The following is a 57,671-nucleotide window of genomic DNA, read 5'->3' on the forward strand; positions in this document are numbered from 1 at the left end:
GAATCTTATTTCTTTCAATTTTTTATTAAGCTAAATTTAAGACAAAGTTTTTATAATAAAACTTCAAAATTTTAGAAGGAAATAGTTAAAAATGAAACGTAATGTAACTACATTCTTTTGTTATGAAGAGAAGAAATGTAATAATAAATAGAATTGAACTATTTGATGGAAGGTGAGAGCATGCGCTTACTTGTAGTAGAAGATAATGCCTCGTTATTAGAGTCTATCGTACAAATTTTGCGTGATGAATTTGAAGTAGATACGGCAATAAATGGAGAAGATGGATTGTTTTTAGCTCTTCAAAATATATATGATGCAATTTTACTGGATGTGATGATGCCAGGGATGGACGGATTTGAAGTAATTCAAAAAATACGTGATGAAAAGATTGAAACACCAGTCCTGTTTTTGACAGCGAGAGATTCTTTAGAAGATCGGGTGAAGGGATTGGATTTTGGTGGAGATGACTATATCGTTAAGCCATTCCAGGCCCCTGAATTAAAAGCGAGAATTCGCGCTTTACTACGCAGAAGTGGTAGTTTAACAACGCAGCAAACGATTCGTTATAAAGGGATTGAATTGTTCGGAAAAGATAAAGACGTTCAAGTAGATGGACAAAGTATTAAGTTGACATTGAAACAATATGAGCTGCTAGAGTATCTCATTCAAAATAGCGGGAAGATTTTAATGCGTGAACAAATTTTTGATCGTGTTTGGGGATTTGATTCAGATACGACAGTAGCCATTGTGGAAGTGTATGTGCATCATTTGCGTAAAAAATTAGAACCATTCGGTTATCAGAAAGATATTCAAACCGTTCGAGGTATTGGATATATATTAAAAGAACAATGAAAAAGGGAAGTATGTTTCAAAAGACACGCATTCGTTTGACTATAGTGAATTCATTAGTATTTATCCTATTAATAGGTATATTAGGTAGTATTATTTATTCATACACATATAAGCGTATTTATAATGAAGTGGATCAATCTATAAAAATGATGGCTCAGTATAGAGAAAAATTAGATGTTAAAATACCACCAAGAAAACGTATGGAGAATATCCAAATTGGAGATCCGCGAGTAACTAGAATAACTTGGAATGGGAAAATAGTGAAAATAGAGGGCGATAACCGTAAATTCCGTTCTATTTTTGAAGAGAATTTGGAAAAGTTTTCTCCGGAAAAAATAGGGGAGTTACAAGATATCAAAGTACAAGGACGATATTTTAGAGCATTTTCGCTTCAAAAAGATGGAGAAATAGTTCAAATCGTGCGAGATATAACAGCGGAAGAAGGAATGTTAAATACTTTATTTTTAATCCTCGTTATAGGTTGTAGCATAGGAAGCCTCTGTGCGATAGGTATCGGCTTTTTCCTAGCTGGCAGAGCACTCGTACCTATTCAAAATTCATGGGAGAAACAGCAGCAATTCGTTTCTGATGCATCACATGAACTCAGGACACCACTTGCAGTTATTCAATCAAAAACGGATGTTTTATTTCAGTCACCATCCGCTACGATAGAAGAAAAAGCGATGGATATTTCTACAATTTCAAAAGAATGTAGGCGGTTATCGAAACTCGTTAGTAATTTATTATTGCTAGCACGTTCTGATTCTAATCAAATTGAGATGGATAAGAAAATATTTGAACTTGATAAATTGTTAGAAGAAATAGTAGCTCCATATAAGGAGATTGCTTCTTATCAAGAAAAAGAAATGATGCTAAAAGTAGAACGTGGTGTATCTTTTATGGGGGATAGAGAGCGGATTCATCAAATGATGGTCATACTGTTGGATAATGCGATGAAGTATACAAATGAAGGTGGGCATATTCAAATTGATTGCACGCAAACGAGTAGTTCAATTCGTATACAGGTGAAAGATGACGGGATAGGAGTGAAAGAAGAAGATATTCCGAAATTATTTGATCGTTTTTATCAAGGGGATAAAGCAAGAAGTACGTCAGAAGGAGCTGGATTAGGTCTTTCAATCGCAAATTGGATTGTAGAAAAGCATTACGGAAAAATATCAGTAGAGAGCAAATGGGGAGATGGCACTTGTTTTGAAGTGATTTTCCCTAAAAACCAAAAAATATAAGTAAAAAGACGACCTTGTTTTTACACAAGGTCGTCTTTTTTTAAGGTAAAGTTAAGAAACTATTTATATTATGTATGGCATAAAGAAAGTTCGTTACATGAAGAAGAGACTAGGTGTATGTGAGTGGGGTTTATCAATCATAATGTTATCTCAAGCAGCGATGAGATGTATGTATAGTATTAAAAAAACTAGGGGAATGATGGGAAAGAAAGTATAAGAGGGAGGAATTAATTTTGAAAAAGAAAATGATGACGGTATTCACTATTGGAGTAATGAGTTTAAGTATATTAGGGGGTGCCTCTCCTTCTGAAACACAAAAAGGAAAGACTGATTACACGCAGCGCAGTAAAGAACAATTAAATAATGGTAAGATACATGCAGTGCATACAGAAGAAAAAGCAGAGAAACTAGGTATTGAAACGGAAGGAAAAGAACAAATTACACTAGAAAAAGAAATTCATGAAACAGAAGTAGGAAGGGAAGCAGAGCAGTTAGGCATATCGATTGAAGGAAAAGATGTTGGGACGTTGTCAGAAGAAATCTATGAAACAAAAGTGAAGCAAGAAGCGTTAAAACTAGGCATATCTATAGAAAATACATCAATTGTAAATTTAATTAATCAAATTAATATGATTAAAATTAATGATGAAGCAGATAAATTAGGTATTTCGACAAATGGAAAAGAAATAGAGGACATTGCAGAAGAAATCTATGGAAAGAAAGTAAGAGAAGAAGCAGGGAAGTTAGACATTTCTCAAAAGGGAAAAGAAATTGAAGAATTAGCACAAGAGGTGTACGAACAAAAAGTGCAGGAAGAAGCAAAAAAATATCATATTGATTTGTATGGGAAAGATATATATCAAGTATTAAGAGAAATTAATGAACAAAAGGTCCTACAATTGGCAGATGAGCTTAATATGGACAAAGCGAACATGAATATTCAAGAGCTAACAGAAAAAATAAAAAAAGATCAACCTGAGAGAGAAAAAGAACTAAATTTTGTACCAGTGATTCGAACGGATGCTGACGCATTTTATTCTTATTTAACGAACTAAAAAGGGCGTGAGAGTGATACGGAGGTTTAAGTGGTATATATGTATAGCATTACTAGCTATAGCGGTATGGAGTGTATATACAAATGGAGTTACAAAGTATGTGGAGAAGTTGACATTCTTCAATATACAAAACGGAAAAGAACCGGAATTTAGTAATAATGATGAAAAGGTCATTTTATCAAGTGTACCATTAATTCAGCAACTACCAGAGCTAGATCGAGGCTGTGAAGTGACAAGCTTAGCGATGATGTTACAATACGCTGGTGTTTCAGTGGATAAGATGACATTAGCAAATGAAATAAAAAAAGTTGATTTTATAGATGATGGTGTGCGCGGGAATCCAAATGAAGGATTTGTAGGTAATATTTATACATTTTCTGAATCAGGATACGGTGTATATCATGGGCCACTTTTTCAGTTAGCGGAAAAATATTTACCTAATAAAGCTGTAGACTTAACAGGGAAGAATATAGAAGAAATTTATAAGAGTGTAAAAGCAGGACAACCGGTAGTCATGATCACAAATGCAACATTTGCACCATTAGATGCAGATGAATTTACTACATGGGAAACAAATAGTGGAGATGTTTCAATTACGTATAATGAACATTGTGTAGTGCTTATTGGATATGATAAGGAATTTGTATATATTCGAGATCCTCTTAATGAAAGTTTAGATGTAAAAATACCGAGAGAAAGTTTTGAAAAGGCATGGATGCAAATGGGGAGTCAGGCGATTAGTTATGTGAAAAGCTCTAAATGAATGAGTAAGGAAAGAGATGTAAGGAATTGTAAGAGGAGTTTTTGTGGGGGTTTTTTGTTACGAAATAAGAGAACTTGAACTTATTATATAAGCTGAAGTTCTCTTATTTTTTTATGATTACATCTTTAGAAGGAGTGAATATGTAAAAATGCATAATTGACGAAAAATTTACATGTTATCATTATATATTGTTTTATATATGTTAATTGTATAAAATGACACAAGTATCCACATTACATAAAGGAGGCTTATTATGCAAAAAATATTTAACGGGGTTAAATGTATGAGTATCAATAAAAAATTAATCATTTCATTTTTTATTATTTTAACTATACCAGGAATTATTATCGGTGGTGTTTCATATCAAACTGCCAAAACAAATTTTGAACATCAAATGACAGCTAAAGCAAAGGAGAATATTTCGATTTTAAATACTGTTATTTCTCAAAATATAGAAGAGAAATTTGTTGATGCGACGTACTTTGCAGACATCTTAACAGAGGATACATATCCAAATGGACAGGAAGAAATAGTAAGAACGAAGCTAGCGCAATATATAAAACTTCATCCAGAAGTAGAAGGTATTTATATTGGAACGCAGACAGGAAAGTTTATAAGAGAACCATTTATCAAAATGGATGATGGGTATAATCCAACAGATAGATCTTGGTATAAAGAAGCACATGAAAATAAAGGGAAAGTAATTGTTACTGCACCATATCAATCAGCATCTACAAAAAATATGGTAGTAACAATTGCAAAAGAAGTAAAAGATGGTAAAGGTGTTATAGGAATTAACTTAAATTTAGATAACATCTTGAAAATTTCCAAAATGATTAACATTGGTGAAAAAGGTTATGCAGTTATTTTAGATCAAAATAAGCAAATTGTTAGTCATCCATCTAGAAAACCAGGTGCAAAAGTTACTGATCCTTGGATTAAACCGATTTATGAAGAAAAACAAGGAAATGTCTCTTATACAGAACAAGATGATAAAAAGAATTTAATCTTTGCAACAAATGAGAAAACGGGCTGGAAAGTAGTTGGAGTTATGTTTGATGAAGAAATTACCCAAGCTGCGAATCCAGTATTTTATAAGACTTTTATTGTTATTGCTATTGCTATTGCATTTGGTAGTATATTAATTTATTTCATTACAAAGTCTATTACAGGGCCATTACGAAAAATAGCTGAATCGGCATATAAAATTAGTAAGGGAGATTTAACAGAGAAAATTACAATCCATTCCAAGGATGACATAGGGAAATTAGGGAATTCATTTAATGAAATGTCTACGTCTTTACAAGATGTTATTACCCAAATTAGCTTTTCAGCAGAACATGTTGCAGCATCGGCTGAAGAGTTAACAGCGAGCGTACAGCAAGCAAATGATGCGACAGATCAAATTACAATTGCGATGGAACAAGTATCAGGTGGGGCTGAGTCACAAAGTCAAGGTGTTGAAGAAGGTGCTGCTACATTACAACAAGTAAATACAGCAATTCAAGATGTAACCGGAAGCGCAGAGTCAATTTCTATTTCCTCATTACATGCCCGTGAAAGAGCTGAAGAGGGAGAAGATTTAGTTGAACAAACCGCAAAACAAATGCAGTCTATTTCTAGGTCGGTATCCGAGTCAGATGCTATTATTAAACTTCTTGATGAGAAATCAAAGCAAGTAGGAGCTATTTCTGAAGCAATTCAAAACATTGCAACTCAAACAAACTTATTAGCTTTAAATGCGGCTATTGAAGCAGCAAGAGCAGGTGAACAGGGACGAGGATTTGCTATTGTAGCAGATGAGGTTAGAAAATTAGCAGAGCAATCAGGAGAGTCATCTGGAGAGATTGCAAATTTAATTGCAGAAATTAAGGCGGATATTGAACATACTGTTAAGGCGATGGATAATGTGAATGGAGAAGTTCAACAAGGCCTTGATGTTGTAACAAAAACGAAAGTAAGTTTTACGGAAATTTTAAGTTCTACTACACATATTGTTTCTCAAGTTAATCAAATGGTAGAAACAACGAAGAGAATTGCTGGAGATGCAAATGAAGTGACAAATGCTATTGATGAAATTGCAGCTGCTGCAGAAGAAAATACAGCTAGTATGCAAAGTGTTGCAGCTTCAACAGAAGAACAGGTTAATTCCATGGAGGAAATTAGTTCAGCTTCGCAAAACTTAGCTGAGATGGCAGAAGAACTACAAGCGATGACTAGTAAATTTAAAGTATAATAACAGCAGATAAGTAAGGTGAAAATAATATCACCTTACTTATTTTTCTATTCAGCAATTAGGGGAGTCATTAACAGGATGAAAAAAAGAAAAAGACTATGGAATTTATGGAAAACGATTACATTGTTAGTTTGTACAGTTGTAATTTTTTCTTTACTTGTGACAGATATATTAATTAGTCATAATGTAGAACGGACGACGGAGGATAGCCAAGCAGAGAAAGCAAAAACAATTGCACACATTGTGGCGAATGATTCGATTGTAATCGATGGTTTGGTTGGGAAAGCAGATACCTCTGCAATCCAAACGTATACAAATAGAATATTACAAAACACAGGTGTTCAATTTATTGTAGTTATGGACATGAATGGAATAAGAAAGTCACATCCAAATCCTCAAAAAATAGGGCATCATTTTATTGGGGGAGATGAAGGGCCTGCATTGAAAGGAAAAGAACATGTATCGTTAGCAGAAGGAACTTTAGGTATTTCCATGCGAGTGTTTGTACCAATATTTTCTGAAACAGGTGAACAACTTGGAGCAGTGGCTGTTGGTATTTCAGCAGATAATGTAAAAGAGAGAGTTAAGGAAAGTAGACATATCATTTATATTGGTGTCGGAGTGGGTGTATTAGTCGGAATTATAGGAGCAATATTGCTAGCTAGACATATAAAGAAAAGTTTATTCGGTCTTGAGCCGCACAGGATAGCAAAAATTCTTGAAGAAAGAAATACGATGCTACAATCTGTAAAGGAAGGTATTATTGCTGTAGATAAAGAGGCTAGAGTAACGTTAATTAATAATGAAGCGAAACGTCTATTTAAAAAAAGCGGACTTGAAGAAGATTTTATCGGTAAAGATGTTGAGTTGTATATGCCAAATTCACGTATAAAAGAAGTATTGCAAACGGGAGAAGTACAATTAAACGAAGAACAAAATATTTATGGAATTACGATTGTGACGAATCGAGTTCCTTTATATGTAAAAGGAGAAATAGTTGGTGCAATTGCAACATTTCGTGATAAAACAGAGATTAGAAAACTAGCAGAGGAACTAACTGGTATTAGACTATATGCAGAAGCATTACGGGCACAATCTCATGAGTTTATGAATAAGATGCATGTCGTATTAGGGCTTACACATATGAAACAGTATGAAGAATTACAGAAGTATATAAGCGGCATGGTATCAGAGCATCAATATGAAATTGGTGGAGTTATGAAAAGAATAAAAAGTCCAGTATTTGCTGGTTTTTTACTAGGTAAGCTCAGCTATGCTAGAGAGAAAAATATAAAATTAATTATAAGTGAAGATTCTTATATGCCGGAAATAGATGATGAAAGTATTACTCATGAACTTATTACGATTGTCGGAAATTTAATTGATAATGCATTAGAAGCAGTGACGAATTGTGAAAAGAAGCAAGTTGAAGTTGAGATACAACATGGGGATATACTAACTATTACAGTACAAGATACGGGAAAAGGTATACAAGAAAAAGAAATAGAGGAATTATTTACGAAAGGTTATTCCACAAAGGGAGATAACCGCGGTTATGGTTTGTATCTTGTAAAAGAAAGTATACAGCGAATAAATGGGGAAATTCATATGCATTCATTAGTAGGAAAGGGAACAACGATAACAATTGAAATACCTAAAGGTAGGGATGAGAGGCAAATATGATTAAAGTTTTAATTGTAGAAGATGACCCGATGGTAGCAATGTTAAATACGCATTATTTAGAACAAGTAGGAGGGTTTGAACTTGTTCAAGCAGTTAACTCAGTAAAGTCAGCGATAGAAGTATTAGAGAAATCACGAGTAGATTTAGTATTACTTGATATTTTTATGCCTGAAGAGACTGGGTTTGAGCTTTTAATGTATATCCGGAACCAAGAAAAAGAAATCGATATAATGATGATTTCAGCTGTACATGATATGGGGAGTATTAAAAAAGCATTACAATATGGAGTTGTAGATTATTTAATTAAACCATTTACATTTGAACGATTTAAAGAGGCATTAACTATATATCGAGAAAAATTTACTTTCATGAAAGAACAACAAAAAATTAGTCAATCGGAATTAGATTCGTTAATTTTACAAAAAGAAAAAAGAGAGCCTACTGTCACTAAAGAGCTTCCGAAAGGTTTAACGAAGCAAACGTTGCAATTAATTTGGCAGAAGATCGAGTCTCTGAATGGAAGAGTATTTACAACAGATGAAATGGCACAATTAGTTGGAATTTCAAGAGTTTCTATTCGAAAATATGTAATGTTTCTGACTGACATTGGGGTGTTAGAAAACGAAATGATGTACCAACATGTGGGAAGACCTGTAAGTAAATTAAGATGTGTTGATCAAAAGAAAATAGAGTTTTACGTATAAGCGACTTAATATAAGTCGCTTATACTTTTTTTAATTACAAAATCAATTACAAAACTTACAAAAACTATTTTTACTATTGAAAGCGTTTTAATATTGTTATTAAGAAAACGAGGGGGTGCCATATGGGAATTCAAAAGAATGTGGAAGCGGTATCATTTTCTGAAGGAAATGAAGTACAAAGAGAATCTTTCGCTTCTAAAATTATGAATGTAAAAATCGGTGTTATACCTTTACCATTATATGTAGTATTGGCTGCTATTATTTATGGGGCATCTGTATATAATAAATTGCCAGCAGATATGATTGGTGGATTTGCAGTTATTATGATCATGGGGATTTTCTTAGGCGATATTGGGATGAGAATTCCAATTTTAAAAAATATCGGCGGTCCAGCAATACTTTCGTTATTTATTCCATCATTACTTGTATTTTTTAACTGGATGAATCCAGCTTCAATGGAAGCTGCGACTATGTTAATGAAAAAATCGAACTTTTTATATTTATATATTTCTTGTTTAGTAGTCGGAAGTATTTTAGGAATGAACCGTAAAGTGTTAGTACAAGGTTTCGTTCGCATGTTTATTCCTTTAGTAGTAGGGACGTTAGCTTCTGTAGCAGTGGGATTATTGGTCGGTTCATTATTTGGATTTGAAATGAAGCACACATTCTTCTTTATCATCGTACCAATTGTGAGTGGTGGTATCGGGGAAGGGATTTTACCATTGTCGCTAGCTTATAGTGATATTTTAAATGAATCATCAGCAACGTTTGTATCACAGCTTATTCCAGCAGCTATTATTGGAAATATGTTCGCAATTGTAAGTGCAGGGTATATGAAGCGTTTAGGTGAGAAGAAACCGGAGCTTAGTGGTAACGGTGTATTAGTGAAAACAGACAATCAAGCAGAATTATTAAAAGAACAAAATACAGAGAAGCCAATTGACTTCTCATTAATGGGAGCAGGTTTATTAATTGCGTGTACGTTCTTCATCTTCGGAGGATTTGCTTCTAAGTTCATCGGTATTCCTGGGGCAATCATTATGATTTTCTCAGCAGCGCTTGTGAAATACTTTAAATTAATGCCAGCAAAAATGGAGCAAGGAGCATTCCATTTATATAAATTTATTTCAAAGAATTTAACTTGGCCTTTAATGGTTGGATTAGGATTGCTATATATTCCGTTAAAAGACGTAGCAGCAGTTCTTTCAGTAGGATATGTTGTTGTGTGCGCATCGGTTGTTCTTACAATGGTAGCATCAGGTTTTCTTGTAGGGAAAGTGATGAAGATGTATCCAGTTGAATCGGCGATTGTAACTGGATGTCATAGCGGTTTAGGTGGAACTGGAGATGTTGCTATTTTATCGGCTTCAAATCGTATGGAATTAATGCCGTTCGCGCAAATTTCGACTCGTTTAGGCGGGGCGGCAATGGTTGTAACGGCGACAATATTATTAAAGATGTTTTCATGATCAAACAAGCTAGCTATATTCATATAGCTAGCTTGTCAAATTAAGGGGAGATTATAAGTATGTTAGCAAATCAAATTAATGAAAGATCATTGTTATTGCATAAAGAATTAGTAGGGAAAATTGAAATTACAAGTAAAGTAGAAGTAAATTCAGCGAATGATTTAAGCCTGACGTATACACCAGGTGTAGCGGAGTCTTGCAAAGCAATTGCGGCAAATGAAGAAACGGTGTATGACTATACAGCACGTGGTAATATGGTGGCAGTTGTCTCAGATGGAACAGCGGTACTCGGTTTAGGAAACATTGGACCGAAAGCGGCTATGCCTGTTATGGAAGGAAAAAGTATTTTGTTTAAGAAGTTTGCGAATGTAGATGCTTTCCCATTATGTTTAGGCACAACGGATGTAGATGAAATCGTTACCCTTGTGAAAAATTTAGAGCCTACATTTGCAGGGATTAATTTAGAAGATATTGCAGCACCGCGTTGTTTTGAAATTGAAAAACGATTAAAAGAAGAAACGAATATTCCTGTATTCCATGATGATCAACATGGAACAGCTATTGTCGTTTTAGCAGCTGTTATTAATGCATTAAAAGTTGTTAGCAAACAAATGGATAATGTGAAAATCGTTATTAACGGTGCGGGTTCGGCAGGAATTGCAATTGGAAAATTATTATTAAAGGCTGGTGCAAAGCACATTACGCTAGTTAGCCTAGAAGGTATTGTTTGTGAAGGTGAAACATGGATGAACGAAGCACAAATTGAAGTTTCAAAAAAGACAAATCGTGAACATGTGCGTGGAACGTTAAAAGAAGCGATTAACCAAGCTGATATTTTTATTGGCGTATCTGCTCCTAACGTATTAACGAAAGAACTTGTACAGACGATGAATGAGAAAGCAATTGTGTTTGCAATGGCGAATCCAATTCCAGAAATCTTCCCTGAGGATGCATTAGAGGCTGGGGCAGCTGTAGTAGGAACTGGGCGCTCGGATTATGCGAATCAAGTAAATAATGTATTGGCGTTTCCCGGAATATTCCGCGGTGCGTTAGATGTGCGCGCAACTGATATTACAGAAGAGATGAAATTAGCGGCAGCATATGGGATCGCTAACATCATTACTGATGAAGAACGTAATGCGAATTATGTAATCCCGAATCCATTAGATAAAAGAGTTGTTCCAAGTGTTGCGGAAGCAGTAGCGAAAGCAGCTATTGATTCAGGCGTGGCACAAATTACGAAAATACCACGTTATTAATAGCTAAAAGCAGTGCCTAAAAGGCACTGCTTTTTTGAGATAAGAAATCAAAATAATGAAGAAGTGTAGAATTATTTATGTTTCTTCACTATTTATTTAATTCCATTGCAACTTGTTTACCATTCACTAAAACCTCAGTTATTGCTATGATTACTTCTATCATTTTTTTCATCTCTCATCTCTCCTCATTCATTTCTTACTTTAAGTATAAGAGAAGAGAGATAATTCAACTATCGAAGTACATGACGTAGAAATTACATTGTTGTAAGAAAGTGGTTTATTTTTGTCACTTTACTCAGCGGTGATTACAAACTGATCATAATATTTTTCATTCACATATATATTTAATAACCATAATCCAGATGAAGGTAGTGACATAGCGAGAGGGAGTTCGCTTGTAGTAGAATTGATTGTATTTGAAGTAGTCCAAGTTTGTTTGGAAATTTCTTTTTGAAAGAGTACTGGTGTTGGCGTTACAGATCCTTGTTTTAGCGCAATAATAGACAATTTTCCAGTTGGTATTTCAGAATCTAGAAAGTACCACATTATTTCATTTTGTTCATTTGCGATAATAGGACTATCAGCCATTGCGATTTTTCCTTCGATGCCTTTTAAAGGTATTTTTCCGTCTATGAATGAGGGGGCTTCTTCCCAATTTACATCTTTTAAAACACTAAGATGAAAGAAGGAAGGTGCGTTCACTTGATTGGATGACGTTGCGACAGCTTCAGTTTTAGATGCTTTTGAATCAGGTTGTGCTGGTGTGCATCCAGTGATGAGGAAGGAGAGAAGTAGCATAGTTCCGATTTTTTTCATGGTGCCACACTCCTAGTTTTTATTGTTAGTGTAATTGTATTTGCTAGAAGGCGGGACAATTCCTTTAAAGTATAAAAAGAGGTCGTAAGTTTTGTACGACCTCTTTTGACATTTTTTATCCCGTAAAAGCCCGATTGGTGTAGGTTAATAATCAGTGGGAGATAGCCCCACTAATTAAAGTTTCACTTTATATTTGTTCCGTTGTATAGGTTGGTTCGGTTTCTTTTTGAGGCATCGTCAAAAAAATAACGGACAGAACGATACATACGCCGCCTAATAATTGATATGTTCCAAAAGATTCATTTAGCCAAGTAATTGAGACGATGGCAGCTACAAGGGGTTCAATGCTAGATAAAATGCTTGTTTCTGTTGCTGCTAAATATTTAAGACTACCGATATATAGAAGGAAAGAAAGGGTACCACTAATAATGATAAGAATAAGCATAGAAAAAGTTTTTAGTGTAAAGGTTTGTGAAAAGTGATTCCACCCGAATGAACGATTATAAATAAGTAGTGCAATTCCTCCGATTAACATCCCCCAACCAATTACTACAGTTGTCCCGCATTCTTTAATGAGAGAAGCCGGATGAAGGGTATAAAATGCAAATCCAATTGCTGTTAATAGTCCAAAAATAATAGCTTCTTTAGATAAAACAACATTTTCAATTGAGCCATTTGTAATAATAAAGTATGTTCCTATTAGCGCGGCTATAATTGCGAATAGTTGCATGGAAGCAGGGAATTTTCTTTGTTCAAATGCAACATACATGGTAATAAGAACAGGACCTAGAAATTGAAATAGCGTTGCTGTGACCGCGTTACTAATATGAACCGTTTCGATAAAGGCGTATTGCGCACCAAGCATGCCGAGAATAGAGAAAATAATAAGTTGTATAGAATATCTAGAGTGTTTCCAAATTTGAAATATGTTTTGTTTCTTTATAAGTAAGAAAGACAAAATAAATATTCCTGCAAGTAACAATCGAATTGTTAAAAAATCAATTGAGGATACATTAGTATGCTGAAATAGCCACTGAATCATTGGACCAGATAATCCCCATAATGTAGCCCCTGTAATAATCATAATGAGTCCGATACGTCTACCATTGTTCATTATCATGTTTCTCCTCTCCGGTATTTGATTTTTGATGTGTGACATGATAAAAGGAATTATATATAACTTCTGGTACTGTAAAAAGTATCAGATTTTAGTTTTATTAAGGGGTCAGATATTATGTTAGAATTAACGCCTAATTTAAATATGAATAGTAAAAAGGCATTGTATGTGCAATTGTATGAGTATATAAAAAAAGAAATTAAAGATGGATCGATTGTCCCTTTTACGAAATTACCGGCTAAGCGAAAGTTAGCGATACATTTACAAGTAAGTAAAAATACAGTAGAGGCAGCGTACGAACAATTACTTGCAGAAGGTTATATTGAGTCGATATCGAGAAAAGGTTATTTTGTATGCAAGATTGAGCAAATGGTTCATATAGAGGATAGCGGAGATAGAATAGAAGAAGTACCGTTTCAGGAGAAGAGTTATAAATTTGACTTTACACAAACAGGAATTGATACAAATGCTTTTCCATTTAATATGTATCGGAAAATTGTAAATGAAGTATGGCAACCGCATAATAACGAACTTCTCTTTCTAGGACACCCTCAAGGGGAAGCAAGCTTAAGAGAAGAGATTACGAATTATTTGTATGAATCTAGAGGTGTGCGTTGTTCAGCTAGTCAAATTGTATTAGGAGCGGGAACACAAATATTAGTGAAACTATTGTTTCAATTGTTAAAGGAAAGCAATTATGCAGTTGAAAACCCAGGGTATCATAGGAAGATGGTTGTTTTTGAACAGGGAGAAGCAAGAGTCAAAATGTTATCTTTAGATAGAGATGGAATTTGTATTGCAGATTTAGAAAATAGCAATGCGAATGTTGTATTTGTTACACCTTCCCATCAGTTTCCATCTGGAATGATTATGCCTATTACGAGAAGGATGCAGCTTTTACAATGGGCAAAGAAAGAAGAGAGCAGGTATATTATTGAAGATGATTACGATAGTGAATTTCGTTATTCTGGAAAGCCTATACCGGCGCTGCAAGGGTTAGATACAGAGGGGAAAGTTATTTATATGGGGACGCTATCTAAAGCATTATTGCCATCGCTACGGATGAGCTATATGGTATTGCCGAAGAAATTAATTAAAAAGTATCAACAGCAATATTTATTTTATACACAAAGTGTTTCAAGAATAGATCAAGAAGTGATTAGAAGATTTTTAAATGAAGGATATTGGGAAAAACATATTCATAAAATGCGTGTTGTCTACCGAAAGAAGAGAGATAGACTTGTTTTTGAAATAGAGAAGTATTTCTCTAATCGTGTTGAAGTGATAGGAGAAGATTCCGGATTACACATTTTATTAAAAGTGCATAATGGAATGCGGGAAGAAGAATTAATTCAAGAAGCTGCGAAATATAGTATTAAAATATATCCTGTGTCTACGTACTATAAAGACGGTACGGCTCCTGAGAGTGTAGTTTTACTTGGGTTTGCGATATTATCAGAGGAAGAGATTGCGAAAGCGATTCAATTATTACACACGGCATGGTTTACAAGAAAGTAAAAAACATCCTCCAAACATGAGGATGTTTTTTATTATTTATTTTCATCTAAGAATAAGACCATATGCTCTTCGTCCCAATATTGTCCGTTATATTTTAATGAACGTTCTTGTACACCGAATGTTTTAAAACCTAATGATTCATAAAGTTTTTTCGCTCCATCGTTGCCAACAACAACATCAAGCATAACTTGTTCTACTTCTAAAGATTTAGCAAGCTCAAGACATTCTTTAATAAGTGCTTTTCCTGCTCCAAGTCCGCGTGCTTTTGGAGATACATATACAGAACCGATTTTAGCTTTATGTTCTTGTTTTACATATGGTTTCGTTTCCAGTGTTGCAACCCCGATTAATTTTCCATCTTTAAATGCACCTAGCGTATAGTTTTCATCTTGTGCTAATTTTTGTGCTTTATATTCAATCGCACACTCTTTATTAATAATATCTTCATAAGAAGAGCTGAATGCTTCAGGGTTTTGCTTTAATCCTTCTACGCGAAGTTCTAAGTAAATTTCTGCTTCGTCTTTTGTTAATACATGGATATCCAATTATATCACCCTCCAAATCTTTGCAAATGTACCTTTATTTTATATTGAAATAAGAATAATTTCAAAAGCTTAGCTTATATGAGCTGTTTTTATGAACAAAATAACACCAGTAGTGTTTACTACTACTGGTGTTTTCACACGCATATTATTCAAAAGGTAGCTTGATTATAAAGTTTGTTCCCGCTCCTAATTGGCTTGTTACTAGAATAGAACCGTTATGCAATTCTACAATTTCCTTTGCAACAGCTAGCCCGATGCCTTTTCCGCCTGTAGCTCGTGTTCTAGATTTATCAACACGATAAAAACGGTCAAAAATATGCGGGATATCTTCTTCAGGAATACCTTCACCTTCATCTTGTACACTTATTGTAAAAGAATCTGTTTCCATGAGTACACGTATCGTAATGGATGTGTTTTCTGGCGAATGTTGATAAGCGTTGTGTAATAAATTTAACATAACTTGTTCCATACGTCTTTCGTCTATACAAACTTCTAAATCATCTTTGCAATATACATGAAGTTGCATTTGCTTATTCGTTAATGTTGTTTTTGTTTTTTCAACCATTCGTTCTAAAAATGGCTGAAGAAGCACTTTTTGTTTTTTTATAACAAATTGGTGTTGTTCTAATTGTACAAGCATAAATAAATCTTGGACGAGATCGGTTACACTATCCGTTTCATCCTCAATAATTTGTAAGTATTCTTCTCGCTCCTCTTTTGTTAAAGAGTCTCTCTTTGCTACTTTTGCATAACCTTTCATATAGGTCAATGGAGTTAATAGTTCATGAGCGACACTAGCGAGAAATTCATTGCGCTCTTTTTTCATATACGTAAGTTCACTCGATAAATCTTCAATTGTTTTTGCTAAACTTCCGAGTTCATCATTCCGTTTAATACCTAATTGAATTGGCTTATTTAATTTTGACATTTTTTCTGTCGCTCTCTTCATTTTTACAAGTGGTTCTGTAATAACGCGTGAAAAAACAAAGACAGAAATTGTTGTTAAAATAATTGTTAAAACGCTAATGATAAGAAATTGGTTCATGAGTTTAAGTAACATATTTTCTAGGAAAGATGTTTTTAATAGCATATATAGCTTTCCTTGAAACTTTGTTGTGTTAAGTGGGCTTACTGTTGTGATGAACTTTGATTTTTTCCAGTTCCTTTCAACGACCAATCCGCCGTCTGGGACAGTTTCTGTTTTACAAGTAAGTTGTTTTTGCATATCTTTTGTTACGGGTTCTGAGGTGGAAATAATTTTGCCGTTATGGTCAGTAATAATGATAGCTATATCGGAGTTAGAAATTGATTCCGATTCAACTAAGTGTGCAGCCTCATTCGTAATATCGAATTCAGGATACACAGGGCGTTTAGGACTTTTATTATGTTCAGCGTGTTTCATTTCTTTATAATATTCATCCCGTCTCTCGCGGCTTTTAATTTTTTTACTATAGCGATTACCTTTCTCTAAAAGAGCATCTGTTTCCTCTACAATACGCATTTTTGAAAGGCTTTTATAAAAAGATACGAAAGCAATTGTTTCAATACATAAAGCTAATATTAAAAAGTATGTCCCAATTTTAAGGGAAAGTTTACTCATTTTTTCACCATACCTTATTCATAATAAAGAGTCAGTGGTATACGATTTCCCACTGACCGAAGTTATTATTCACTTTTCCATTTATATCCGACTTTATAGACCGTTTCTAAGTAATCTTCAATTGGAAATCCTTTTTTGCGTAGTTTATCACGGATATTACGAATGTGTGAATCAATTGTTCTATATTCGATATCTGTTTCATAGCCCCAAATTTTTTCGATTAAATCATCTCGGCTATAAGCACGGTTTGTATTTTGCAAAAATAGTCCGAGTAACGAAAATTCGATAGGAGTTAATGAGATTTTTTCATCATAAACTGTGACAGTATGTTTCGTTTTATCCCACTCAATACCATTGAAACTAACAAAGCCATCTTTTTTTGTACGGCGTAATATAGCCTCGATTCGTGCGACTAATACATGCTCATCAAATGGTTTTGTAATATAATCATCTGCGCCCATCGTGAGGCCTTTTACCATATCGTAGTTTTGATTACGAGCTGTTAACATAATGATAGGAACATTAGAAATTTGACGAATTTGATAGCAAGTATCCCATCCATCCATATTTGGCATCATAACATCTAATAAAATAATATCGAATTCTTTTTGTTCGATTAAATTTAGTGCTTCAAGGCCAGAGGTAGCTTTCATGCAAAAATAGCCGCGAGGGCTTAAGAACAGATCTAATAATCGTAACATACGTTCTTCATCGTCTACTAATAAAATTTTTACCATAATCTTGTGCACCCCAAACTGTTCATTCTACTTGTATAGTTTACATGAAAATAATAAAAAACTCTTTTTATGTGATTGAGTGGAAGAGTTATTTTTCGCTCAGAGTAATTGACATAAAAAATGCACTAGTTTTGCACAACTATTTTTTATAATAGAAAACGTAGCGACACAAAATACCCTATGTTGCGACATAACGTCATGTCATTTTATTTATAAAATGACAATTCCATTCTATTGTGTATGTGAGATAGAGAGGGTTTTCGTATTCACCTCGCATCGGATAAGAAAAATTTCCTATCTCACACTTTTTTTAAAAGGAGATCATACACATGAATTCAAAAGAAGAAATTTCAAAAAAAGAAAAGCAAGATCGTAATACGGTTGTCATGTGCGTTGCCGTATCTATGGTTATTATTATAAGTTGCGTAAATAAAATTTTGGGGATTTTATAATATAAAAAAAGCTGATTGCTTCTTAAGAAGCAATCAGCTTTTTTCATTGTTAGGGGAGTATTCCTATATGATAAACCAAGGTAAAATTGCTAACCCAGAAGTTACAATTGCTGTAGTAAATATTAAAAGCATAGCTCGTTTGTTTTGTTTCATGTCACATTCTCCTCTACATATCAAGTACATGCGATCGGCGTGGGATGTAGTTCCCCACTGAGTAAAGTTTCACTTTATATTTTTAGTATAATGAATGGTAAGGATTGGTACGATCGATAAAGGTGACATGAAGATTACATTGTTGTAATGCAAAAAAACATCTTTCTTATTAAGAAAGATGTTTTTGGAAAACTACCCCGCTATTTGTGGGCAGTAACTCCCATCTTAAAATTCAGCGAATGCGAGGGAGTTAGGTGGGCGATAACTGCCCGTAAAAGCCCGATTGGTTCAGCTAATACTCAGTGAAGGATGGAAAAATCACCCGCTGAGTAAAGTTTCACTTTATATTGAAGTATTAATCATTTAAGAACAGAACCATATGTTCCTCGTCCCAATATTGACCGTTATGTTTTAATGAACGCTCTTGTACGCCGTAAGTTTGGAAACCTAATGACTCATATAATTTTTTTGCACCAACGTTACCAACTACAACATCAAGCATGAGTTGTTCTACATGTAATTTATCGGCATTTTCAATAATTGCTTTAATTAGAGCTCGTCCTGCTCCGAGACCACGTGCTTTTGGGGAAACAAAAACGGAGCCAATTTTTGCTTTATGTTCTTGTTTAATAAATGGTTTTGTTTCTAAAGTAGCGATACCAATTAAATCATTATCTTTGAAGACACCTAGAGTATACTTATCCGGATTGCTTAATCGTTTAGCCATAGCAGCCACAGGATTTTCATGTTTAAGAACATCTTCATAAGAAGAGCTAAAAGCTTCCGGATTCTTCGTTAAACCTTCCATACAAACTTTTAAATATATTTCTGCGTCCTCTGTTGTTAATAAGCGAATTTCCATAGTTGTAACCTCCCTGGTGGATTTCAAATAAATCCATTACTTTTATAAGATTGAGTATATGTTTTGTTAGTATTCTCTTTTAATTTGTAAAAGAATGAAAAGATATATGCTACAATGTTTTGTTTTAATTATGTAATGAAATTATATATTAACTTTGTTAACTATTCAAGTGTTTGATATGTTACATTTTTATAACTAAAATAACTCCTCGATTGAGGAGTTATTTTTTAAACATTGGATTGATAGCCATCAATTCGTTTTGGATGTGTGTAAATATTACAAGATTCATTTCTAATAAACCCTACGACTGTAATGCCTAAATCATGGGCAAGTTGCAATGCCAGTTTTGTTGGAGCGGATTTAGATAGAACAATTTCACATCCGATTTTTGAAACTTTGAGTAAAATTTCGGATGAAATACGTCCGCTAAATGCGATGATTTTTCCTTTAATGGATATATCGTTACGCAAACAATGACCATATATTTTATCTAATGCATTATGTCTTCCAATATCCATTCTTGATAGGAGGATATTGTTTCGATCACATAGCGCGGTATTGTGAACACCGCCAGTTTGGCGAAATGTAGTAGAAGATTGTTGCAAGGTATTCATTAAGTGAAAGCATTCTTCAGGAGTAATTTTTACATGTATATCATGTAAGTCTTTTGCTTTTGCTGCGTCGTTTACGAAAATAAAACCTTGTCTACCTTTTCCGCAGCAAGAAGTGATGTATCGTTTATTATATAAAGTTTGATAGAGCGGATTCACTTTTGATGATTTTACATGGACAATTCCGTTATCTTTTTGAACCCATAGTTCTTCAACATCTTTATAGGAAGAAATAATCCCCTCAGAAATTAAAAAACCAATTACCATATCTTCAATATAATTTGGTGTGCATACGACTGTTACATATTCTTCACCATTCAACTTAATAGTAATAGGAGATTCTGTAACAATCTCATCAAGCTGTTTTGAAAATGTACCAGATTGATAGCGTACAATTGTATAAGTCTCTTGCGTAGGCCCCATATTAAATTCCCCTTTTATATGTATTTCTCTCCCACATTTATCATAAAACAATGGGAAAAATAAAAACACCTATTAACAAGAAGATCACAGATTATTTTGGTTATTATTGTATATGTACGATATAATAGAACTGTAGAATAGTGATAATTTCAAGCTTTCGTAGTTATACCTTATAACATCTAGAATCGACTTCATAAGAAAGTATTTGGGTAGAGCGTTTCAAAAATATGTACAGTAATGCGATTTTGAAAACGGATTCATAATTGTGTTGTACAGTTGGTTGTAAGGAGAGGGGAAACTATGGCAGAACAGACAGTCCGTGTAACCGTCGATGGTAAAGAATTTTCTGCATCAGGTGAAAAGACGATACTACAATTATTTAACGAGAGTAATTTGGAACATCCTCAAATTTGTCATGTACCAGAAGTAGATCCAATTCAAACTTGTGATACGTGTATTGTAGAAGTAAATGGGAAGTTAATGCGTGCTTGTTCAACGAAATTAGAGAACGGTATGCATATCGAAAGACAGTCCCAGCGTGCAAAAGAGGCACAGACTGAGGCAATGGATCGAATATTAGAGAATCATCTACTGTATTGTACCGTTTGTGATAACAATAATGGTAACTGTAAAGTCCACAATACAGTACATATGATGGGAATTGAGGAACAGAAATATCCGTATGAGCCAAAAGTAAGTGCGTGTGAAGTGGATATGTCACATCCGTTTTATCGGTATGATCCAAATCAATGTATTGCTTGTGGGCAGTGTGTAGAAGTATGTCAAAACTTACAAGTGAATGAAACTATATCGATTGATTGGAGCTTAGACCGTCCACGTGTTATATGGGACAATGGTGTAAGTATAAATGACTCATCTTGTGTAAGTTGTGGGCAGTGTGTAACAGTATGTCCATGTAATGCGTTAATGGAAAAAACAATGCTGGGTGAAGCTGGATTCATGACAGGATTGAAACCGGATGTGTTAGATCCGATGATTGATTTTGTAAAGGATGTAGAACCTGGATATAGTAGTATTTTAGCAGTTTCAGAAGTAGAGGCTGCGATGCGTAAGACGAAAGTGAATAAAACAAAAACAGTTTGTACATTTTGTGGTGTAGGTTGTTCATTTGAAGTATGGACGAAAGACCGCCACATTTTGAAAGTACAGCCTGTTTCAGATGCGCCGGTTAACGGTATTTCCACATGTGTAAAAGGCAAATTTGGATGGGATTTTGTAAACAGTGAAGATCGTATTACAAAGCCATTAATTCGCCAAGGAGATATGTTTGTTGAAGCTTCATGGGAAGAGGCTCTTGAAGTTGTTGCATCCAATATGCAGCATATTAAATCAGAATATGGAAGTGATGCATTTGGATTTATTTCTTCTTCGAAAGTAACGAATGAAGAAAATTATCTTATGCAAAAACTAGCCCGTCAAATATATGGAACGAATAATGTAGACAACTGTTCCCGTTATTGTCAATCTCCAGCAACAGACGGTTTATTTAAAACTGTCGGTATGGGCGGGGACGCTGGAACAGTGAAAGATATTGCGGAAGCAGGCCTTGTCATTATCGTTGGAGCAAATCCAACAGAAGGACATCCTGTACTTGCAACGCGTGTAAAACGTGCACATAAATTACATGACCAAAAATTAATTGTGGCAGACCTTCGTAAACATGAAATGGCAGAGCGTGCGGATTTATTCATTCATCCGCGCCAAGGAACTGATTACGTATGGCTCGCTGGTATTACGAAATATATTATTGATCAAGATTGGCACGATAAAAAGTTCATAGCTGAAAATGTGAAGAATTTTGATGAATATAGCAAAATGGTAGAAAAGTATACGCTTGATTATACAGAAGAAATCACGGGGATTTCGAAAGAAAATCTGAAAGAAATGGCTCGTATGGTATATGAAGCAGATGGTACTTGTGTACTTTGGGGAATGGGTGTAACTCAAAATACTGGAGGAAGTACAACTTCAGCAGCAATTTCAAATCTATTGCTTGTTACGGGTAACTATCGTCGTCCTGGTGCAGGAGCATACCCATTACGCGGACATAATAACGTACAAGGCGCTTGTGATATGGCAACATTACCAAACTGGCTTCCAGGTTACCAAGCGGTTTCAGATGATGCGCTCCGTGCGAAATTTGAAAAAGCATACGGTACTACAATTCCGAAAGCACCAGGCTTAAATAATATTGCAATGTTACTTGCGGCAGATGAAGGAAAACTGCGTGGTATGTATGTTATGGGTGAAGAAATGGCTTTAGTAGATTCGAATGCCAACCATGTACAACATATTTTAGCGAATTTAGATTTCCTTGTTGTTCAAGATATGTTCTTATCGAAAACAGCTCGTTTTGCTGATGTTATTTTACCAGCGGCACCAAGCTTAGAAAAAGAAGGAACGTTTACAAATACAGAGCGCCGCATTCAAAGATTATATGAAGTATTGAAGCCGCTTGGTGATTCAAAACCAGACTGGTGGATTTTACAAAAAGTTGCTCGTGCACTAGGTGGGGATTGGAATTATGAAAGTCCAAGTGAAATTATGGACGAAATCGCGTCACTTGCACCGTTATACTCTCAAGCAACGTACGACCGTCTAGAAGGATGGAATAGTTTATGTTGGGGTAGTCATGATGGTAGCGATACACCGCTATTATATGTAGACGGATTTAACTTCCCAGATAAACTCGCTCGTTTATCATTAGATGAATGGGTACCACCAGTTGTAGCACCAGATGAGTATGATTTACTTTTAAATAATGGTCGTATGTTAGAACATTTCCATGAAGGAAATATGACGAATAAATCGGCTGGTATTTTATCTAAAGTATCTGAAGTGTTCGTTGAAATCTCCCCGGAACTTGCCCTAGAGCGCAATGTGAAAGATGGTGGTCTTGTAGAATTAGCATCACCATTTGGGAAAATTAAAGTACAGGCACTTGTTACAGATCGTGTAACGGGGAAAGAGCTATATTTACCGATGCATGCAACGGTAAATGAAGAGGCAATCAATATTTTAACTGGAACGGCGACAGATCTTTATACGTGTACACCAGCGTATAAACAAACGATGGTAAAGATGCGTGTACTACGTGAAAAAGGGAATCGTCCGTTACCATCTTCAAACCCGAGAGATAAAAAGCGTAATCCGCAAAATGGTGTTGAAATCCAGCAAAAATGGCAAAGAAAACAATACGTATCACTTGTGGACTAGGGGGCGGAGATAGTGGCGAAAGAAATTACTGTAATTAAAAAGAAAGTTGTAACAGAGGAAGAACAGAAACAGCAAGTAGCAGATGAACTTCTAAATGAGTTATCTAATAATCGTGAAGCAGTAGAAGAAACGATGCAGCTTTTAGCACAGTTGCAGAAGGCTGGTATATTAGATGCAGCAATTAGTTTACTTGCTGCGAAGGAAGATGTTTCAAAAATCGCTGTGGAGCAATTAAATCGTGAACCAGTTAAAAATGCACTCAACAATATGATGGGGGCAGGAGAAGCATTATCTTCAGTTGATTCAGAAATAACGAAGCAAATTACGTCAAGTTTAGTTACAGGATTGCAATTTGCAACAGATGAATTAAATAGTGGTAAAAAAACAAAAGTAATGGATTTCTTTAAAGTATTAAAAGATCCAGATATCAATAGAGCTATTACATTCGGTTTTAGCTTTTTGAAAGCATTTGGACAAGGCCTAGAGAAAAAATAGAATAAATGAAAAAGTGATGGGAAGTAGCCATCACTTTTTTCATTATATGTATAAGAGTGTTCATGTTAAGCGGAATATATTATTATTAAAAAGATGGATTAGAACTTGAAATATGGAATCCATCTCAAATACCGTTTTAGAATTTGGAGGAATATATGCAACACCGTAAAAAACTATCTATACCAGGAGTAATGAGACATTCCTTTCAAACAGTTAAATTTGCTTTTTGGAATGTATTAACTTTTCAACTTGCTTATAAATTATTAGCAGCGATTGTGTTTGTTCCACTATTTGGAATCATTTTTAATAAGTTATTGTATTTTGCTGGTTATGCAAATGCGACAAATGATGAATTATTAGCGTTTTTAAAGACGCCTTATGGCATCTTAGCAATCGTAATTTTATCATTGTCAGCACTGTTTCTTATCTTTACAGAATTTGCAGTGCTTATTATTATTTCGTATTTCGCTCATAAAAGACAGAAGGTGAAATTACGTCCGATTTTATATAAAACGGTAACGTATTTACCTACTCTTTTCACATATTGCTTACCTGGATTTATTTTATATGCTGTCGTATTGTTGCCTCTTTTAAATATGGGATATGAAACGGCATTAATCCCGCAAATTCAAATTCCTAACTTTATTACAGGAGAACTGTTTAAGACAACGATGGGACAAGTTGGTTATTACACGTTCTTTGCTGTAGTCGCGTATTTGAATCTTCGATGGATTTTCGTTCTACCCATTGTTGTTTTAGAGCAAAAACCATTTCGCGTGGCAGCACGTAAAAGTGCAACTTTAGTAAAGGAAAGCTTTTTTAAAGTACTATTCTTTTTAGTAGGATTTTTTATTTCAATTGGAATTGTATATGTCGTGTTTTTGGGAATATATTTATTGTGCCTATGGGGTGTTTATGAATTTACAAACCCGAAAGGAACATTTGCATTATTAGCTGAGTCAACGATTTCTGTATTTTTAACGAGCACATTGTATTTATTCAGCTTTATCGTGACGCCATTTTATATTATGGCGATTACGCGATTATACTTACAAAAGGTACCGGTTGAGGATGTTTTATTAGAAGAAGGATTAGATTATTCGAAAACGAAAGCAGATAAATGTTTCTTCCAAAAACATCGTTGGAAATTCATTGGCGTATACATTGTAGGAATTATTACTGCCGGAATGGTCGTTGCTTTCATTGTAACGTTTATTTCAAATTCATATAAAGAACCGATTATTATGGCGCACCGCGGGTATATATCAAAAGGTGTAGAAAATACGAAAGAAGCTGTGCAAGGTGCTATTGATGCAAAAGCAGATTACGCTGAAATAGATGTATTACAAACGAAAGACGGTGAACTAGCGGTTATACATGATTTGAAGCTGAAACGTCTCGCAAATGCCAATGTGTATGTGTCAGATTTAACGATGGCTGAGTTAAGGCAGCTTACCCTTAGTCAAGATGGACTTTCAGGACAAATAAGTACACTTGATGAAATCATTAAGCTAGCAAATGGCAAAATCAAACTTAATATAGAAGTGAAGCTTCATGGGGGCGAAAAAGATTTTGTAAACAAAGTCTTAAAAACGATTAAAGATAATGAATTTGAGAAGCAATGTGTAATTCAAACGTTACACTATCCACTTATTAAAGAGTTTAAGCGTGCAAATCCAGATATAAAAGTAGGGTATATATTGTATGCAAGTAGAGCTAACTTAAAGAATGTGAAGGCTGACTTTTACGTAGCAGAAGAATATATGTTAAATAAGAAATTAGTAAAAGAAGCAAGGAAGTTAAACAAACCAATTTACGTATGGACAGTAAATGATATGGAAAATTTAAAGGCATATTATAAGTTGAACGTAGATGGTATCATAACCGATTACCCTGAAGATGCACGTGAAACAATTAAGATGTTAAAAGAGCAAGAAGCGGAAGAAAGTGATCTGTTTGATAAAATTACTGAAACGACAGATGATTTATTTTCTAAGTTATTTATAAGTTACCCAGCTGCTAGCTAAATGCTAGCAGCTATTTTTTTTGAAAAGAATATATCTCTAAAGTATTGAGTAAAATAATAACTGTATATGTATACGTTATCGCTTAGGTTTCTTACAATGTTAAATTATTGTCAAATAATAAAAGGTTACTGTTTATTTTGAAGAGGTATAATAAAAATAGAGTGATAGATAATGAAATGACACGAAACCCCTAATAGAATCAATGTTTTATATATTTACACTATTCTAAATATAAAAACTTTAGGAAAATGGTATGTTAGCGTTTTCATAACTTTTAAGTTATGCTAGAATAAGGACATAAGTTATTAATTATTACAAAAAGAAAAAAGAATCTCTTTTTTCTGTTAATTATAAGGGGGGCATTTCATTATGCGTATTGGGGTACCAGCAGAAATTAAAAACAACGAAAACCGTGTGGCAATGACACCAGCAGGTGTTGTACATTTAATTCGTAACAATCACGAAGTATTCATTCAAAAGGGTGCAGGTTTAGGATCTGGTTTCACAGACGCTCAGTATGTGGAAGCGGGAGCAAAAATTGTTGATACAGCTGAAGAAGCTTGGAACATGGAAATGGTTATGAAAGTTAAAGAACCAATTGAAAGCGAATACAAACACTTCAGTGAAGGCTTAATCTTATTCACATACTTACACTTAGCTCCAGAGCCAGAATTAACAAAAGCTTTAATCGAGAAAAAAGTTGTTTCTATTGCATATGAAACAGTACAATTAGAAAATCGTTCATTACCATTACTTGCACCTATGAGTGAAGTAGCTGGTCGTATGGCTGCACAAATTGGTGCACAATTCCTTGAGAAGAACAAAGGCGGTAAAGGTATCTTACTTGCAGGTGTTCCAGGGGTTAAACGTGGTAAAGTAACAATCATCGGTGGTGGACAAGCTGGTACAAATGCTGCTAAAATTGCAGTTGGACTAGGTGCGGATGTAACAATCATCGACTTAAGCGCAGAACGTCTTCGTCAATTAGATGACATTTTCGGAAACCAAGTAAAAACTTTAATGTCTAATCCTTACAATATTGCAGAAGCTGTTAAAGAGTCTGATCTTGTAATCGGTGCAGTATTAATCCCAGGTGCAAAAGCTCCAAAACTTGTAACAGAAGAAATGATTAAATCAATGGAACCAGGTTCTGTTGTTGTAGATATCGCGATTGACCAAGGTGGTATTTTCGAAACAACTGATCGTATTACAACTCATGATAACCCAACTTATGAAAAACACGGCGTTGTTCATTATGCAGTTGCAAACATGCCAGGTGCGGTTCCACGTACATCAACTCTTGCATTAACAAACGTAACAGTACCATATGCAGTACAAATTGCTAACAAAGGCTACAAAGAAGCTTGCCTAGGCAACACTGCACTATTAAAAGGTATTAACACATTAGATGGCTATGTAACATTTGAAGCAGTTGCAGAAGCTCACGGTGTAGAGTACAAAGGTGCTAAAGAATTATTAGAAGCAGAAACAGTATCTTGCTAATAGAAGCATTATACAAAACAAAATCGAACAATATATAAAACAACATGATAAGAGCTAAGAGTGAAGATCTCTTAGCTCTTCTTGGCAAAAGGGGGCATACATCGTGGCCAACCTATTTAAAAAGAAATCCGTTACGCAATTGTTAGGGGAAAGTAAAAGTAAAACTTTGACGAAAACGCTAGGGGCATTTGACCTAACAATGCTAGGGATTGGTGCGATAATTGGTACAGGAGTTCTAGTATTAACTGGATTAGTAGCAGCAAGAGATGCTGGTCCAGCAGTTATTTTTTCATTCATGATTGCAGCCATCGTTTGTGGATTTGCAGCATTATGTTACGCAGAGGTTGCTTCTACACTTCCTGTTTCAGGTAGTGTGTACACATACTCATATGCAACAATTGGCGAGTTTGTAGCTCATTTAATGGGATGGACATTACTATCCGTATATGTTGTAACGACTGCCGCAGTAGCTGGCGGATGGACTGGTTACTTCCATAACTTAGTGAGTGGATTAGGGCTTGAAATTCCAAAAGCACTGCTAACGATTCCGTCTCAAGGTGGTATAGTGAATTTACCAGCAGTTATCGTTACATTAGTTATAACTTGGTTATTATCAAGAGGTACGAAAGAAAGTAAACGAGTGAATAACATAATGGTATTAATTAAAATTGGTATCGTTGTTTTATTCATTGCAGTTGGTGTATTCTACGTGAAACCAGAAAACTGGATACCATTTGCACCGTATGGTTTAAGTGGAGTTTTCGCGGGGGGAGCAGCAGTATTCTTTGCTTTCTTAGGATTTGATGCATTAGCAACTTCTGCTGAAGAAGTAAAAAATCCGCAACGTGATCTACCGATTGGTATTATCGCTTCGTTAGTCATTTGTACAATCATTTATGTTGTAGTTTGTCTCGTTATGACGGGTATGGTTTCATATAAAGAGCTAGATGTACCGGAAGCGATGGCGTATGTGTTAGAAGTTGTAGGACAAGATAAAGTAGCTGGTATAATCGCAATTGGAGCTGTAATTGGTATTATGGCAGTAATTTTTGCTTACATTTATGCAACGACACGTGTATTCTTCGCTATGAGCCGTGACGGTTTATTGCCAGAATCTTTCGCGAAAATTAATAAAAAGACAGAAGCACCAACATTTACAGTTTGGTTAACAGGAATTGGTAGTGCTTTAATTGCTGGATTTATCGATTTGAAAGAATTGTCGAATTTAGCGAATATTGGAGCGTTGTTAACATTTGCGATGGTTGGTGTGTCAGTTATTATTCTTCGTAAAACACATCCAAAATTACAACGTGGATTTATGGTACCACTTGTACCGATCTTGCCGATTATTTCAATTGCATGTTGTCTATTCTTAATGGTAAATCTACCATTAAAAACATGGATGTACTTCGGTGCTTGGTTAGCAATCGGAGTAGTTGTATACTTTGTTTATTCGAAAAAACATAGTCATTTAAAAGACGATGGAAGTTCGCAGGATAATTTAGAACAAGCTAATTAAAGGGATATAAACACAGTAAGCCTTGTGCGTCTAGGGAGCGCGCAAGGCTTTTTCTTTTGTTGAAATAAAGGGAATGTATATTATTTTGTCGAATTTTTCTGTCGGAATATGAAAAAAGGGTGGGAGCGAAATGGAAGAAGCAAAAGTTGTTGTTGGAGCAGAGGGTTATAATAATAACCCTGGTTGGTTACATACGAATGAAGAAGAATTAAATTTATTACGGAGAGAAACTTGGCTTGATAAATTTCAACCTAATTCTTTATCAGTAATTTTGGCAGAACATGTATGGGAGCATTTATCATATGAAGAAGGAATTGAAGCTGCAAAAATTTGTTATGAGTTTTTAATAGAGAATGGATATATTCGTTGTGCAGTACCAGATGCATTTTTTCCAGATGAAGAATATCAGCAAGGGGTACAAGTAGGTGGACCTGGTCCATTAGATCATCCTGCAGCAAGCCATAAAATTGTTCATAACTATAAAACAATCAAGTCCATGTTTGAATCAGCAGGTTTTCAAGTGATGCTCTTAGAATACTGTGATGAGAATGGTAAGTTTCACTATAATGATTGGAATGAGAAAGATGGATTTATTTATCGTTCGAAACGTTTTGACCATAGAAATCGGGATAATCAGTTAGGATTTGTTTCTTTAATTGTGGATGCGGTAAAAAATGAAAAGTAAGTAAAAAGGGGTGTGCGAATTGTGCATCCTTTTTTGTATGAGAATATAGAGAGTGCGGAAAATATGTATACGACTTATTAAAATGTGAACGGAATGTTCATAAAAAAAATTCAGATTTCATTGACACATATGAGTGGACGCTCATATAATAAGAGTATAAGATATATGAATGATTGTTCATATGTTCAATTAAAGAGGTGAGCTATAATGGCTGGAAATAAAGTAGAAACACCACAAGAGACATGTTCTCAAACGATAATTCATGAAGAAGTTGTAGAGCAAGTAAAACAAACAATTCCAACTGATGAAAGTTTAAGTAAAGTAGCAGAACTATTTAAAGTATTAGGTGACCGTACACGTACGAGAATATTACATGCGCTATTTGAAGCTGAAATGTGCGTTTGTGATTTAGCTTATTTATTAGGAATGACACAATCATCTATTTCGCATCAGCTTCGTGTGTTAAAGCAAGCGAAACTTGTGAAGAATCGTAAAGAAGGAAAGGTTGTTTATTATTCGTTAGCTGACCAGCACGTAATTCATATCTTCGAGCAAGCGTTTGAACACGTAAACGAAGAAGAATAAAAGAACGCGAGGAGGGAGAACGATGGCTGAAGCATTGGTGAAAAAGAAACTGATGTTAGAAGGTTTAGATTGTGCGAACTGTGCAATGAAAATTGAAAAAGGTGTTGGGAATATAGAAGGGGTAAATTCTTGTTCTGTAAACTTCGCAACAAAGACAATGATCTTAGAAACAGCACAAAATAAAGAAAACGAAGTTGTTACGGAAGCAAAACAACTCGTTACAAAATTAGAACCGCATATTAAAGTTCAAGAAGAACAAAAAAATAAAATTGCTAAAGAAGTATTTATATTAGAAGGTTTAGATTGCGCGAACTGTGCAATGAAAATTGAAAATAAAGTGAAGGAAATGCCAGCTGTCTCAGAAGCAACTGTTGATTTCGTATCGAAGAAATTACGAGTAGAAGTTGCGAATAAAAGAGAACTAGAAGCGACTGTAGCAAATATAACAAATGTCGTTCAAAAGTTAGAACCAGATGTGAAAGTTGTTCGTGAAGAGAAGAACGGTCATGACCACGGACATAGTCACGATCATGGTGAAGCAAATGTGAAAAAGATGGTAGGGAGATTAGTGATCGGCGGAATTTTGACAGCAATTGCTGCATTAGCGGGCTTACCACAAATGGTAACAATTCCGTTATTTGTCCTTGCTTATTTATTAATAGGTGGAGATATCGTTTGGAGAGCGATAAGAAACATAACTCGTGGCCAAGTATTTGATGAAAACTTCTTAATGGCAATTGCAACTGTAGGAGCTTTTGCAATTCAACAATATTCTGAAGCTGTAGCAGTAATGCTATTTTATCAAGTGGGAGAACTATTCCAAAGTATTGCGGTAAACCGCTCCCGAAAATCAATTACTTCATTAATGGATATTCGTCCTGATTATGCGAATGTAAAGATTGGAAATGAAACGAAGCAAGTATCACCAGAAGATGTAAAAATTGGCGATTATATTATCGTTAAGCCAGGTGAGAAAGTGCCGTTAGACGGAAAAGTAATTGAAGGAACATCAATGGTAGATACTTCAGCATTAACAGGTGAATCTGTACCACGTGAAGTAGAAGTTGGAAATGATGTATTAAGTGGCTTTGTGAACCAAAATGGTGTGTTGACAATTGAAGTTACAAAAGAATTCGGTGAATCCACTGTATCAAAAATTTTAGATTTAGTTCAAAATGCAAGCAGTAAAAAAGCACCAACGGAAAACTTTATTACGAAGTTTGCACGTTACTACACTCCAGTTGTAGTTATTACAGCGGCGATCATGGCGTTTATTCCACCACTCATTTTAGAAGGAGCTACATTCTCTGAGTGGATTTATAGAGCTTTAGTGTTCTTAGTAATCTCTTGTCCATGTGCGTTAGTTGTATCCATTCCTCTTGGATTCTTTGGAGGTATCGGTGGTGCATCTAAAAGTGGTGTGTTAGTAAAAGGTAGTAACTATTTAGAAGCTTTAAATGATGTAAAATATATTGTTTTTGACAAAACAGGAACATTAACAAAAGGTGTTTTCAAAGTTACAAAAATGGAACCGAGCGAAGGTACTACAAGTGAAGAGTTATTAGAGTATGCGGCATTTGCTGAAGTATATTCTAACCATCCAATTGCCCAATCTATTCGAAAGGCATATGGAAAATCAATTGATGAAAAAATAATCGATGATTATAACGAAATTTCTGGTCACGGTACAGTCGTAAAAGTACAAGGAAAAGAAATTTTTGCAGGTAATGCAAAATTAATGAGAAAAGAAAATATTGAATTTAAGCAACCAGAAACAGTAGGTACATTAGTTCACGTTGCTGTAGATGGAAAATATGCAGGTTATATTGTTATTTCTGATGAGGTAAAAGAGGATTCGAAACAAGCGATTCAAAAGTTAAAAGAACTAGGTATTAAAAAGACAGTAATGTTAACTGGTGATGCAAAAACAGTTGGTGAAGCTGTCGGTAAAGAATTAGGCTTAGATGAAGTTCATGCGGAATTACTACCGCAACAAAAAGTAGAAGAGATTGAAAAAATTGATGCAGCGAAGCATGGAAAAGAAAAAATTGCCTTCGTTGGTGACGGTATTAACGATACACCAGTATTAGCCCGTGCAGACGTTGGTATTGCGATGGGTGGTTTAGGATCAGATGCAGCAATTGAAGCGGCAGACATCGTTATTATGACTGATGAGCCTTCAAAAATTGCGACAGCTGTAAAAATTGCAAAACGCACAAGAAGTATAGTGTGGCAAAATATCATCTTTGCTTTAGGTGTAAAAGGGATCGTTCTATTACTTGGTGCCTTTGGTATTGCAACAATGTGGGAAGCTGTTTTCTCAGATGTTGGTGTGACACTACTTGCAGTGTTAAATGCAATGCGTGTATTACGAGTGAAAGATTTATAAAAAAGAGGACGCAACCTGCGTCCTCTTTTTTATTGGTTATTTTGTTGAAATTGATTTAATAAAATAATATCAAATATTATTTTACTTTTAAATAATATAATATTAAAATTTACAAATAAAAAACATTCGTCGTATTATTTTAATATATTTTTTACAAATATCCATATAGTATTGAAAAAACAGAGAAGGAGAAACTTCTCTGTTTACTTTTGTATGTTTTTTTCAACTTGTTCTCGAACAGTTTGAATGTAATTCATTTTATGATCCCAACATTCTTGGCTTAAATCGACAGGATACTCTTCGGGATTTAAAGTTCGCATGTATTCTTCCCAAAATAGAGCGAGACTCTGTTCATTATATTGTTGAATATCTAATATACTTGGTAGTTCATATGTTCTTTCACCGTTAACGAAAATGTCTTTATGGAGTTCACGGGCTTCAAAGTTTGTTACGAATTTACTTATATATGTGTGAACTGGATGGAACATTTTTAAGCGCTCTTCTTTTCCAGGTTCTTCAGAATCTAACGCAATATAATCGCCTTCTGCATGATCGTTAACCCGATTGATAATACGATAAATTCGTTTCAGTCCTGGAGTGGTAATTTTTTCAGGATTAGATGAAATTTTAATCGTATCATTTAATTTTCCGTCAGTATCTTCAATTGCAACTAGTTTGTAAACAGCCCCTAATGCAGGTTGCTCAAAGGACGTAATTAATTTTGTCCCAACACCCCATACGTCAATTTTTGCCCCTTGAGATTTAAGGTGCATAATTGTGTATTCATCTAAATCGCTAGAAGCGATAATTTTTGTATTTGTAAACCCTGATTCATCTAGTAGTTTTCGTGCCTTTTTCGATAAATAAGCCATATCACCACTATCAAGACGTATACCATAGAAATCAATACGATCCCCAAATTCTTTTGCAACACGAATTGCATTTGGAACACCAGATTTCAATGTGTCATATGTATCAACGAGAAAGACGCACTTCTTATGAGTTTCAGCGTATTTCTTAAACGCAACGTATTCATCGCGATATGCTTGAACGAAAGAGTGAGCGTGTGTGCCAGCTACAGGGATCCCGAAGCGTTTCCCAGCACGAACGTTGCTTGTAGAGGAGAAACCACCAATAAAGGCAGCGCGTGTCCCCCAAAGGGCGGCATCGAACTCATGGGCACGTCTTGTGCCGAACTCTAAAAGCTCATCATTACTTGCAGCATGTTTCATACGAGCAGCTTTTGTTGCAATTAATGTTTGGTAATTCACAATATTTAAGAGGGCGGTTTCAATAATTTGTGCTTCACCCAGTGGTGCATCAACACGTAATAAAGGCTCGTTATTAAATACAACTTCACCTTCTTGCATACTGCGAATCGTCCCAGTGAATTTCATATTTTGTAAATAATGAAGGAATTCTTCTTCAAATTTTAATTCTGCTAAATAAGCGATATCGCTTTCAGTAAAACTGAAAATTTCTATGTACTCTACAATTTTCTCAAGGCCAGCAAAAACAGCGTAGCCGTTCTCAAATGGAAGCTTTCGAAAATATAAATCAAAAACAGAACGGCGATTATGAATACCATCTTTCCAATATGTATAAGCCATGTTGATTTGATATAGGTCTGTATGTAAGGCATAACTATCGTCTTTATAATGAGTCATCGCGAGAACACCTCCATAATTTGGTTATAGTATACCAATTTTTCACCATTCGTAGCAAAGAAGAGATATTGAAGTGAAGTCAAGAGAGAAAAAAATGAAATTATGCATATTTTTTAGAAAATTTATATTTATCAATTTATATTTCTCCAGATTTTATGTATTATTAGAGTAATGGGGTAATGAGAATGGAGGAGGACAATGCAACAAACATTAGAAAAAATAGGCAAACAAGTCTTTTACAAACGGCTTCAGCAAAAAATGACACAAGAAGAATTATGTCAGGGCATTTGTTCTGTCTCATACTTAAGTAAGATTGAAAATGGAAAGATCGAAGCATCAGAAGAAATTCTACAATTGCTCTGCGCAAGATTAGAAATTGCCGTGACGGATTTGAGGGATGTAGAAGAAGATGTGAAGGGGAAGCTGGATGAATGGTTGAATGCACTAGTTCATTTAGACAAGCAACAAGTAGAACGTATATATGAAGAGTTGCAAGGTGAAATGAAGCATGTGTTGGATTTTGAAATTATAAATTATTATAAACTGCTGTATACACGTTATTTAATTATGAAAAGAGATTTTCCTGCTGTCGAAAAAGAGTTAGAGAGCTTAAAGAAGATGTACAAAAAGTATTCACCATTCCAAAAATTATTATATACGTATAGCAAAGGGTTATATTATTTTTTACAACATAGATATAAGAAGGCATTGGAGTATTTGACTCGAACAGAAGTAATGGCAAAGGAACAAGGTTATCATGAGAATGGAATATATTTCAATTTGGCTCTTGTTTATAATGAATTAGAAGTTGAACATATGACTTTACATTTTGCTAATGTAGCAATGGAAGGGTTTAAGAATGAATATAAATTCCGTTATGTGATAAATTGCCAGTTACTTATTGCGTTGAGTTATATACAAAAAAAGCAATATAATGAAGCACTATCTATTTATAATAATATTTTGAGGGAAGCAAATTCTTTTGCTGATAAAGAAAGTATAACAGCTATTGCTTTAAATAATTTAGGCTTCTTGTACTATAACTTAAAAGATTATGCAAAAGCAAAAGATTATTATTTACAATGCCTAAAGTACAAAAAGGAAGAGGATTTAAATTATATTGATGCAGTGTATGAGATCGCTTTGCAGTGTATTGAATTAAAAGAATTTGAAGAAGCGAAAGATTGGATTAATAAAGGGATAGATGTTGCCAAGAGGGATGAAAAGTATAAAAGTATGCTATATATACTTTCAATGCTTAAGAATAAATACTTTGAAACGAAAGATGTTTATAAAAGATTTTTAGAAGTTGAGGCAATCCCATTTTTTAGAGGCGAAGAAAATAAGAAGGAATTAAAAATGGTGTATTTAGAACTAGCAGGATATCACGAGGAATTACTAGAATTTAAGGAAAGTAATAACTACTATAAATTAGCAATTAATTTATTAGAAGAAAAGGGAGGAAAATAATATGAAAAAAATAATTATTGGTGCTTTGGCTTTTGTAGCTGTATTAGTGGTATTGGAACCGCAATATGCTTGGACATCGGATATTTATGGTCAAGGAGAAAAAGTAGTAGAATTAATAAATTCTTAACAGAAACCCCTTTCCAATCGGAAAGGGGTTTTTCAATATTTGTTCCTCAAAATTCTACAAAACTTGAGAAAATAATTATTTGAATTTTTAGTATATTAATAGTGGAAACATAATGCTAATATAAAACTACTCTTTTTCAAAAAAATTTTTTATTAGGGGGAAGGTTCATGAAAAAGAAAAGTTTAGCGTTAGTGTTAGCGACAGGAATGGCAGTTACAACATTTGGAGGGACAGGCTCTGCATTTGCGGATTCTAAAAATGTACTCTCTACGAAGAAGTACAATGAGACAGTACAGTCACCTGAGTTTATTTCTGGTGATCTAACTGGAGCGACTGGTAAGAAAGCGGAATCTGTTGTGTTTGATTACTTAAATGCAGCAAAAGGTGATTACAAGCTAGGGGAAAAGAGTGCGCAAGATTCTTTCAAAGTGAAACAAGTGAAGAAAGATGCTGTAACTGATTCAACAGTAGTACGTATGCAACAAGTTTACGAAGGAGTACCTGTATGGGGTTCTACTCAAGTGGCTCACGTAAGTAAAGACGGTTCTTTAAAAGTATTGTCTGGAACAGTTGCATCTGATTTAGACAAAAAGGAAAAGTTGAAAAATAAAAATAAGATTGAAGGCGCAAAAGCAATTGAAATCGCGCAGCAAGATTTAGGGGTAACACCGAAATATGAGGTAGAACCAAAAGCGGACTTATATGTATATCAAAATGGTGAAGAAACAACATATGCATACGTTGTAAATCTAAACTTCTTAGATCCAAGTCCAGGAAACTACTACTATTTCATTGAAGCAGACAGCGGTAAAGTATTAAATAAATATAATAAATTGGATCATGTAACAAATGAAGATAAATCACCAGTTAAGCAAGAGGCTCCTAAACAGGATGCGAAAGCAGTAGTAAAACCTGTAACAGGAACAAATAAAGTAGGAACTGGTAAAGGTGTATTAGGAGATACAAAATCACTTAATACAACGTTATCTGGTTCATCTTACTACTTACAAGATAATACGCGCGGAGCAACGATTTTCACATATGATGCGAAAAATCGTACTACATTGCCAGGAACATTATGGGTAGATGCAGATAATGTTTTCAATGCAGCGTATGATGCAGCAGCAGTAGATGCTCATTACTATGCAGGTAGAACATATGATTATTATAAAGCTACATTTAACAGAAACTCTATTAATGATGCAGGAGCTCCGTTAAAATCGACAGTTCATTACGGAAGTAAGTATAATAATGCATTCTGGAATGGCTCACAAATGGTATACGGAGATGGTGATGGTGTAACATTCACTTCATTATCTGGTGGAATTGATGTAATTGGTCACGAATTAACGCATGCTGTTACTGAAAATAGCTCGGACTTAATTTATCAAAATGAATCAGGAGCGCTAAATGAAGCAATTTCTGATATTTTTGGTACTTTAGTAGAATTCTATGATAACCGTAACCCGGATTGGGAGATTGGTGAAGATATTTATACGCCTGGTAAAGCAGGAGATGCGCTTCGCTCTATGAGTGATCCAGCGAAATACGGTGATCCAGACCATTATTCTAAGCGTTACACTGGTACTAGTGATAACGGTGGGGTTCATACAAACAGTGGTATCATTAACAAACAAGCTTATTTATTAGCAAATGGTGGTACGCATTCGGGTGTAACTGTAACGGGCATTGGTAAAGATAAGTTAGGTGCAATTTATTACCGTGCAAACACACAATATTTCACGCAATCTACTACATTTAGCCAAGCTCGTGCTGGTGCAGTACAAGCTGCAGCTGATTTATATGGTGCGACTTCTGCGGAAGTAGCGGCAGTTAAGCAATCGTTTAGTGCTGTTGGTATTAACTAAGGATTTAAAGGATAGCTATTAATAAAATACCTCAAAAATAAAGAAGGAGCATAGGCTCCTTCTTTATTTTTTTCTCCATTTTTTCCACAAATAATATAATCCGATACAACCTGCGATTGTCACAATCCACTTCGCTTCATTTGTTCCGTTCATGACTTGGTATGCCGAATATACTTCAATCAATAATGCCGGTATTTTACCTATTGTACTGGCAATACTGAAGGAGAGTAATGACATTTTCCCTAGAGCTGCAAATAAAGTCACGATACTTGATGGGATGAAAGGTATCAATCGAAACGATAGAACGAGTAGAAAGGCCTCTCTACCTTGTACATAAAGAAGACGCTCTACCTTTGGGTACTTATTTACTTTATCGTGAGTGAACTTTTGAAGGCCTATGCGGTAAATATAAAACGAGATAATAGCCCCTAAGGCCTCACCTGCGATTGAAATGATTGTGCCATTTGTTACACCGAAGAGCTGTATATTAATGGCGGTTAAAAAGATGCTAGGAATAACGCCTAAAAGACTAATGATGATGTTAATTAAGATACTAAGTGGAATTGCGATTGAATAGTATTCTGTTAAGAAATTTTGAATCGTTTCAGCCATTGTTTAAAATCCTTTATCTTTTTTTGCATTACACCATATTTCGTTTGTATAGGCAAGGGTAAATTTACATAATGTAGAAAAACGTTGATAAGAAGGGGTCTTTATACCTTATGTGGGTATTGGGTATATAAAAACAGGGGTATTTTAAAATGTTTTGAAAAACACTATAAAAACCTTTGTATGAAAGAGTTTTATAGTTATATTATCATTGTTTTTATATGGGAAATAATCATAAAATATAGGGGGTATATATTATAAAAGTCGAAAAATAGAGGATTGATGAAATTGCGCGGGTAAATATGGAAAAATAGATGAAAAAAATGAAAACTGATAGATTTTTTCGTTGTGAAATTGACTTTTAGTGAAGTTGCGATAATAATCATGAAAGAGGTGATATGATGAAACGAATAAGTAGTCTTTTCTTGAGTGGTTTATTGGCACTAATGCTGATCTTAAGTGGATGTGCAGGAAAAGAACAAAAAACAGAGAAACAAACAGGGAATCAATCGACATCAGTAGAAAAAATTAGTGATAATATTTTAGATGAAATGGAAGGGCCACCTAAAAATGGTCATACGATTGAAAGACATGTAGGCAAATCAGAAGAAGATTTGAAGAATCGCTTGAAGACAGATAAAGTATCAGCAGCAAGTACATACTATGACAAGGAAACAGCAACGAAAGCTGTAAAAGATAGTTTGAAGCAGCATGATAAGGAAATTCAAGACTGGTTAAAAAATTCTAAAGAGGCTCGTCTCGTATTAAATACAACACATTCATTCCCGGTTGGAAAAACGGTAATAAAGAAAAATATGAGTGTAAAAGACAAGTTGGTAAAAACTGTTACTGTTTTAGCAAGAGATAAGTCAGGAGAATTAGGGTTTAAGATTATTACTTCTTATCCATCTGATAAATAAGAAGGGGGAGTACATTATGTATACGACATTACAATACTTTCTTAAATCGTACTGTACGTTAAGTATTCATGAGGATGAAATAGTAAGCGTGATGGAAGAGTTTATTGAACAAGAAGACGAAGAAATCGTTTTGAAATTACGTGATGAATTAATAAATATGAAGAAAAAGAACGTGTGGGAAGAGGCGTGTGTATTAGCTGCGAAGGAAGGGAATCGTATGTGGTCTTTAGAAGAAACGAAAGACCATCTTGAAACTTTTTTACTATTACTGCAAAAGAAAAAGGCGTGATTAAATCACGCCTTTCTCTTTATGCTATTCGGTTGATATTATCTATTCTTTTGGAGCGCTTTTATATACGCTTTTTGAAATTTGTCCATTTGATATTACTGCTCCGTTTTGTGTTACTTTTTTATACGTAACCGCTGTGATTTTATCACTAGTCCTACTAATTACTTGGGAAGAAACTTCAACATTTTTACCAGTATTTGTACCGAAAATGCGTGTAGTAATACTACCTCCATTTGAAAATGCTTGAATATAAATATGATTGCCCGTATTATTTTTAAATTTTAAATCTGGACCATAATCTGCTACTGCTGCATCTTGCCCAAGTGGTAAATAATTTACCGGCATAGAATGATTGCTTCGAGAAACAATGCCTAAATCTGCCCTTAAAGCTGCGCTGTATAATGTACTACTGACTTGGCAAACTCCTCCGCCTGCACTTTGTATTACTTTACCTTGTGAATATACTGCTGCAGATTTGTAACCATGTGCAGCATCAGTTACGCCAACGCGGCCGTTAAAACTAAACGTTTCATCAGGTGCGACAATAACCCCACTTAAAGTATTGGCTGACTTATTTACGTTAAATGATTGATTTCCGTTACGGCCGGCCATTGGAGTAGAATATTCAGCGATGACTTCTTTAATACCCATTTTCTGTATGTCTTCTGTAGAACGTTCTGGTTTTATAAATGTAACTGGCAATGTAACATCTGATTTACCAGTAGTAATAGCTTCGTTTGTTAAATCGTTTAGTTTCCCTTTATCAATTTTTTCTCCGTTTTGGCTTTGACTAACATTTACTGTTGAGCCTTCAATACTCAATTCTGCATTAACAGGATTTTTTAATGTTTCATTATATTTATCTTTTATAAAGGTTTCATAAGCTGTTGCATTTAATTGTGGTGTTAATTTATAGTCACGTTTTAATTCACCGTTTTCAGCTTGCTTACGCATTTTGTAACGATTCATTACGTTTCCTTCTTGTTCTTTAAAGATTTTGTCAATAATATCTTTCTCTTTATAATTTACTCCTAAATCTTTCCATGTGTAAGTTTGTTTATCGTTTTGGAATATGTAGGTAAGGGATTTTTGATCTAATTCAGTTACCCTTTGATTAATAATTGCTTGAATATCTTTCTTATTTTTTCCATCGAGAGAAATACCTTCAAATGTAGTATTTGGTAATGCAGTAGTATCTAATTGATTATTTAATTTGGATACATATTGATATCCCCCAACACCGCCTACACAAAGTAATATGCCCCCAGCAATTGCAGAACCAATCAGTATTTTACTTAGCTTCATTTATTTCCCCCCAGAAATTTATGTATAAATATATGTATTACATTTTTTGTATAAAAATGATGAAAATAACATTATGTACGTACTAGTATACTATTATTTTCACTGTGTGTGTAATGTTTTCATAAAAAATGTTACATCGCTGTAATAATTGTCACTTCTTGTCACAATGTGTATGAAAAATATGTTGAAAAATATAATAAAAAGGCTGTCTAGAAAGATCTAGCAGCCTTTTTATTATAATTTTTTATGTTCATTTTTATTCGTAACACCGAGATGTTTTTGAAGGGTAGTTGAAATAGTGTCGACGCTTTTTTCATTTGGAACGTAATAATAAATACCACCTATATATTTATCTGTACCTTCTACTTGCATTTTTTCCATCTTTAAATTTGAATCCATTGAATTTTTTGTAATTGTCATCATATCATCAAAAGTTAAATTAGTTTTTAAATCCTTATCGACAGCGTCTAGTAGGCCACCGATTTTATTAATGGAATTAAGAGATAGTGCCTTTTCAGCAATGGCCTCTAATACAAGCTGTTGTCGTTGGCCACGCATATAATCACTATCGATATGACGAGTTCTAGCTAGCGCCAATGCTTCTTCTCCATTTAAATGTTGACGTCCTTTTTTAAGATGAATTGCATCTGCTTCATCTTTACTATTTTGCTCTGTGAACTCAACTGGAACGTCTACAGTAATACCACCAAGAGAATCAACAATTTTAATAAAGGATTTAAAGTTGAATTTTACATAGTAATCAACTGGAACATCTAAAAAGTTCTCTACCGTATCAATTGTGCTGTCTACACCACCGAATACGTGCGCATGTGTAATTTTATCGTATTTATCACGTGATTTAATGTAGACGCGTGAGTCACGTGGAATGCTTACAAGTTTAACGGATTTATCGTTTTTATTAATTGTTGCAAGTAATAACGCATCTGTTCGAGTCGCTTTTCCATAACCTTTTTCCCTAATTTCACTTTCATCAACACCCATAATAAGTACGGAAATGTTGTCGGTCATAGGTTTAACAGCTTTTTCACGTTTACTGGACTTATCTCCTCGACCTAGTTCAGCATAAGCATTATTTAAGACGGACTTTGCTTTACTGTATATATGGAAGGAATAGCCTCCTGCTCCAAGTCCTACAATTAGTAATGGAATAAGAAGGAACCAAAGTAGGCGTTTTTTCTTTGAGCGTCCTTTTTTGGCTCGCGTATCGTTGTTCGTGTCGGATTTCATCATTTTTTCTCCTTTAAAACTATCAAAGTGTATACATTTTGAAGTGTATTCAAACACATAAAAAATATTTTACGCTAAATAAAAGCGATTGTACATGTATAAAAAATAGATGTCTTGATTATTTATCCCGTATTAACGAGCAGTAAAACGCCCACCTCAAAGTCCAGTGAATACAATGAAGTTAGGTGGGAGATAACTGCCCGTAAATACCCGATTGGTGGAGGCTAATAGCCCCACTCTGATTAAAGTTTCACTTTATAAGACACCTATTCGTTATTGTATACAAAAGATAGGGATAAGAAAATGATAAAATTTTACCTAATTACAACATAATGCTTACGATAATTGCAGATAAAATACTAACGAGAGTAGCTCCATATAGTAATTTAAGGCCAAACCTCGCAACAACGTTTCCTTGTTCTTCGTTTAGTCCTTTTACCGCACCTGAAATAATACCAATGGAAGAAAAATTGGCAAAAGACACAAGGAAAACAGAAATAATACCAACTGTACGGGGAGAAAGGCTATTAGAAATTTTACTAAGGTCCATCATTGCGACAAATTCATTCGTTACAAGCTTCGTTGCCATAATGCTGCCAGCTGCTACAATTTCAGAGCTTGGTACACCGATAAGGAATGCGATAGGTGCAAATACGTAGCCAATTAATTGTTGGAACGTAATACCGAATATAATGAGGAACAAGTCATTAATACAACTAATTAATGCGACAAATCCGATGAGCATAGCGCCGACAACAATGGCTACACGAAAACCATCAAGAATGTATTCTCCAAGCATTTCAAAAAAGCTTTGTTTTTCACCTTTGATTTCTAAAATATCTTCATCATCTTTAACGTCGTAAGGGTTAATGATGAGTACGATAATAAAACCGCTAAATAAATTGAGAACGAGTGCAGTTACTACATACTTAGGTTCAATCATTGTCATATAGGCACCTACGATAGACATAGATACGGTTGACATAGCGGAGGCACAAAGTGTATAAAGACGGTGTTTTGGAATTTGAGCTAATTGCTTTTTCACTGTAATAAAAACTTCTGATTGGCCGACAATGGCAGAAGCGATAGCGTTGTAAGATTCTAATTTCCCAAGACCATTTATTTTACTAAGAAAGTACCCGATCCAACGAATGAAAAATGGTAGTATTTTGAAATGTTGTAATATACCAATTAAAACAGAAATAAAGACGATTGGTAATAATACAGTAAGGAAAAATGGCATTTCACCTTTATTTGCAAGACCACCAAATACGAAATTTATTCCATTAGCAGCATACTCGAGTAGCTTTGTAAACAAACTGGAAATGATTCTAATAAGTATGAGGCCGATTTCTGTATTTAATAGTAAATAGGTTAAAATTAACTGTATAATAAGCATGATAAAAATTGGTTTAAATTTAATATGCTTCTTATTATTGCTAGCAATATAAGCGAGCAAGAAAACAACAATTAATCCGACGAAAAAAGTAATGAATTTCATGGTAAGCCCCCTAAAAGAGATATTCTGCTATATATGTTTTTCATTTCAAGGGAGAATATGCATCTTTGGTAAAGAAAGGAATAGAGAGAGTATGAATATATGTAGAGTACATCACGTTGCAATTATTTGTTCGAATTATGAGACGTCAAAGGATTTTTATACTAGAATATTAGGGTTTAAAGAAATGAATGAAGTATATAGAAAGGAACGAGATTCTTATAAATTAGATTTATGTGTAGGAGAAGAGTATCAAATCGAATTATTTTCATTTCCAAATCCGCCTGAGCGCAAAAGTTTTCCAGAAGCAGCCGGTCTTAGACATTTAGCATTTGCTGTTACAAATATAGAAGAAGCTGTGAAGCATTTAAATCAATGTGGTGTTGAGATCGAACCGATCCGTATTGATGAAATAACGGGGAAGAAATTCGTCTTTTTCCAAGACCCTGATGGTTTACCTTTAGAATTGTATGAGGTTTGAAAATTGGTGGATTTTATATAGAGTTGCTTTCCAATAATTGAAGAAACTAAAGTGAAACTTCTTTTTAAAAGGAGGTGTAACTTTAGCTAAGAAAGCTAAAGAGCATATGTGGATATTTTAAAATTATTGATGGTAGTAATTCTTATTGGGTTAACAGCATTTTTTGTGGCTGTTGAATTTGCAATTATTAAGGTACGTAGCAGTCGTATTGATCAACTCGTTAGCGAAAAAAGACGAGGTGCACTGGCCGCTAAAAAGGTAACTACAAATTTAGATGAATATTTATCGGCCTGTCAGCTAGGTATTACAATTACTGCTTTAGGGCTCGGGTGGTTAGGGGAACCAACCATTAAACATTTACTCGAGCCGTTGTTTTTAAAATTGCAATTCTCACCTACAATTTCCAGTACAGTTTCATTTATTATTGCCTTTGCAGTAATTACATTTTTACATGTTGTCATTGGGGAACTTGCTCCAAAGACATTTGCTATACAAAAAGCAGAACAAGTTAGCTTATTGTTATCTAAACCACTTATTTATTTTTACCGAGTTATGTATCCGTTTATTTGGGCTTTGAATGGTTCAGCGAGGGTTGTAACTGGTTTATTCGGATTACATCCAGCTTCTGAACATGAAGTAGCTCATTCAGAAGAAGAATTAAGGTTAATCTTATCTGAGAGCTATGAGAGCGGAGAGATTAACCAAAGGGAATTTAAATATGTAAATAATATTTTTGAATTTGATAATAGAGTAGCAAAAGAAATTATGGTACCTCGTACGGAAGTTGTAGGCTTATATGAGGACGAACCATTTGAAACACATATTAAAGTAATCGCGCAAGAAAAGTACACGAGATATCCTGTATTTGGTGAAGATAAAGATGAAATTATTGGGATGGTTAATGTAAAAGATTTATTTATTCGTTATATGGATGGTAGTCGGGACGAGGAGTGCTCGATTATGCCATATACAAGGCCAGTTATTGAAGTGCTAGAAAATATTCCAATTCATGATTTACTATTACAAATGCAAAGAAAACACATTCCATTAGCTGTATTGTATGATGAATATGGTGGTACAGCAGGGATTGTTACACTAGAAGATATTTTAGAAGAAATTGTTGGAGAAATTCGAGATGAATACGATGAAGATGAGAATCCACCTATAGAGCATGTAAGTGAAGGTTATAAAATCGTAGAGGGAAAAGTGCTTATTAGTGAAGTAAATGATTTGCTTGGCATACATTTAATTGCTGATGATGTAGATACAATTGGTGGCTGGATTATGGTACAAAAACAAATCGTTGCTGAAGGAGATATTATTGAGAAACACGGTTTTTATTTTAAAGTCCTTGAAAAGGATATGCATCAAATTAAACGAGTGGAAATAAGGAAAGTAGAAGAATGATTTTCTATAAACTTTAATAAAAAGGATATACAGAAAAATAAATGTTTGCGCTTTCAAAAAAGGTACTATATAGTGAAGGTGGATACTGAAAAATTCTTCTGAATGATACTCGTGTTTTTAGAGGGCGGATTTTTTGGATAAGGATTTAGAATGAAAAAGTATAGGTGATAAAAATGATAGCAACGAAGGATATACGTATAGAAAAAGATTTTTTAGGTGAAAAAGAAGTACCAAGTGCAGCTTATTATGGTGTACAAACATTACGTGCCGTAGAAAACTTCCCAATTACAGGATATCGCATTCATCCATCACTCATTACAGCAATGGCAATTGTGAAAAAAGCGGCGGCACTTGCGAATATAGATACTGGTTACTTAGCTAAAGACATTGGACATGAAATTGCAGAAGCAGCGCAAGAAATTGTTGATGGAAAGTTTCATGATCAATTTATCGTGGACCCTATTCAAGGCGGAGCCGGAACTTCTATTAATATGAATACAAATGAAGTAATTGCGAATAGAGCGTTAGAACGTATGGGATATGAAAAAGGGGCGTATGCAAAAATTAGTCCAAACACTCATGTGAACATGGCCCAATCAACGAACGATGCGTTTCCGACAGGAATTCATATTGCAACTCTTATGATGTTAGAAAAGCTTCTTATTACAATGGAAGAACTTCATTCTGCTTTTCGTAAAAAAGCAAAAGAGTTTGATCACGTTATTAAAATGGGACGCACACATTTACAAGATGCAGTTCCAATTCGCCTTGGACAAGAATTTGAAGCGTATAGCCGAGTGCTTGCGCGTGATATAAAAAGAATTAAACAGTCTCGTCAACATTTATATGAAGTGAATATGGGGGCGACAGCTGTTGGTACAGGATTAAATGCAAATCCTACGTATATTGAACAAGTAGTAAAACATTTAAGAACGTTTAGTGGATTCCCACTTGTTGGTGCAGAGCATTTAGTTGATGCAACGCAAAATACAGATGCATACACAGAAGTATCTGCAGCACTTAAAGTATGCATGATGAACATGTCTAAAATTGCAAACGATCTTCGTATTATGGCGTCTGGGCCACGTGTTGGGTTAGCTGAAATTCAATTGCCAGCACGTCAGCCGGGTTCATCGATTATGCCAGGTAAAGTAAATCCAGTTATGGCAGAAGTGATTAACCAAGTCGCATTCCAAGTAATCGGAAACGATCATACAATTTGCTTAGCATCAGAAGCAGGACAATTAGAGTTAAACGTAATGGAGCCTGTGCTTGTATTTAATTTAATTCAATCTATAAGTATTATGAATAATGGATTCCGTGTATTCCGTGAATATTGTATTGAAGGAATTACAGCAAATGAAGAATTGCTGAAGCAATATGTTGAGAAAAGTGTTGGAATTATTACAGCAGTTAATCCTCATATTGGTTATGAAGCAGCATCTCGTATTGCACGTGAAGCAATTGAAACAGGAAAATCTGTTAGGGAGTTATGTTTAGAACATGGCGTACTGACAGAAGAGGAATTGGATATTATTTTAGATCCATTCGAAATGACTCACCCTGAAATTGCTGGAGCTTCTTTATTAAAAAATAAAAAAATGTAATGTGAAAAACACCGATCCATTTGGATCGGTGTTTTATTTTTAAAAGATATTAAATACAGCGTTTAATTGAAGTAAGCTAATAACAGCTAAGAAGATTAAACTGTATTTCATTGCTGTTTTAAATAGAGCAGATTCTTTACCAACTAGTCCAACTGCGGCACAAGCAACTGCTACAGATTGTGGTGAAACCATTTTTGCCATTGTACCACCTACTACGTTTAAGGCAACGAGTGTAGAAGGAACGATGTTTAACTGGTCTGCTGTTACTGCTTGAAGTGGTGCGAATAAAGAACCACTTGAAACTACTGAACCTGTAATGAATACGCCAATCCATCCTAAGATTGGAGAAAGAACTGGGAATGCATTACCAGTAGAAGAGAATGCAAGTCCAAGTGTAGATGACATACCAGAGTAGTTCTCTACGTAAGCTAACGCGATAACGCTACAAATTGTATATACTGGAGCTTTTAATTCTTTCATTGTTTCAATCATTAATTCTTTAACCATTTTACCTTTTACGCGGTAAACGATAAGTGAAACGATAATTGCTAGTACAATCGCAGTAGTTGTAGAAGAGAATACATCAAATTTGAAAACAGCTGCGAAAGGTGTATCAGCTTTTGTAATTGGTGTAGTTTTCATAACAGCATTATGAAGACCAGGGAACTGAATGTTAAATACTAAGTTTGCTAACGCACCATCTGGAGCAAATAAAGCTTTAACCGGTTTTAAGTTAAAGATTGTTACAAATGCAGTTAAGAATACGAATGGAGACCAAGCATATAAAATTTGATTGAATGTATGTGATACTTTAGTTTCTTGTTTTTCTTCTTTAGTAGAAGATTTTGGTTGCCAAACACGTAAGAATAATGCAAGAGCAATCATACTTACAACGGCTGCGAAAATATTAGTAAGTTCTGCGCCTAAGAAGTAAGTTACAGCGAATTGAGTAATAGCGAAAGAAACACCACTTACAAGAATACCTTGCCAAGTTTCTTTAATACCTTTAATTCCATCGACCATTGAAACAAGTAAGAAAGGTAAGATAACACTAATGAAAGGTAAAATAAGAACAGTTTGACGACCAATAGTTAATGCGTCAAGTTGAGTTAATTGTGCTGGTACTGTAACTGGAATACCCATAGCACCCATAGCACCACCAGCAATATTAGCTACTAAACAAATACCTGCTGCTTTTAATGGATTAAAGCCCATACCTACAAGTAGTGCAGCTGTAATAGCAACTGGAACCCCTAGACCAGCTGCGCCTTCTAAGAAAGCACCGAAAGAATAAGCGATTAATAATACTTGTAAACGTTGATCATTTGTAATGCTTGAAATACTATCGCGAATAATATTGAATTGCTCTGTTTTAACAGTTAATTTGTAAAGGAAAATTGCAGCGATAACGATAGTACAAATTGGATAAAATCCAGATAAAACACCGAATCCGGCAGATGCTACAGCTACTGTTGCTGGCATTTTATAAACAAATATTGCAAGGATAATAGCGACAATCACACTATAAAGACCAGCCATGTAACTTTTCATTTTGAATCCCATTAAACAAATGATGAAACAAAAGATTGGAAGTGCTGCGATTAGTGCAGATAACCAAATATTGTTTAACGGGTCATAAATTTGTGTCCAAGTACTCATAATAATGACAACTCCTATCTATTATATGTGAAGAAATTCACATTATTTGTGAAACAATTCACAATCAACTTACATGCTTAGTATATTCTCCTTCAACACTATTGTCAACGTAAAAAAGTATAATTATTCCATAATAGTGTTAAAAGAAAAGCTTTGTTCATAAAGTAGACAAAAAACACACTCAAATGAATTTAAGTGTGCTGTATAAACTATTTGCATATTATTTTGCTTATTCAGATGGCATGTTCCTTATAGGCGTATATTAGATGAAGTCTTTTATATTAAGTATAAAGTTTGATATATGCAATTATCTGTCCTGTTTGATCTAGCGGGGGGAACGGTGAGTGGATTTAATAGGAAGTTTTGCACAACAATCCAACCGCTTGCAATACGAATAAAAAATAAGAAACAAATTTTTAATATCACATCATCTCTTTTTACTGAAAATTCCTTTTAGCGTAACAAAGAGGTTAATTATAGTTCAACTACATTACGATAGGTTATCAATTATAGACGGTATTTTACAATACCGTTACTGTGCATTTCAATGAGGTGAAAATATAACAAAAAGCCTGATAAAACAACGTTTGCAAGCAAAGTATTCGTAGGCCATTATTTTGCTTTTTCGTTATATCATATAGTATAATATTCAAAATCAGCAAGGATTTTTTCCTGAATTTTTGCTGATAAAGATGGAAAAATTTTTCGGCTTTATAGGTTGATAAAGTTATGTCGTAACAGGAAATATAAGAACAGATATATAAATAAATAAAAAGAACATAAAAACGCAAATAAAAACGAAAATGAGGGGAACTTTATGAGCCAAAATCAATTCGAATGTCGTATTTCAGAAGAAGATGTACAAATGTTAAGAGCGTTAGCTCACCCACTTCGTCTACGTCTAGTAATGGAACTTATGCAAAGAGGAACATGTAATGTAACACAGCTACAGGAAGTATTAGAAATTCCACAATCAACTGTTTCACAACATTTAACGAAGTTAAAGCAAAATAAAGTAGTACGCTTTGAAAGACGAGGATTAGAAGTGTATTATCAAATCCATAATGATAAAGTAAGTGCAGTAGTAAAAACATTATTTTCTTAAAATTTGAATATTATGGAAAAAGACGTGTAGCATATACGTCTTTTTTTATTTGTCAGAAAGGTAGCGAGAGAGTAAATATTAGCATGTGAGGAAGAAATGACTATCAATCAACATGCTGCCTTACGGAATATATTCTAAAAGGAAAAGAAAAAATAGAAAGGAGTGTAGTAAGCAAAAGGAGGGATATTAGTATGGATGTGAAACGTGTGAAACAAATCTTATCTTCTTCAAGTAGAATTGAAGTTACATATGAGGGCGTACCAGTATGGATTGAGAGCTGTGATGAGCAGAAGGGGAGTGCTCAAGTGTATGATGTATCTAATCCTGGTGAGAGCGTTCATGTGGACGTGACAGCTTTAGAGGAGAAATAATAAAAAAGACGCTTCTAATTTTAGAAGCGTCTTTTTGTTATTCCATCATATGTGCAATTTTCTTAGAGAACATAAGAAGTACTAATCCCAGTACAATTACGATAATACCGATGCTTGCGAATACTTCTAAATATCCTAAAGATTGAGTGAAAGCGGCTAATTGTCCTGCTAATAAGTTTGCGAAGCCAGTACCAGCTAACCATACACCCATTAATAATGATGCTAATTTAACAGGAGCAATTGCACTTACCATAGATAATCCGATCGGTGATAAGAATAACTCACCGATTGTGTGGAACATGTAAGTGAATACAATGAATAGTAAATTTGCTTTCATTGTAATGTTACCTTCATCGCTACCAGTTTTTAAAACAGCTAAAGTTAGAACTAAATATCCAATCCCTAGTAAAATCATGCCTAATGCCATTTTTGTTGGGATTTTCAAATCGCCATTTTTTGTTTTTGAAAGCTTAATCCATAACGCAGAAACAGGTAATGCTAGTAAGATAATGAATAGTGGGTTTACAGATTGGAACCAAGGTGTTGGAATTGTAAATCCACCAATTGTACGATCTACGAACTTATCTGTGTAAAGTGTTAAAGAACTACCAGCTTGCTCAAATCCTGCCCAGAAGAATACTACGAAACAAGTTAAAATTAAAATTGCAGCAGTACGTTTTTTCTCTTGTGTTGTTAAAGGTTTTTTCTCAATTGCTTTTGCATTTTTTTCTTTAGATTGTTTACCTACAACAGTTGTTCCGATAGACCCTAAGTAACGAGGTGCTAAGAAATTAAAGGCAAGCTGCCCAATAATCATACCGATACAAGCTGTTAAGAAACCGTATCTATAATCTGCGAAGTAACCGCAAATGAATGGAGCGATAAGAGCCCCTAAGTTAATCCCCATGTAGAAGATAGTGAAGGCACTATCACGACGAGAATCATTTTCGCTATATAATTGACCTAATAAAGTCGAAATATTTGGTTTGAAGAATCCGTTACCAATAACTAATAATCCTAATCCTAAGAAAAGTCCAGTTTTTGTGTTCATTGAGAATAATACAAAGTTACCAATTGCCATGATGATACCACCAATAGTAATGGCATGTCGCTTCGTAATGAAATGGTCAGTTAACCAACCACCAATAATAGGTGTGAAGTATACTAACATTGTGAAAATACCGTAAATTTGAACTGCAACTGCTTTATCAAATCCTAAACCGCCGCTTACTAAGCTCGTTGTTAAATAAAGAACTAATAAGCCACGCATTCCGTAATAACTAAATCTTTCCCATGCTTCTGTAAAGAACAACAAGTATAACCCTGGTGGATGTTTTTTTGGTGATTGTTGCTCTCCAGCTTTGTCTAATTTTAAAGCTGCATCCATGTTTGTTTCCCCCTAATCCTGTATAACGGATATTTATGTAATCATTTTAATTTACAAAATATTTAGAAGTCAATAGAATTATATGGAAATAGAAAGAAAATTTCTAAAAAAGTTCTATTTTTCTTCGACCGTTACTGTATTTTGCCCTGAAAACGAGATGATAAGCGTTTTCAAATGTAATAATTGAATTCTAAAAGAAAATAAAATAGTGATTAATCAGAAAATTTAGATTAAAACATTTATTCTGATATAAAGAAAATATATTCTATTTACTTTCTCAATATAACATATTGGGAATAAAAATACAAAACGAAATAATGTGACATTTAAGTGAATTGAAAAATAACCAGCTCCACAGAAGGGAGCTGGTTAAGGAAGTATTATTTAACAAAGCGTTTTTCAATGTCATCTAATAGTAGGTTAGCGGCCATTACGCCACCAGCTGTATTCCAAATAACGTCATCAACTTTGTATGCTTTACCATTTTTTACTACATTTAAATTTTTAAATAGAGGATCGTTTATATACTCTTTTTCTAGTTCAGATCCTTTTTTCTCATTTCCTTTATCGAATGTGAAGTAGAATAATACGTCACCATCCATAGCAGAAATACGCTCTTTAGATACGTTACGCTCTGCAAAATCATCTTTATTTTGATCTCCAGGACGTTTAAATCCAAGTTCTTTTAAAATAACACCAGAGAATGTATCGCCATGATAAATACGAACATCACCAGGCATGAAACGAACCATAGAGATTTCTTGGTTTACTTTATCGCCAAGTTTGCCTTTTAAATCTTTTATACGTGATTCGTAATCAGCTACAACTTTTTGACCTTCTTTTTCTTTATTTAATGCTTTTGCATAAAATTTGAAGTTATCTTTCCATTCACCACGTAATGTTTCTGAGAACACAGTAGGTGCAATTGCTTTTAGTTGTTCGTACACTTTTTCGTGGCGCATTTTATTACCGATAATTAAGTCTGGTTTTAAAGAAGCAATTGTTTCAACGTTAACTTGTCCTTCATCACCAACAACTTTTACATCTTTCATTTTATCCTTAATATGTGGATACCATGGGTCACCAGTCCAAGACTTTACAGCACCAACTGGTTTCACACCTAATTCAAGTAAAGCTTCAGTTCCTTCATTTGTTAAGATAACTACACGTTTTGGATTAGCAGGAACTTCTGTTTTACCCATTGCATGTTCTACAGTAACCACTTCTTTTTTATTATCTTCTTTTGTAGATTCTTCTTTGTTATTTGATTTTCCACAAGCGCTTAAAAGCATTGAAAATGCTAGTAAAAATACAAATACTGTAAACGATTTCTTCCGCATGAAATTCATTATGTACCCCCTACATGTTGAGAATATTTTTCAATAGCAAGCATGATATTAAGCCTTTATCTTTTGATTGTCAATACATATGGGTGAAAATAATTCTCATTTCCGTTGACAATGAGAATTAAGTTGAAATACACTAACAACGTATCATTATACATTGAAGGGGAAACGCTGCATGTTATTAAAAACAAATCGAGCAAAATGGATTGGATTATTTGTTGGAATCATTGCAGTCGTTATTTGTATTTGGGGAAGTATTATTTTCGGGTATACAAATACGAGTTGGAAACTAGCATTGGATGCTTTTTTCCATTTTAACGGTTCCAATGAACATATTATTATTCAAAATGTACGTCTGCCTAGGGCGTTAATTGCAGCTAGTGTTGGTGCTAGTTTAGCCATTGCTGGTTGTCTTATGCAAACTTTAACTAAGAATCCACTTGCTTCTCCAGATTTTATTGGATTAAATTCAGGTGCTGCGTTCTTCATAGTTGTAGCAATTGTAATCTTTTCAGTAACATCATTATCAGCTTTCACATGGATTGCCTTTTTAGGAGCGGCGGTTGCAGCTGTACTTGTATTTGCTTCTAGTTCTTTAGGAAAAGAAGGAACTACTCCTCTTAAGTTAACGTTAGCAGGGGTCGCAATTAGTGCGTTATTTTCATCATTAACACAAGGATTACTTGTGTTAAATGAAAAAGCACTTGAAGAGGTATTATTTTGGCTTGCTGGATCTGTGCAAGGGAGAAAGTTAGAAATTTTACAATCTGTATTCCCATATTTATTAATAGGATGGATTGCATCTCTTATGATGGCAGGGAAAGTAAATACATTGATGATGGGAGAAGACGTCGCGAAAGGACTTGGACAACGAACAATTTTAATGAAATCATTCGTGTTACTTATTATTGTACTGTTGTCTGGTGGTTCGGTTGCGGTTGCTGGCCCAATTGGATTTATTGGAATTATTACTCCGCATTTTGCGAGATTTCTTGTTGGAGTTGACCACAGATGGAGAGTGCCTTATAGCGGATTGTTAGGTGCAATACTACTAATATTGGCTGATATAGCAGCAAGATATGTCATTATGCCACAAGAAGTACCAGTAGGAGTTATGACAGCATTTATTGGAGCTCCATTCTTTATTTATATTGCACGTAAGAGAGGGCTTAGCAAATGAAGAAATATATTCCGTTTCGTATAGGAAAAGGTGAGCTCTCGTTTTTAATGTATAAACGAGCTTGTCTCGTCTTGTTAAGTTTACTAGTTGTTTTAATAGGATTATTCTTTGCGAGCGCAGGTATGGGAGACATGAAAATTGCTCCTTATGACGTATGGCAAGCAATTACTGGAAATGGCGATGCGATGTCAAATATGGTTGTGAATAAGTTTCGTATGCCACGTATTTTAATTGCTATCCTCGTAGGAATTGCGCTTGCTGTAGCAGGATGTATTTTACAAGGTCTCGTTCGAAATCCACTTGCTTCTCCGGATATCATCGGGATTACGGGCGGGGCAAGTGTTGCAGTTGTATTGTTTTTAGCTATATTTAGTGATAAAAATAATGCGCTAACTGTAAGTATTCATTATATGCCGTTAGCAGCCTTTGTTGGGGCAACGATTGTGGCGCTTTTTGTATATTTATTTGCATGGAGAAATGACGGGTTATCGCCGATTAGTCTTGTTTTAATTGGTGTGGGGTTTTGGGCATTAACGAAAGCGGCAACGACTTTGTTTATGTTGTTAGCACCAATTTATCAAGCGAGTCAAGCGAATGTATGGATTACAGGTACTGTTTATGGTTCTTCATGGCAAAACGTTATGGTGCTTGCACCGTGGGTTCTCATTTTAACGGTAATATCATTTATAGCTGCTAGACATTTAAATGCGCAAGAGCTAGGGGATGATATTGCGGTAGGACTTGGTGTTCCTTTAACGAAGTCACGCGTATTCATGTTATTACTTAGTACGGCTTTAATTGGGGGAGCAGTTGCCTTCGCCGGAGGAATTGGATTTGTCGGTTTAATGGCACCTCATATTTCACGAAGGCTAGTTGGTTCTTTATACGGTGCATTACTCCCAGTTGCAGCTATTGTTGGTGCAATTCTAGTACTTGCTGCAGATTTAATTGGGCGTACAGTTTTCACACCACTTGAAATTCCAGCAGGGGTATTTACATCAGCAATTGGTGCACCTTATTTTATTTATTTACTTTATAAAAGTCGGAATTCATAAAGGGAGATGAATATGCAAAAAGCATTGGAGACGAAACGTTTGACGTTGTCTTATGGTGAAACAATTATTATCGATGAGTTGAATTTAGAAATTCCAAAAGGTGAAATTACAATCTTTATCGGTTCCAACGGTTGCGGGAAATCAACTTTATTACGTTCACTAGCTAGATTATTAAAGCCAACAACTGGTGACATTTTGTTAGATAATCAAGCTATTCAAAGTATGCAAACGAAGCAAATTGCTCGTCAAATGGCGATTTTACCGCAAGGACCGCAAGCACCTGAAGGGCTTACAGTATTGCAACTTGTAAAACAAGGACGCTATCCATATCAAACATGGCTGAAACAGTGGTCAGAAAAAGATGAGGAAATGGTACAGAAGGCACTTGCAGCAACAGGTATGACAGAATTTGCTGAGCGTGATGTGCATGCTCTTTCAGGTGGACAACGACAACGTGCTTGGATTGCAATGACGCTTGCACAAGATACAGATATTATTTTACTGGATGAGCCTACTACATATTTAGATATGACTCACCAAATTGAAGTGCTAGATTTATTATTCGAATTAAATGAAACAGAACAAAGAACAATTGTTATGGTATTACACGATTTAAATTTAGCATGTCGCTATGCAGATAACATTGTAGCCATTCAAGATAAACAAATATATGCACAAGGTAAACCTGAAGAAGTGGTAGATGAGAAACTAGTACGTGATGTATTCCGAATGGAGTGTCAAATTAGTACGGATCCGTTATTTGGAACACCGCTTTGTATACCTCACGGAAGAGGAAGACGTGTAGTTAAAGAAGTTGCTCAGGCAATGAGATAAAAAAACGATGAGTGATTCATCGTTTTTTTATTTGGTACAAGAAAATAAGAGGAAGAGAGGAATACGTAAGCGACGTTTATACTCTTCTTCATCTTGAAAATAGGTTGGATTTGGTGTAGCTTCTTTTAATGATGTAATGGTAAATCCGGCTTGCTGTAATAATGTAAAATAATCTTCCGTTGTACGATGATATTTAATAACTTCTTGGTCAATCCATGGTTCAACCCGTTTGCCTAGTTTAAAGTAATCATCGACGAGCCAACTCGTTCTTTTACCACTTGTTTGTAAGCTTTCAAACGAAGAAGTAATAACGGGATGTTGAACGCTAAAGGTAAAGGTGCCATTTGTTTTTAAAGTTTGAAACACATTTTGAAAAATGGTATCAAGATGTTCAATATAATGTAAGGCGAGTCTAGATGTTACTAAATCAAAAGTGGAAGAGGGGTAGGTATAATCTTTGAGGTTTAAAAAATGAACAGTTCCATTTTTATTTTCTAGTTGTTTTTTAGCTTTTTCATACATAAGTTCGGAGCCTTCAATGCCGGTGTAAGAGTAGCATCCCTTTTCTAATAATTCCGCGCCAAACTTAGCATCACCACAGCCTAAATCGAGAATTTGTTTTCCTCGTACATGACCAATGAGCTGAAAGAATATTGGTTTTTCAATGGATTCATTTGGGCTATTTTCTCGGTATCTTCGTTTCATATATTGTTCGAAAAATGCTGTGTTATTGTATACATCAGATTCTGTAAATGCCATGTTTGAAACCTCCCGAAATATTTTTTTAATTCTATCAAATATGAAAAGTAAATAATAGATTTATTGTAATGAATCATATATAATCTAAAATTGTAAGCGGTTACTTTAAACTATTTTTCTATAATAAATTCTGAAAACGTGTTAAGCTAGTAGAGGGATTATTAGAACTATTAAGACAATAATCCGCTTACATGAACGATGGGAGGCTTCACGATGTCTAGTAAAACACTTGCGAAATTTTTAGAAGAAAATTTAGAGGATTTAAAATCAAAGGGGCTTTATAACGTAATTGATCCGCTTGAGAGTTCAAATGGACCGATCATTACAATTGGCGGAAAAGAATATATTAACTTATCTTCAAACAACTATCTTGGATTAGCAACAGATAGTCGTTTGCAAGAAGCAGCAATTGGTGCTATTCATAAGTACGGTGTTGGAGCAGGGGCTGTTCGTACAATTAACGGTACTTTAGATTTGCATATTAAGTTAGAAGAAACAATTGCAAAGTTTAAACATACAGAAGCAGCAATTGCTTATCAATCAGGATTTAACTGTAATATGGCAGCGATTTCAGCCGTTATGGATAAAAATGATGCAATTCTTTCAGACGAATTAAACCATGCTTCTATTATTGATGGTAGTCGTCTATCAAAAGCAAAAATTATTGTTTATAAACATTCGGATATGGAAGATTTACGCCAAAAAGCAATTGCGGCGAAAGAATCAGGTCTTTACAATAAATTAATGGTAATTACAGACGGTGTCTTTTCAATGGATGGAGATGTTGCAAAACTACCAGAAATTGTTGAGATTGCAGAAGAGTTAGATTTAATGACATACGTAGATGATGCACACGGTTCAGGTGTACTTGGAAAAGGTGCAGGAACTGTAAAGCACTTCGGTCTTTCTGATAAAGTTGATTTCCAAATTGGTACAT

At 34.6% G+C, this 57,671-nt stretch carries 49 protein-coding genes and 1 pseudogene (1 of these 50 only partly in view); 34 read left to right on the plus strand and 16 right to left on the minus strand.

Translation table 11 applies throughout. From position 1 onward, the window contains the following. The first annotated feature begins 180 nt into the window (after positions 1 to 180). From HMPREF1014_RS25930 to HMPREF1014_RS25970, 10 genes and pseudogenes are all read left to right on the plus strand, one after another. A complete protein-coding gene (locus HMPREF1014_RS25930; protein ID WP_001238623.1) occupies positions 181 to 852 on the plus strand; it encodes a response regulator transcription factor in 672 nt (223 codons plus the stop codon). Continuing rightward, on the plus strand, positions 849 to 2,099 hold the full coding sequence (locus HMPREF1014_RS25935) for a sensor histidine kinase (RefSeq protein ID WP_000715829.1): 1,251 nt from the start codon (positions 849 to 851) through the stop codon (positions 2,097 to 2,099). The genes HMPREF1014_RS25930 and HMPREF1014_RS25935 overlap by 4 nt, the downstream gene beginning before the upstream one ends. A 233-nt stretch (positions 2,100 to 2,332) precedes the next feature. Beyond that, positions 2,333 to 3,154: a hypothetical protein gene (locus tag HMPREF1014_RS25940; protein WP_000728589.1), complete on the plus strand. Its 822-nt coding sequence runs from the start codon at positions 2,333 to 2,335 to the stop codon at positions 3,152 to 3,154. A 13-nt stretch (positions 3,155 to 3,167) separates the two neighbouring features. Beyond that, positions 3,168 to 3,917 carry a C39 family peptidase gene (locus HMPREF1014_RS25945; RefSeq protein WP_002004381.1) on the plus strand — a complete coding sequence of 250 codons (750 nt, stop codon included), beginning with the start codon at positions 3,168 to 3,170 and terminating at the stop codon, positions 3,915 to 3,917. 394 nt (positions 3,918 to 4,311) lie between these two features. Then, positions 4,312 to 5,214 (plus strand): annotated as a pseudogene (locus HMPREF1014_RS32690) (HAMP domain-containing protein); the annotation flags it as partial. 120 nt (positions 5,215 to 5,334) lie between these two features. After that, a complete protein-coding gene (locus tag HMPREF1014_RS32695; protein ID WP_432804035.1) occupies positions 5,335 to 6,153 on the plus strand; it encodes a methyl-accepting chemotaxis protein in 819 nt (272 codons plus the stop codon). 78 nt (positions 6,154 to 6,231) lie between these two features. Beyond that, complete coding sequence (locus HMPREF1014_RS25955; protein ID WP_000746420.1) at positions 6,232 to 7,836, plus strand: sensor histidine kinase; 1,605 nt, start codon at positions 6,232 to 6,234, stop codon at positions 7,834 to 7,836. Then, positions 7,833 to 8,540, plus strand: coding sequence for a response regulator (locus HMPREF1014_RS25960; RefSeq protein WP_000598689.1), 708 nt, complete (start codon positions 7,833 to 7,835; stop codon positions 8,538 to 8,540). Before HMPREF1014_RS25955 ends, HMPREF1014_RS25960 begins: the two co-directional genes overlap by 4 nt. Positions 8,541 to 8,662: 122 nt before the next feature. Continuing rightward, positions 8,663 to 10,009 carry a 2-hydroxycarboxylate transporter family protein gene (locus HMPREF1014_RS25965; RefSeq protein WP_000512722.1) on the plus strand — a complete coding sequence of 449 codons (1,347 nt, stop codon included), beginning with the start codon at positions 8,663 to 8,665 and terminating at the stop codon, positions 10,007 to 10,009. A gap of 59 nt (positions 10,010 to 10,068) precedes the next feature. After that, positions 10,069 to 11,268 carry an NAD(P)-dependent malic enzyme gene (locus tag HMPREF1014_RS25970; protein ID WP_000880786.1) on the plus strand — a complete coding sequence of 400 codons (1,200 nt, stop codon included), beginning with the start codon at positions 10,069 to 10,071 and terminating at the stop codon, positions 11,266 to 11,268. 291 nt (positions 11,269 to 11,559) lie between these two features. Here HMPREF1014_RS25970 and HMPREF1014_RS25975 read toward each other — a convergent pair whose 3' ends face one another. Together HMPREF1014_RS25975 and HMPREF1014_RS25980 are read right to left on the minus strand one after the other, a co-directional pair. Next, a complete protein-coding gene (locus HMPREF1014_RS25975) occupies positions 11,560 to 12,084 on the minus strand; it encodes a DUF4871 domain-containing protein (protein ID WP_000719679.1) in 525 nt (174 codons plus the stop codon). A 187-nt stretch (positions 12,085 to 12,271) separates the two neighbouring features. Next, positions 12,272 to 13,198 (minus strand): DMT family transporter, encoded by a 927-nt coding sequence (locus HMPREF1014_RS25980; protein ID WP_001059060.1) that lies wholly within the window; start codon positions 13,196 to 13,198, stop codon positions 12,272 to 12,274. Positions 13,199 to 13,318: 120 nt separating this feature from the next. Here HMPREF1014_RS25980 and pdxR point away from each other — a divergent pair, with 120 nt between their 5' ends. Continuing rightward, a complete protein-coding gene (pdxR, locus tag HMPREF1014_RS25985) occupies positions 13,319 to 14,719 on the plus strand; it encodes a MocR-like pyridoxine biosynthesis transcription factor PdxR (RefSeq protein ID WP_000891879.1) in 1,401 nt (466 codons plus the stop codon). Positions 14,720 to 14,751: 32 nt separating this feature from the next. On the opposite strand, the gene HMPREF1014_RS25990 is transcribed toward pdxR, so the two are convergent. The 3 genes from HMPREF1014_RS25990 to HMPREF1014_RS26000 all read right to left on the minus strand — a co-directional run bounded on the left by HMPREF1014_RS25990 (position 14,752) and on the right by HMPREF1014_RS26000 (position 17,601). Continuing rightward, positions 14,752 to 15,264, minus strand: coding sequence for a GNAT family N-acetyltransferase (locus tag HMPREF1014_RS25990; protein WP_000351212.1), 513 nt, complete (start codon positions 15,262 to 15,264; stop codon positions 14,752 to 14,754). A 145-nt stretch (positions 15,265 to 15,409) separates the two neighbouring features. Further along, positions 15,410 to 16,864 carry a HAMP domain-containing sensor histidine kinase gene (locus HMPREF1014_RS25995; RefSeq protein WP_000041027.1) on the minus strand — a complete coding sequence of 485 codons (1,455 nt, stop codon included), beginning with the start codon at positions 16,862 to 16,864 and terminating at the stop codon, positions 15,410 to 15,412. Between the two features lie 65 nt (positions 16,865 to 16,929). Further along, positions 16,930 to 17,601 carry a response regulator transcription factor gene (locus tag HMPREF1014_RS26000; RefSeq protein ID WP_000238959.1) on the minus strand — a complete coding sequence of 224 codons (672 nt, stop codon included), beginning with the start codon at positions 17,599 to 17,601 and terminating at the stop codon, positions 16,930 to 16,932. Between the two features lie 329 nt (positions 17,602 to 17,930). Between HMPREF1014_RS26000 and HMPREF1014_RS32325 the strand changes: the two genes are divergently transcribed. Beyond that, complete coding sequence (locus HMPREF1014_RS32325; protein ID WP_001085006.1) at positions 17,931 to 18,053, plus strand: hypothetical protein; 123 nt, start codon at positions 17,931 to 17,933, stop codon at positions 18,051 to 18,053. Between the two features lie 508 nt (positions 18,054 to 18,561). Here the strand turns inward: HMPREF1014_RS32325 and HMPREF1014_RS26010 are convergent. Together HMPREF1014_RS26010 and fdhD are read right to left on the minus strand one after the other, a co-directional pair. Continuing rightward, positions 18,562 to 19,068, minus strand: a complete 507-nt coding sequence (locus HMPREF1014_RS26010) for a GNAT family N-acetyltransferase (protein WP_000405884.1) — start codon at positions 19,066 to 19,068, stop codon at positions 18,562 to 18,564. Between the two features lie 227 nt (positions 19,069 to 19,295). Continuing rightward, complete coding sequence (gene fdhD / locus HMPREF1014_RS26015; protein WP_000529230.1) at positions 19,296 to 20,102, minus strand: formate dehydrogenase accessory sulfurtransferase FdhD; 807 nt, start codon at positions 20,100 to 20,102, stop codon at positions 19,296 to 19,298. 300 nt (positions 20,103 to 20,402) lie between these two features. Here fdhD and fdhF point away from each other — a divergent pair, with 300 nt between their 5' ends. The 8 genes from fdhF to HMPREF1014_RS26055 all read left to right on the plus strand — a co-directional run bounded on the left by fdhF (position 20,403) and on the right by HMPREF1014_RS26055 (position 32,542). Next, on the plus strand, positions 20,403 to 23,339 hold the full coding sequence (gene fdhF / locus HMPREF1014_RS26020; RefSeq protein ID WP_000840682.1) for a formate dehydrogenase subunit alpha: 2,937 nt from the start codon (positions 20,403 to 20,405) through the stop codon (positions 23,337 to 23,339). A gap of 12 nt (positions 23,340 to 23,351) precedes the next feature. After that, positions 23,352 to 23,834 carry a helical membrane plugin domain-containing protein gene (locus HMPREF1014_RS26025; protein ID WP_001040541.1) on the plus strand — a complete coding sequence of 161 codons (483 nt, stop codon included), beginning with the start codon at positions 23,352 to 23,354 and terminating at the stop codon, positions 23,832 to 23,834. Positions 23,835 to 23,989: 155 nt separating this feature from the next. Further along, positions 23,990 to 25,861, plus strand: coding sequence for a glycerophosphoryl diester phosphodiesterase membrane domain-containing protein (locus tag HMPREF1014_RS26030; protein WP_001164708.1), 1,872 nt, complete (start codon positions 23,990 to 23,992; stop codon positions 25,859 to 25,861). Positions 25,862 to 26,230: 369 nt separating this feature from the next. Further along, a complete protein-coding gene (ald, locus tag HMPREF1014_RS26035) occupies positions 26,231 to 27,364 on the plus strand; it encodes an alanine dehydrogenase (protein WP_001219744.1) in 1,134 nt (377 codons plus the stop codon). Between the two features lie 103 nt (positions 27,365 to 27,467). Then, positions 27,468 to 28,883: an amino acid permease gene (locus HMPREF1014_RS26040; protein ID WP_001284887.1), complete on the plus strand. Its 1,416-nt coding sequence runs from the start codon at positions 27,468 to 27,470 to the stop codon at positions 28,881 to 28,883. Positions 28,884 to 29,013: 130 nt separating this feature from the next. After that, complete coding sequence (locus HMPREF1014_RS26045) at positions 29,014 to 29,568, plus strand: class I SAM-dependent methyltransferase (protein ID WP_000390570.1); 555 nt, start codon at positions 29,014 to 29,016, stop codon at positions 29,566 to 29,568. 207 nt (positions 29,569 to 29,775) lie between these two features. Beyond that, the gene (locus HMPREF1014_RS26050; RefSeq protein WP_000918378.1) at positions 29,776 to 30,153 is read left to right on the plus strand and encodes an ArsR/SmtB family transcription factor; all 378 of its coding nucleotides are present in this window, start codon (positions 29,776 to 29,778) and stop codon (positions 30,151 to 30,153) included. Between the two features lie 22 nt (positions 30,154 to 30,175). After that, complete coding sequence (locus HMPREF1014_RS26055) at positions 30,176 to 32,542, plus strand: heavy metal translocating P-type ATPase (RefSeq protein WP_000796554.1); 2,367 nt, start codon at positions 30,176 to 30,178, stop codon at positions 32,540 to 32,542. 203 nt (positions 32,543 to 32,745) lie between these two features. On the opposite strand, the gene HMPREF1014_RS26060 is transcribed toward HMPREF1014_RS26055, so the two are convergent. Then, positions 32,746 to 34,209, minus strand: a complete 1,464-nt coding sequence (locus HMPREF1014_RS26060) for a nicotinate phosphoribosyltransferase (RefSeq protein ID WP_000150176.1) — start codon at positions 34,207 to 34,209, stop codon at positions 32,746 to 32,748. A 198-nt stretch (positions 34,210 to 34,407) separates the two neighbouring features. Between HMPREF1014_RS26060 and HMPREF1014_RS26065 the strand changes: the two genes are divergently transcribed. The 3 genes from HMPREF1014_RS26065 to HMPREF1014_RS26070 all read left to right on the plus strand — a co-directional run bounded on the left by HMPREF1014_RS26065 (position 34,408) and on the right by HMPREF1014_RS26070 (position 37,674). After that, complete coding sequence (locus tag HMPREF1014_RS26065) at positions 34,408 to 35,679, plus strand: helix-turn-helix domain-containing protein (protein WP_001187937.1); 1,272 nt, start codon at positions 34,408 to 34,410, stop codon at positions 35,677 to 35,679. Between the two features lies 1 nt (position 35,680). After that, positions 35,681 to 35,806, plus strand: a complete 126-nt coding sequence (locus HMPREF1014_RS31415) for an NprX family peptide pheromone (RefSeq protein WP_000720170.1) — start codon at positions 35,681 to 35,683, stop codon at positions 35,804 to 35,806. A 167-nt stretch (positions 35,807 to 35,973) separates the two neighbouring features. After that, on the plus strand, positions 35,974 to 37,674 hold the full coding sequence (locus HMPREF1014_RS26070) for a M4 family metallopeptidase (protein WP_000730386.1): 1,701 nt from the start codon (positions 35,974 to 35,976) through the stop codon (positions 37,672 to 37,674). A gap of 63 nt (positions 37,675 to 37,737) precedes the next feature. Here HMPREF1014_RS26070 and HMPREF1014_RS26075 read toward each other — a convergent pair whose 3' ends face one another. Further along, positions 37,738 to 38,286, minus strand: a complete 549-nt coding sequence (locus HMPREF1014_RS26075; RefSeq protein WP_000852231.1) for a TVP38/TMEM64 family protein — start codon at positions 38,284 to 38,286, stop codon at positions 37,738 to 37,740. A 398-nt stretch (positions 38,287 to 38,684) separates the two neighbouring features. Here HMPREF1014_RS26075 and HMPREF1014_RS26080 point away from each other — a divergent pair, with 398 nt between their 5' ends. Together HMPREF1014_RS26080 and HMPREF1014_RS26085 are read left to right on the plus strand one after the other, a co-directional pair. Beyond that, positions 38,685 to 39,203 carry an RNase A-like domain-containing lipoprotein gene (locus tag HMPREF1014_RS26080; protein WP_000822706.1) on the plus strand — a complete coding sequence of 173 codons (519 nt, stop codon included), beginning with the start codon at positions 38,685 to 38,687 and terminating at the stop codon, positions 39,201 to 39,203. A 16-nt stretch (positions 39,204 to 39,219) separates the two neighbouring features. Next, complete coding sequence (locus tag HMPREF1014_RS26085; RefSeq protein WP_000288806.1) at positions 39,220 to 39,492, plus strand: hypothetical protein; 273 nt, start codon at positions 39,220 to 39,222, stop codon at positions 39,490 to 39,492. Between the two features lie 42 nt (positions 39,493 to 39,534). Here the strand turns inward: HMPREF1014_RS26085 and HMPREF1014_RS26090 are convergent, their stop codons facing one another. The 3 genes from HMPREF1014_RS26090 to HMPREF1014_RS26100 all read right to left on the minus strand — a co-directional run bounded on the left by HMPREF1014_RS26090 (position 39,535) and on the right by HMPREF1014_RS26100 (position 43,546). Then, the gene (locus HMPREF1014_RS26090) at positions 39,535 to 40,797 is read right to left on the minus strand and encodes a VanW family protein (RefSeq protein WP_000777361.1); all 1,263 of its coding nucleotides are present in this window, start codon (positions 40,795 to 40,797) and stop codon (positions 39,535 to 39,537) included. 234 nt (positions 40,798 to 41,031) lie between these two features. Beyond that, entirely contained in the window at positions 41,032 to 42,048 is a 1,017-nt protein-coding gene (locus HMPREF1014_RS26095) for an LCP family protein (RefSeq protein ID WP_009327622.1), read from the minus strand. A 319-nt stretch (positions 42,049 to 42,367) separates the two neighbouring features. Next, the gene (locus tag HMPREF1014_RS26100) at positions 42,368 to 43,546 is read right to left on the minus strand and encodes a NupC/NupG family nucleoside CNT transporter (protein WP_000668870.1); all 1,179 of its coding nucleotides are present in this window, start codon (positions 43,544 to 43,546) and stop codon (positions 42,368 to 42,370) included. A gap of 91 nt (positions 43,547 to 43,637) precedes the next feature. On the opposite strand from HMPREF1014_RS26100, the gene gloA2 reads away from it, so the two are divergent. The 3 genes from gloA2 to aspA all read left to right on the plus strand — a co-directional run bounded on the left by gloA2 (position 43,638) and on the right by aspA (position 47,038). Continuing rightward, positions 43,638 to 44,024, plus strand: a complete 387-nt coding sequence (gene gloA2, locus HMPREF1014_RS26105; RefSeq protein WP_001017678.1) for an SMU1112c/YaeR family gloxylase I-like metalloprotein — start codon at positions 43,638 to 43,640, stop codon at positions 44,022 to 44,024. Positions 44,025 to 44,132: 108 nt separating this feature from the next. Beyond that, positions 44,133 to 45,431: a hemolysin family protein gene (locus tag HMPREF1014_RS26110; protein ID WP_000353324.1), complete on the plus strand. Its 1,299-nt coding sequence runs from the start codon at positions 44,133 to 44,135 to the stop codon at positions 45,429 to 45,431. A 173-nt stretch (positions 45,432 to 45,604) separates the two neighbouring features. Next, positions 45,605 to 47,038, plus strand: coding sequence for an aspartate ammonia-lyase (aspA, locus tag HMPREF1014_RS26115; RefSeq protein ID WP_000562130.1), 1,434 nt, complete (start codon positions 45,605 to 45,607; stop codon positions 47,036 to 47,038). Between the two features lie 39 nt (positions 47,039 to 47,077). Here aspA and HMPREF1014_RS26120 read toward each other — a convergent pair whose 3' ends face one another. Further along, positions 47,078 to 48,697, minus strand: a complete 1,620-nt coding sequence (locus tag HMPREF1014_RS26120; RefSeq protein WP_000109102.1) for an L-lactate permease — start codon at positions 48,695 to 48,697, stop codon at positions 47,078 to 47,080. Positions 48,698 to 49,514: 817 nt separating this feature from the next. Here HMPREF1014_RS26120 and HMPREF1014_RS26125 point away from each other — a divergent pair. Together HMPREF1014_RS26125 and HMPREF1014_RS26130 are read left to right on the plus strand one after the other, a co-directional pair. Next, entirely contained in the window at positions 49,515 to 49,802 is a 288-nt protein-coding gene (locus HMPREF1014_RS26125; RefSeq protein WP_000081428.1) for an ArsR/SmtB family transcription factor, read from the plus strand. 191 nt (positions 49,803 to 49,993) lie between these two features. Beyond that, on the plus strand, positions 49,994 to 50,173 hold the full coding sequence (locus HMPREF1014_RS26130; RefSeq protein WP_000382687.1) for an acid-soluble spore protein H: 180 nt from the start codon (positions 49,994 to 49,996) through the stop codon (positions 50,171 to 50,173). A gap of 37 nt (positions 50,174 to 50,210) precedes the next feature. Here HMPREF1014_RS26130 and HMPREF1014_RS26135 read toward each other — a convergent pair whose 3' ends face one another. Together HMPREF1014_RS26135 and HMPREF1014_RS26140 are read right to left on the minus strand one after the other, a co-directional pair. Continuing rightward, positions 50,211 to 51,560: a peptide MFS transporter gene (locus HMPREF1014_RS26135; RefSeq protein ID WP_000338314.1), complete on the minus strand. Its 1,350-nt coding sequence runs from the start codon at positions 51,558 to 51,560 to the stop codon at positions 50,211 to 50,213. Between the two features lie 380 nt (positions 51,561 to 51,940). Beyond that, positions 51,941 to 52,909 (minus strand): ABC transporter substrate-binding protein, encoded by a 969-nt coding sequence (locus tag HMPREF1014_RS26140; protein WP_001010275.1) that lies wholly within the window; start codon positions 52,907 to 52,909, stop codon positions 51,941 to 51,943. Positions 52,910 to 53,081: 172 nt separating this feature from the next. Here HMPREF1014_RS26140 and HMPREF1014_RS26145 point away from each other — a divergent pair, with 172 nt between their 5' ends. Genes HMPREF1014_RS26145 through HMPREF1014_RS26155 form a run of 3 tightly spaced genes read left to right on the plus strand, consistent with a single transcriptional unit; the run spans position 53,082 to position 55,975 of the window. Further along, positions 53,082 to 54,086 carry a FecCD family ABC transporter permease gene (locus HMPREF1014_RS26145; protein ID WP_000925232.1) on the plus strand — a complete coding sequence of 335 codons (1,005 nt, stop codon included), beginning with the start codon at positions 53,082 to 53,084 and terminating at the stop codon, positions 54,084 to 54,086. After that, complete coding sequence (locus tag HMPREF1014_RS26150; protein WP_000760054.1) at positions 54,083 to 55,141, plus strand: FecCD family ABC transporter permease; 1,059 nt, start codon at positions 54,083 to 54,085, stop codon at positions 55,139 to 55,141. Before HMPREF1014_RS26145 ends, HMPREF1014_RS26150 begins: the two co-directional genes overlap by 4 nt. A 12-nt stretch (positions 55,142 to 55,153) precedes the next feature. Continuing rightward, positions 55,154 to 55,975, plus strand: a complete 822-nt coding sequence (locus HMPREF1014_RS26155; RefSeq protein ID WP_001167962.1) for an ABC transporter ATP-binding protein — start codon at positions 55,154 to 55,156, stop codon at positions 55,973 to 55,975. 27 nt (positions 55,976 to 56,002) lie between these two features. On the opposite strand, the gene HMPREF1014_RS26160 is transcribed toward HMPREF1014_RS26155, so the two are convergent. Further along, positions 56,003 to 56,734 (minus strand): class I SAM-dependent DNA methyltransferase, encoded by a 732-nt coding sequence (locus tag HMPREF1014_RS26160; protein WP_000885966.1) that lies wholly within the window; start codon positions 56,732 to 56,734, stop codon positions 56,003 to 56,005. 213 nt (positions 56,735 to 56,947) lie between these two features. On the opposite strand from HMPREF1014_RS26160, the gene HMPREF1014_RS26165 reads away from it, so the two are divergent. After that, positions 56,948 to 57,671 carry the 5' portion of a glycine C-acetyltransferase gene (locus HMPREF1014_RS26165; protein WP_000095905.1) on the plus strand. 467 nt of this gene lie beyond the right edge of the window, so only the first 724 of its 1,191 coding nucleotides appear in the window; the start codon lies at positions 56,948 to 56,950; the stop codon falls past the right edge of the window.

Source organism: Bacillus sp. 7_6_55CFAA_CT2 (assembly GCF_000238655.1).
Taxonomy (GTDB): Bacteria; Bacillota; Bacilli; order Bacillales; family Bacillaceae_G; genus Bacillus_A; species Bacillus_A cereus.

Coding starts and splice junctions, on each gene's coding strand:
- HMPREF1014_RS25930 (WP_001238623.1), top strand. CDS start 181: ATGCGCTTACTTGTAGTAGAAGATAATGCCTCGTTATTAGAGTCTATC.
- HMPREF1014_RS25935 (WP_000715829.1), top strand. CDS start 849: ATGAAAAAGGGAAGTATGTTTCAAAAGACACGCATTCGTTTGACTATA.
- HMPREF1014_RS32695 (WP_432804035.1), top strand. CDS start 5,335: ATGGAACAAGTATCAGGTGGGGCTGAGTCACAAAGTCAAGGTGTTGAA.
- HMPREF1014_RS25955 (WP_000746420.1), top strand. CDS start 6,232: ATGAAAAAAAGAAAAAGACTATGGAATTTATGGAAAACGATTACATTG.
- HMPREF1014_RS25960 (WP_000598689.1), top strand. CDS start 7,833: ATGATTAAAGTTTTAATTGTAGAAGATGACCCGATGGTAGCAATGTTA.
- HMPREF1014_RS25965 (WP_000512722.1), top strand. CDS start 8,663: ATGGGAATTCAAAAGAATGTGGAAGCGGTATCATTTTCTGAAGGAAAT.
- HMPREF1014_RS25970 (WP_000880786.1), top strand. CDS start 10,069: ATGTTAGCAAATCAAATTAATGAAAGATCATTGTTATTGCATAAAGAA.
- HMPREF1014_RS25975 (WP_000719679.1), bottom strand. CDS start 12,084: ATGAAAAAAATCGGAACTATGCTACTTCTCTCCTTCCTCATCACTGGA.
- HMPREF1014_RS25980 (WP_001059060.1), bottom strand. CDS start 13,198: ATGAACAATGGTAGACGTATCGGACTCATTATGATTATTACAGGGGCT.
- pdxR (WP_000891879.1), top strand. CDS start 13,319: ATGTTAGAATTAACGCCTAATTTAAATATGAATAGTAAAAAGGCATTG.
- HMPREF1014_RS25995 (WP_000041027.1), bottom strand. CDS start 16,864: ATGAGTAAACTTTCCCTTAAAATTGGGACATACTTTTTAATATTAGCT.
- HMPREF1014_RS26000 (WP_000238959.1), bottom strand. CDS start 17,601: ATGGTAAAAATTTTATTAGTAGACGATGAAGAACGTATGTTACGATTA.
- HMPREF1014_RS32325 (WP_001085006.1), top strand. CDS start 17,931: ATGAATTCAAAAGAAGAAATTTCAAAAAAAGAAAAGCAAGATCGTAAT.
- HMPREF1014_RS26010 (WP_000405884.1), bottom strand. CDS start 19,068: ATGGAAATTCGCTTATTAACAACAGAGGACGCAGAAATATATTTAAAA.
- fdhD (WP_000529230.1), bottom strand. CDS start 20,102: ATGGGGCCTACGCAAGAGACTTATACAATTGTACGCTATCAATCTGGT.
- fdhF (WP_000840682.1), top strand. CDS start 20,403: ATGGCAGAACAGACAGTCCGTGTAACCGTCGATGGTAAAGAATTTTCT.
- HMPREF1014_RS26030 (WP_001164708.1), top strand. CDS start 23,990: ATGCAACACCGTAAAAAACTATCTATACCAGGAGTAATGAGACATTCC.
- ald (WP_001219744.1), top strand. CDS start 26,231: ATGCGTATTGGGGTACCAGCAGAAATTAAAAACAACGAAAACCGTGTG.
- HMPREF1014_RS26045 (WP_000390570.1), top strand. CDS start 29,014: ATGGAAGAAGCAAAAGTTGTTGTTGGAGCAGAGGGTTATAATAATAAC.
- HMPREF1014_RS26050 (WP_000918378.1), top strand. CDS start 29,776: ATGGCTGGAAATAAAGTAGAAACACCACAAGAGACATGTTCTCAAACG.
- HMPREF1014_RS26055 (WP_000796554.1), top strand. CDS start 30,176: ATGGCTGAAGCATTGGTGAAAAAGAAACTGATGTTAGAAGGTTTAGAT.
- HMPREF1014_RS26060 (WP_000150176.1), bottom strand. CDS start 34,209: ATGACTCATTATAAAGACGATAGTTATGCCTTACATACAGACCTATAT.
- HMPREF1014_RS26065 (WP_001187937.1), top strand. CDS start 34,408: ATGCAACAAACATTAGAAAAAATAGGCAAACAAGTCTTTTACAAACGG.
- HMPREF1014_RS31415 (WP_000720170.1), top strand. CDS start 35,681: ATGAAAAAAATAATTATTGGTGCTTTGGCTTTTGTAGCTGTATTAGTG.
- HMPREF1014_RS26070 (WP_000730386.1), top strand. CDS start 35,974: ATGAAAAAGAAAAGTTTAGCGTTAGTGTTAGCGACAGGAATGGCAGTT.
- HMPREF1014_RS26075 (WP_000852231.1), bottom strand. CDS start 38,286: ATGGCTGAAACGATTCAAAATTTCTTAACAGAATACTATTCAATCGCA.
- HMPREF1014_RS26080 (WP_000822706.1), top strand. CDS start 38,685: ATGAAACGAATAAGTAGTCTTTTCTTGAGTGGTTTATTGGCACTAATG.
- HMPREF1014_RS26085 (WP_000288806.1), top strand. CDS start 39,220: ATGTATACGACATTACAATACTTTCTTAAATCGTACTGTACGTTAAGT.
- HMPREF1014_RS26090 (WP_000777361.1), bottom strand. CDS start 40,797: ATGAAGCTAAGTAAAATACTGATTGGTTCTGCAATTGCTGGGGGCATA.
- HMPREF1014_RS26095 (WP_009327622.1), bottom strand. CDS start 42,048: ATGATGAAATCCGACACGAACAACGATACGCGAGCCAAAAAAGGACGC.
- HMPREF1014_RS26100 (WP_000668870.1), bottom strand. CDS start 43,546: ATGAAATTCATTACTTTTTTCGTCGGATTAATTGTTGTTTTCTTGCTC.
- gloA2 (WP_001017678.1), top strand. CDS start 43,638: ATGAATATATGTAGAGTACATCACGTTGCAATTATTTGTTCGAATTAT.
- aspA (WP_000562130.1), top strand. CDS start 45,605: ATGATAGCAACGAAGGATATACGTATAGAAAAAGATTTTTTAGGTGAA.
- HMPREF1014_RS26120 (WP_000109102.1), bottom strand. CDS start 48,697: ATGAGTACTTGGACACAAATTTATGACCCGTTAAACAATATTTGGTTA.
- HMPREF1014_RS26125 (WP_000081428.1), top strand. CDS start 49,515: ATGAGCCAAAATCAATTCGAATGTCGTATTTCAGAAGAAGATGTACAA.
- HMPREF1014_RS26130 (WP_000382687.1), top strand. CDS start 49,994: ATGGATGTGAAACGTGTGAAACAAATCTTATCTTCTTCAAGTAGAATT.
- HMPREF1014_RS26135 (WP_000338314.1), bottom strand. CDS start 51,560: ATGGATGCAGCTTTAAAATTAGACAAAGCTGGAGAGCAACAATCACCA.
- HMPREF1014_RS26140 (WP_001010275.1), bottom strand. CDS start 52,909: ATGAATTTCATGCGGAAGAAATCGTTTACAGTATTTGTATTTTTACTA.
- HMPREF1014_RS26145 (WP_000925232.1), top strand. CDS start 53,082: ATGTTATTAAAAACAAATCGAGCAAAATGGATTGGATTATTTGTTGGA.
- HMPREF1014_RS26150 (WP_000760054.1), top strand. CDS start 54,083: ATGAAGAAATATATTCCGTTTCGTATAGGAAAAGGTGAGCTCTCGTTT.
- HMPREF1014_RS26155 (WP_001167962.1), top strand. CDS start 55,154: ATGCAAAAAGCATTGGAGACGAAACGTTTGACGTTGTCTTATGGTGAA.
- HMPREF1014_RS26160 (WP_000885966.1), bottom strand. CDS start 56,734: ATGGCATTTACAGAATCTGATGTATACAATAACACAGCATTTTTCGAA.